This is a genomic window from Seramator thermalis, assembly GCF_004138125.1.
Classification (GTDB): Bacteria; Bacteroidota; Bacteroidia; order Bacteroidales; family Dysgonomonadaceae; genus Seramator; species Seramator thermalis.
The window spans coordinates 1-57,671 of the sequence record NZ_RXHS01000007.1 but is presented as its reverse complement, the minus strand read 5'-3'; the positions used below and the strand labels follow the sequence as shown (position 1 = coordinate 57,671).

36 protein-coding genes and 1 tRNA gene (1 of these 37 running past the window's edge) are annotated in these 57,671 nt (G+C 44.8%); 27 read left to right on the top strand and 10 right to left on the bottom strand.

Annotated elements, in window-relative coordinates; genetic code table 11:
• Together EJN84_RS06550 and EJN84_RS06545 are read right to left on the bottom strand one after the other, a co-directional pair.
• Positions 1-264: the beginning of a pyridoxal phosphate-dependent aminotransferase gene (locus EJN84_RS06550; protein WP_129594672.1), read on the bottom strand. The gene continues 921 nt to the left of window position 1, outside the view; the window shows 264 of its 1,185 coding nt (coding positions 1-264); its start codon is at positions 262-264; its stop codon lies beyond the left edge, outside the window.
• Positions 233-1,120: a prephenate dehydratase gene (locus EJN84_RS06545; RefSeq protein WP_129594671.1), complete on the bottom strand. Its 888-nt coding sequence runs from the start codon at positions 1,118-1,120 to the stop codon at positions 233-235. The genes EJN84_RS06550 and EJN84_RS06545 overlap by 32 nt, the downstream gene beginning before the upstream one ends.
• Before the next feature lie 1,766 nt (positions 1,121-2,886).
• On the opposite strand from EJN84_RS06545, the gene EJN84_RS06540 reads away from it, so the two are divergent.
• The 4 genes from EJN84_RS06540 to EJN84_RS06525 are packed head-to-tail and all read left to right on the top strand — an operon-like array spanning position 2,887 to position 9,053.
• Complete coding sequence (locus tag EJN84_RS06540; RefSeq protein ID WP_129594670.1) at positions 2,887-6,045, top strand: SusC/RagA family TonB-linked outer membrane protein; 3,159 nt, start codon at positions 2,887-2,889, stop codon at positions 6,043-6,045.
• Between the two features lie 20 nt (positions 6,046-6,065).
• Positions 6,066-7,616, top strand: a complete 1,551-nt coding sequence (locus EJN84_RS06535; RefSeq protein WP_129594669.1) for a SusD/RagB family nutrient-binding outer membrane lipoprotein — start codon at positions 6,066-6,068, stop codon at positions 7,614-7,616.
• 20 nt (positions 7,617-7,636) lie between these two features.
• Positions 7,637-8,326 carry a BT_2262 family domain-containing protein gene (locus EJN84_RS06530; protein ID WP_129594668.1) on the top strand — a complete coding sequence of 230 codons (690 nt, stop codon included), beginning with the start codon at positions 7,637-7,639 and terminating at the stop codon, positions 8,324-8,326.
• A gap of 4 nt (positions 8,327-8,330) precedes the next feature.
• Positions 8,331-9,053: a lipid-binding protein gene (locus tag EJN84_RS06525; RefSeq protein WP_129594667.1), complete on the top strand. Its 723-nt coding sequence runs from the start codon at positions 8,331-8,333 to the stop codon at positions 9,051-9,053.
• A 317-nt stretch (positions 9,054-9,370) separates the two neighbouring features.
• Here the strand turns inward: EJN84_RS06525 and EJN84_RS06520 are convergent, their stop codons facing one another.
• Positions 9,371-9,667, bottom strand: a complete 297-nt coding sequence (locus EJN84_RS06520; protein WP_129594666.1) for a hypothetical protein — start codon at positions 9,665-9,667, stop codon at positions 9,371-9,373.
• Positions 9,668-11,695: 2,028 nt separating this feature from the next.
• Between EJN84_RS06520 and EJN84_RS06515 the strand changes: the two genes are divergently transcribed.
• From EJN84_RS06515 to trxA, 7 genes are all read left to right on the top strand, one after another.
• Positions 11,696-12,595, top strand: coding sequence for a bifunctional enoyl-CoA hydratase/phosphate acetyltransferase (locus EJN84_RS06515; RefSeq protein ID WP_129594665.1), 900 nt, complete (start codon positions 11,696-11,698; stop codon positions 12,593-12,595).
• A 34-nt stretch (positions 12,596-12,629) separates the two neighbouring features.
• The gene (gene buk / locus EJN84_RS06510; protein ID WP_129594664.1) at positions 12,630-13,709 is read left to right on the top strand and encodes a butyrate kinase; all 1,080 of its coding nucleotides are present in this window, start codon (positions 12,630-12,632) and stop codon (positions 13,707-13,709) included.
• Positions 13,710-14,477: 768 nt separating this feature from the next.
• A complete protein-coding gene (locus EJN84_RS06505) occupies positions 14,478-15,662 on the top strand; it encodes a hypothetical protein (RefSeq protein WP_129594663.1) in 1,185 nt (394 codons plus the stop codon).
• A 213-nt stretch (positions 15,663-15,875) separates the two neighbouring features.
• Complete coding sequence (locus EJN84_RS06500; RefSeq protein ID WP_129594662.1) at positions 15,876-17,555, top strand: peptide MFS transporter; 1,680 nt, start codon at positions 15,876-15,878, stop codon at positions 17,553-17,555.
• Positions 17,556-18,134: 579 nt separating this feature from the next.
• Positions 18,135-20,147, top strand: coding sequence for a glycoside hydrolase family 97 protein (locus EJN84_RS06495; RefSeq protein ID WP_129594661.1), 2,013 nt, complete (start codon positions 18,135-18,137; stop codon positions 20,145-20,147).
• A 220-nt stretch (positions 20,148-20,367) separates the two neighbouring features.
• Positions 20,368-24,108: a DNA polymerase III subunit alpha gene (gene dnaE, locus EJN84_RS06490; protein ID WP_129594660.1), complete on the top strand. Its 3,741-nt coding sequence runs from the start codon at positions 20,368-20,370 to the stop codon at positions 24,106-24,108.
• Between the two features lie 25 nt (positions 24,109-24,133).
• Positions 24,134-24,448 (top strand): thioredoxin, encoded by a 315-nt coding sequence (gene trxA / locus EJN84_RS06485; protein ID WP_101488250.1) that lies wholly within the window; start codon positions 24,134-24,136, stop codon positions 24,446-24,448.
• Positions 24,449-24,519: 71 nt separating this feature from the next.
• On the opposite strand, the gene EJN84_RS06480 is transcribed toward trxA, so the two are convergent.
• Positions 24,520-25,020, bottom strand: a complete 501-nt coding sequence (locus tag EJN84_RS06480) for a flavodoxin (RefSeq protein ID WP_129594659.1) — start codon at positions 25,018-25,020, stop codon at positions 24,520-24,522.
• Positions 25,021-25,160: 140 nt separating this feature from the next.
• On the opposite strand from EJN84_RS06480, the gene EJN84_RS06475 reads away from it, so the two are divergent.
• From EJN84_RS06475 to EJN84_RS06465, 3 genes are all read left to right on the top strand, one after another.
• Positions 25,161-25,232, top strand: a tRNA-Arg gene (locus tag EJN84_RS06475).
• 405 nt (positions 25,233-25,637) lie between these two features.
• Entirely contained in the window at positions 25,638-26,996 is a 1,359-nt protein-coding gene (locus tag EJN84_RS06470) for an ATP-binding protein (RefSeq protein ID WP_129594658.1), read from the top strand.
• A gap of 123 nt (positions 26,997-27,119) precedes the next feature.
• Positions 27,120-27,491: a hypothetical protein gene (locus EJN84_RS06465; RefSeq protein ID WP_129594657.1), complete on the top strand. Its 372-nt coding sequence runs from the start codon at positions 27,120-27,122 to the stop codon at positions 27,489-27,491.
• A gap of 486 nt (positions 27,492-27,977) precedes the next feature.
• Here the strand turns inward: EJN84_RS06465 and EJN84_RS06460 are convergent, their stop codons facing one another.
• A complete protein-coding gene (locus EJN84_RS06460; RefSeq protein ID WP_129594656.1) occupies positions 27,978-29,564 on the bottom strand; it encodes a carboxylesterase/lipase family protein in 1,587 nt (528 codons plus the stop codon).
• A 244-nt stretch (positions 29,565-29,808) separates the two neighbouring features.
• Here EJN84_RS06460 and EJN84_RS06455 point away from each other — a divergent pair, with 244 nt between their 5' ends.
• Positions 29,809-30,606 (top strand): 3-keto-disaccharide hydrolase, encoded by a 798-nt coding sequence (locus EJN84_RS06455; protein WP_129594655.1) that lies wholly within the window; start codon positions 29,809-29,811, stop codon positions 30,604-30,606.
• A 230-nt stretch (positions 30,607-30,836) separates the two neighbouring features.
• Here EJN84_RS06455 and EJN84_RS12235 read toward each other — a convergent pair whose 3' ends face one another.
• Complete coding sequence (locus tag EJN84_RS12235; protein ID WP_129756379.1) at positions 30,837-31,067, bottom strand: hypothetical protein; 231 nt, start codon at positions 31,065-31,067, stop codon at positions 30,837-30,839.
• Between the two features lie 635 nt (positions 31,068-31,702).
• Here EJN84_RS12235 and EJN84_RS06450 point away from each other — a divergent pair.
• A complete protein-coding gene (locus tag EJN84_RS06450) occupies positions 31,703-33,028 on the top strand; it encodes an ammonium transporter (RefSeq protein WP_129594654.1) in 1,326 nt (441 codons plus the stop codon).
• Between the two features lie 112 nt (positions 33,029-33,140).
• On the opposite strand, the gene pckA is transcribed toward EJN84_RS06450, so the two are convergent.
• Positions 33,141-34,733: a phosphoenolpyruvate carboxykinase (ATP) gene (gene pckA, locus EJN84_RS06445; RefSeq protein WP_101487812.1), complete on the bottom strand. Its 1,593-nt coding sequence runs from the start codon at positions 34,731-34,733 to the stop codon at positions 33,141-33,143.
• 248 nt (positions 34,734-34,981) lie between these two features.
• Between pckA and upp the strand changes: the two genes are divergently transcribed.
• Positions 34,982-35,638, top strand: a complete 657-nt coding sequence (gene upp, locus EJN84_RS06440) for a uracil phosphoribosyltransferase (RefSeq protein WP_129594653.1) — start codon at positions 34,982-34,984, stop codon at positions 35,636-35,638.
• 5 nt (positions 35,639-35,643) lie between these two features.
• Positions 35,644-38,496: a bifunctional fucokinase/fucose-1-phosphate guanylyltransferase gene (locus EJN84_RS06435; RefSeq protein WP_129594652.1), complete on the top strand. Its 2,853-nt coding sequence runs from the start codon at positions 35,644-35,646 to the stop codon at positions 38,494-38,496.
• Positions 38,497-38,512: 16 nt separating this feature from the next.
• Here EJN84_RS06435 and EJN84_RS06430 read toward each other — a convergent pair whose 3' ends face one another.
• Positions 38,513-39,502: a glycosyltransferase gene (locus EJN84_RS06430; RefSeq protein WP_129594651.1), complete on the bottom strand. Its 990-nt coding sequence runs from the start codon at positions 39,500-39,502 to the stop codon at positions 38,513-38,515.
• 309 nt (positions 39,503-39,811) lie between these two features.
• Here EJN84_RS06430 and EJN84_RS06425 point away from each other — a divergent pair, with 309 nt between their 5' ends.
• The 9 genes from EJN84_RS06425 (at position 39,812) to EJN84_RS06385 (ending at position 55,080) form a co-directional block, all read left to right on the top strand.
• Complete coding sequence (locus EJN84_RS06425) at positions 39,812-40,852, top strand: DUF4369 domain-containing protein (RefSeq protein WP_165004123.1); 1,041 nt, start codon at positions 39,812-39,814, stop codon at positions 40,850-40,852.
• Between the two features lie 17 nt (positions 40,853-40,869).
• Complete coding sequence (locus EJN84_RS06420) at positions 40,870-42,411, top strand: YifB family Mg chelatase-like AAA ATPase (protein WP_129594649.1); 1,542 nt, start codon at positions 40,870-40,872, stop codon at positions 42,409-42,411.
• Between the two features lie 33 nt (positions 42,412-42,444).
• Positions 42,445-43,017, top strand: a complete 573-nt coding sequence (locus EJN84_RS06415) for an RNA polymerase sigma-70 factor (protein ID WP_129594648.1) — start codon at positions 42,445-42,447, stop codon at positions 43,015-43,017.
• A 194-nt stretch (positions 43,018-43,211) separates the two neighbouring features.
• On the top strand, positions 43,212-44,225 hold the full coding sequence (locus tag EJN84_RS06410) for a FecR family protein (RefSeq protein WP_129594647.1): 1,014 nt from the start codon (positions 43,212-43,214) through the stop codon (positions 44,223-44,225).
• 185 nt (positions 44,226-44,410) lie between these two features.
• Positions 44,411-47,740, top strand: a complete 3,330-nt coding sequence (locus tag EJN84_RS06405; RefSeq protein ID WP_129756380.1) for a TonB-dependent receptor — start codon at positions 44,411-44,413, stop codon at positions 47,738-47,740.
• 60 nt (positions 47,741-47,800) lie between these two features.
• Positions 47,801-49,288, top strand: coding sequence for a RagB/SusD family nutrient uptake outer membrane protein (locus EJN84_RS06400; RefSeq protein ID WP_129594646.1), 1,488 nt, complete (start codon positions 47,801-47,803; stop codon positions 49,286-49,288).
• 20 nt (positions 49,289-49,308) lie between these two features.
• Entirely contained in the window at positions 49,309-50,748 is a 1,440-nt protein-coding gene (locus EJN84_RS06395; RefSeq protein ID WP_129594645.1) for a SusF/SusE family outer membrane protein, read from the top strand.
• Between the two features lie 60 nt (positions 50,749-50,808).
• Entirely contained in the window at positions 50,809-52,569 is a 1,761-nt protein-coding gene (locus EJN84_RS06390; RefSeq protein ID WP_129594644.1) for an endo-dextranase, read from the top strand.
• 15 nt (positions 52,570-52,584) lie between these two features.
• The gene (locus EJN84_RS06385; protein ID WP_129594643.1) at positions 52,585-55,080 is read left to right on the top strand and encodes a glycoside hydrolase family 31 protein; all 2,496 of its coding nucleotides are present in this window, start codon (positions 52,585-52,587) and stop codon (positions 55,078-55,080) included.
• Positions 55,081-55,245: 165 nt separating this feature from the next.
• Here EJN84_RS06385 and istB read toward each other — a convergent pair whose 3' ends face one another.
• The gene (gene istB, locus EJN84_RS06380) at positions 55,246-56,001 is read right to left on the bottom strand and encodes an IS21-like element helper ATPase IstB (protein ID WP_129594642.1); all 756 of its coding nucleotides are present in this window, start codon (positions 55,999-56,001) and stop codon (positions 55,246-55,248) included.
• Entirely contained in the window at positions 55,964-57,544 is a 1,581-nt protein-coding gene (gene istA / locus EJN84_RS06375) for an IS21 family transposase (protein ID WP_129594641.1), read from the bottom strand. Before istA ends, istB begins: the two co-directional genes overlap by 38 nt.
• Positions 57,545-57,671 lie beyond the last annotated feature (127 nt).

Genomic DNA, 57,671 nt, shown 5'->3' with positions numbered 1-57,671 from the left:
CTTGTACCAATCGGCAAAAGCCTGCCGTAGAGCAGGAAGTCCGTTATAGGACTGATAACCGTGCGCATCGGGTTGATGTGCGCTTTCGCACAGCGCTTCAATGGTGGCTTCTGATGGTGGCTGATCGGGACTTCCGACGGCCAAGTTGATGACATCCATACCTTGCGCATTCATCTGTGCCACTTCGGCCAATTTCACTGAAAAATAGTATTCCGATATTTTTTTTACATTTTCAGACGGTTCGATTCGCTTCGACATGTTCATAATTTGTGTTATTATTCATATTATATTTTGCTTCCCGATATTCGCCCAAAACTTTCAGATCGCCGATAAGCGGCATGATAGCATCGAGCGACTGACGATATCGTTCGTAATCGGAAAAGGTGAGATCGATATAAAACTGATATTCCCATTCGCGCCCGATGATGGGAAGCGATTGAATGCGGGTGAGATTGATTCCGTAAAACGAAAGTACGGACAACACTTGCGAAAGACTTCCTTCTTTGTGCGGAAGAACAAAAACGAGCGACGACTTATTGATATGATTGTCTTTTTGCACTTCGGGCAACATTTCGGGTCGGGCGAGGATAAGGAATCGAGTGAAGTTACGCTTGTTGGTCTCTATGCCTGTGGCGAGAGGTTCAAGTCCATACATCTCTGCCGCCAGGCTGCTGCAAATGGCGGCTACTCCACGCAATTGACGATCGTGAATCTCTTTGGCCGCCAAAGCCGTATCTTCATGTTCTACGATTTTGACGTGCGGAAGCCCTTCCAAGTAATCTTCGCATTGCATCAGTGCAATGGGATGCGACATCACTTCCCTCATATCATCGATCGATTGTCCGGGTAGGGCTGCCAACGTATGAGAAATGCGTAGTTTGTATTCACCTGCAATTTGCAGATCGCTCATCTTCAGCAAATCATGATTTGGAAGCAAACTCCCTGCAATCGTATTTTCGATAGCCATAATTCCAATAAGCGCAGGATCTTTTTTGGCTTCTTCGAAAATATCGCGAAACGTGACGCATTCCACGATTTCCAATTCTTCCCCTTCGAAATAACGGCGGGCAGCGATTTCGTGATATGCACCCGTTCCACCCTGAATTGCTACTCTTTTCATAAATATTTTATACCATGTATATTTAAAAAAAAATCCCATCGTATCGGCGACAGGATTTTATGAACTTAATATGATTGTTTAGTATTTTTTCTTCATTTTTGCCTATAAAATCCCGCTCCTACTTGCTAAAGTAAAAGTAAAAAAAGAAAGAATAGGCAAAACTTGAGTGTTTCATTTTGTTCGTTTTCGATGAAATGACGCTACAAAAGTAATATTTTTTTGAATAAAAAAATCAAATCGAGAAAAAAATGTGGTTGATTTCACAAATAATAGGTTTAAAGTAAAAGAGCCTTTCGGTATATAGCCGAAATGTTATCGAATTCACCGATTCAACTTCTATCCAAAGTTCGATGGACAGCATATTGGGATAGGCTGACCCCTCGACACAACAATTTATTTCAACTACAAAACTTATCTCTTTTTCGATTTATGACAAATTTTTGGCGAAAGGTATATGGGGCTTATATGGAGTTGACTGGGAGTTGACTGGGAGTTGACTGGGAGTTGACTGGGAGTTGACTGGGAGTTGCACCGTAATTGCCTTAAAAGAAGAAAAATAGCAAACTTGATGTAAGCTTTCACTAACTATTTAACTGAATAAAAAAAAAATTTGCCACATTTAGGAGAAAATTTTAGTTTCGTCTCTTATTAGCATAGTGGAAGTTGAGAAATCAGAAATGACCGATTCGATGATTTAGTGATTTTCCGATGAATTCTTTATGAAAATAGTCAAAGACAATGCACGGGGAGTTACGATAATTTTGCCCATTACAAAACCAACTTCGTTTCTTTTCGTCTTCGTGGCAAATAATAGCCGCTAAGGCTCTAAGACTCAAAGTACGGGCAAAAAATTTTTCGCCCCTATTTCCCATTCTCCATTCTCCAACCTCCATTTTTAGCCTTTCACTTTTCACTTCCCATTTCTCTTGAAAGTTCACGCAGATCATCGCAGAAAAAACTTCAATCAGCAAGAAAAAGTTCAGAAAAAGATTTCAAGCAGATATCCGCAGATAATTTTGTAATGATTCACGGTAAATTCTTAGGTCTTAATTCCTATTTCTTCATTTCTCAATTTCTCACTTCCCATTTCTCACGTTCAACTTACTATCGCAAGATTTCTATCATGCGATCATCCCCGCACCCGCCGGCGTAAGTAATTACTTGTGCAGTTTCTTATTAGTGGTACAGACAAAATGTCTCACAAGCGCAAATAATAAACAGAATCGAAATTCGTAATTCCAATCTTTGCATATTTCCTGTTCGCATTGTTTTTATTTGAGCATATTCGCCAACATTTGTCTCGAATTATGAACTTTTGCATACCAAACATGTTAAAATCGTACGGATATGATTCCAATTTGTAAAAAGGTTATATATTTGCACATGTTTTAGGTGTTTTTGTACATAGAGAAGAGATCAGTTTTACCGAATGTTAAAAGTGGGGATAGCCTTTGGCGGTCTTTTAGCATCGCAATAATAAATGAAAGTGTATTTTTTACTCATTATTGATAAAAAATTGCAACCTGAAACGAAAAAAAAGTTATGAAAAAATACTCGGTATGTAATTTTAATATATATTTGCGATGTCATACATAGTCTGTAATTATGTTAATCGACTGCTGGTATGCACTAAATGCTGTTAGGAACAACCATTCTCTTCGCTTTCGTTTCCCCATCGAATGCGCTCCTGAGATGGATCTTAAGGGCGTTTATAATGGTATAATTTAATTTTTTATTAATCAGTGTTTAATCTAAAAGTAGAGTTTATGAAAAGAAAACTAACAATGTTTTTAGCCCTGTTCATTATCGGGATAGGGATCGTAACCGCTCAGACACAGGTGCGTGGAACAGTTGTGGACGAAACCGGCCAACCGGTGATCGGCGCAACCATCCAAATCAAAGGCACGTCGCAGGGTACGGTTACCGACGTCGACGGACGTTTCAACTTATCGGCTCCCGCCAACGGAACTTTGGTGATTTCGTACGTGGGTATGCGGACACAGGAAGTACCTGTGCAACCAAATGTCAGTGTAACGCTGAGAGAAGACACAGAAATGCTTGATGAAGTCGTGGTCACTGCATTAGGTCTAACCCGAGAAAAAAAGACATTAGGATATGGAGTTGCCTCAGTATCGGCAGACGAAATTACACGTTCTAAAGCCGTAAATCCAATCTCTGCTCTACAAGGAAAAGTTGCGGGGTTGGATGTTTCTTCTTCATCAGCCAACCCTGGAGGAACTCAGAATGTAGTCATTCGCGGTTATAGCTCTTTTGGTAATAATCAACCCCTATATGTGGTTGACGGAGTTCCTATTACGAATGCTCAGAATCGCTCCGGTACTGACCTGAATTCTCAAGCTGACTTTGGATCAGGTATAAACGCCTTGAATCCAAATGATATTGAGAACATCACGGTTTTGAAAGGTTCTGCTGCTTCTGCTCTCTATGGCTCTCGTGCAGCACAGGGGGTAATTATGATTACAACCAAATCGGGCAAAAATACAGATGGGAAATTTTTAATCGCTTATGATGGAGGGCTTACAGTACAACAAGTCGGCCGAATACCCACAGAACAAACAATGTTTGGTCAAGGCTGGAGCGGCGATCGTGCGTTAGATGAAAACGGTAGCTGGGGTGCTCCATTTGATGGAAAAGAGCGTGTGTGGGGAAATATCGTTGATAATAGTCAACAAATTAAGCCATACGTTTACTTAAATAATCGAATTCGTGATTTTTATGATTTTGGTATTGGTTATAACAATGCAGTGTCACTAACAGGAGGTAACGACAAAACACAATTTCATGCTTCCGTATCTCAAAATTATATCGATGGACCAATTCCAACGAACGATGACTCATATAAACGATATACCATTGCTTCTAATGGATCTCACAAAGCAAATAAACTTACTGTAAGCAGCTCAATTAACTTTAGTTCTGAAAGAAATGAAGTGTCTCCAACTGGTCAGGATAATTCCATATATCGTTCCTTGAGTGAAATTGCAACAGATATTTCTATTGTTGATTTAAAAGATTTCAATAATAAATTCAACAATGTAGATAATTATTTCACTCCTTATGGGGTGAATCCATACTATATGCTGCACATAAGGGAAGCAGTTCAAAATAAATACAAATTCTTTGGGAAAGTGCAACTTGATTATGATATTTTAGATAATCTGAAATTCACTTATCGTTTCGGAGGAGACTATGAGTCATCGATTGCCGACACACATTCGGATGCCATTAAATTTTCGCCGGGATCCCCAAATGAAGACTCTTCTAATGAGAATCCGGGTTGGTATGACCAAACCAGAAGACAGAGAATACAAGTGAATCATGATTTTATTTTAAACTATCAAGATCAATTTGGCGATTTTTCATTAAATGCTATTGCCGGAGGCAATACTAATGAACAATCCTACAATGCAATTGGAGGTCAGATCACATCAATAGACATACCCGGATTTTACGATTTCACAAATTCACTAAGTCCTTCTACTGCAACTCAGGCTTCGACTCTCTATCGATTATGGGGTATGTATTTAAATGCTGATTTGGGATATCGCGATTACCTGTATTTAACCCTAACAGGAAGAAATGATTACTCTTCTACTTTACCTTCAGGAAAGAACTCATATTTTTATCCAAGCGGAATGTTGAGTTTCTTACTTACTGACTATCTTAAGGGGAAAGATGTAGATACAGGTATTCTTGACTTTGCAAAACTACGTTTGTCCTACGGTCGTACCGGAAAAGATGCGGGGCTTTATGCAGTTAATGCGAGACTTGCAGCGGCCGAAATATCTAACCCAGGATATCCTAATGTCGATTATCTCACATTCCCTATCGGAGGAGTGAATGCGTACTCCGTTTCAAACACGGCAGGAAACATCAATTTAAAGCCGGAGTTGACCGATGAATTTGAAATCGGAGCTGATCTTAACTTTTTTAAACATCGATTAGGCTTAGAACTCTCTTACTACAACAAAATGACAAATGGGCTTATTGCAACTCTGCCTATCGATCCTACTACCGGATATACTTCCCAGATGGCTAATTTGGGAGATGTGAGAAATCAAGGTATCGAACTTCTTTTGAATATATCACCTATACGGTCAAAAGATTTTCAATGGGATATCTCTTATAACTTTACAAAGAACTACAATAAAGTTGAACGTTTGGATGTACCGGAAGTTTTTCTTGGTGGATTTGGAGGAATTGGCATCTATGCTGTAGAAGGAGAACCGATCGGACAGTTTAAGTCCCAGAAAGCTCTTAAAGTCGAAATCGACGGGGTTGAGCATACAGTAGTAGATGGGAATGGCAATCCTCAGCCCACCCCAAATGAGGTTTATCTAAACAAAGATATTAATGAGAAATACAGAATGGGTCTGACAAATACATTTACCTACAAAGGACTCTCACTTTCAGGCACTTTTGATTTCCGATACGGTGGAAACATCTACAGTTATACAAAAGATTATATGCATTGGGTTGGAAGTGGTCCCGAAACGGTATATAATGATAGAAATCCATTTATCATTCCTAATTCGGTTGTAGATAATTTAGATGGTACTTATAGTGAAAACACCACACCTGTAGATCCTACGGCTCTTCATACCTTTTACAGCAACGGCGGATTCGATTATTCTGACTTTGCTGTCATAGATCGTTCTTATCTAAAACTCAGAAATGTTAGTCTGGTGTATGAATTGCCTAAATCGTTAGTAACAAGGTTAGGTATAACTCGATTGAGTGCTTCTCTCACTGCTTCAAATATCCTCTTGTGGACTCCGGCAGAGAATCAATACATCGATCCGGAGATAACTACTTTCGGAAATAATATTGCAGCCAAATTTGGTGAGTTTGGAACTACTCCTCCTTATCAAACCTATGTATTTGGATTAAATGTGACATTTTAATTATTATAAAATTAGAGATTATGAAAAATAAATTATTAATTATATTTTCCGTTATTATCACTCTGGTTGTCATTCCAAGTTGTAATGATTGGCTCGACGTGAATCACGACCCCAATGCCTTGGAGGAAATCCCTGATGCAAAAGTTTTATTACCGGCAGCAGAAGTGGGCGTTGCTAATAACTTAATGGGATGGGATTTTGGTTTTGGCGGTGGTTTTTGGGTGGAGTACTGGACCCAATCCTACACAGCCTCACAGTTCAAATCACTCTGCGAATATCTACCTCAGGAATTTAACACCACTTATCAATCATTGATGAGAGAGCCCATGACTGACCTCGAACGAATTAAAAAGATGTCAGCCGATGATGAAAACAGGGGATATTATTTTGTCGCAGAGGCTTTATCTATTTTCACTTGGCAGATTATAACCGATGTTTGGGGTGATATGCCCTACTTTGAAGCCTTGAAAGGTGATGAAGAAGTTTTCCACCCTGTTCAGGATAAAGGAGACGCTATCTATGCGGATTTACTGAAAAGAGTAGATAAATTATTGGCGGTAGATTTAAGTAAGTCTTATATTGATGCTTCATATGATTTAATCTATCAAGGGAACTTGGATCAATGGTACAGATTTGCCAATTCTTTGAAACTGAAATTGATGATACGTTTATCTGAAACACCTCAGTATAAAAATGCAGACGTATTAAGTTTTATCAATTCGGCTGACCTCCTAATCAAAAGCGCTAAGATACCAGGATCCGTATGGGATGAGAAAGTGGAAGGCAAGCGTCATCCCATGAGAGAATTTCAATTAGGAGGGGCTAATTATTTCTCAACAAATGTGATAGCCTGCAAAAATTTTATTGACTATTTAAGCACAAATGACGATCCGCGTCTCAAGAAATTATTTGTAGGAACAAAGGGCGCTTTTTTCGGAGATTTTGATTCTAAGTTTGATTCTGATGGCAACGGGACAACTGATGATAAGGAAACCTACGCAACCTCCATATTTAATCTCGATGAAAAAAAACTTGAAGAAAATAATTTATTAGAGGTCCTTGATTTAATGCTAATGTCCGAATGGGAAGTAAATTTCTACATTGCCGAAGTATATGCGCGAGCATCTCAAGCAGCCCAAGCCAAAGATTATTATGAAAAAGGAGTAATTGCATCGTTGAAACAACATGGAATTGATGATTATTCAATTATTGAAGCGAATGGTTATGCCAAATGGCAGGGAGGAAATACCGAAGCAATGATCAAACAAATTGCGATGCAAAAATGGGTAGCTAACGCCAATTATCAGCACATTGAGTCATTTTTGGAACGAAACAGGACAAAATATCCTTCTGTCAATGAGATTGATATAGCTGCAAATAGAGTTGTTGCAAATGCTAATTTCCCAATTGGAGATTTAACTATATCGGTCAAAGGTAGAGGTCTTCTCCAAGGGAATTTGCCGGCTTCACCTCTTTATCCAAGCTCTTACATTTTCAGGAACAATAATGCGCCCAATCAAAAACCAAATGTCGGAGTAAAAGTATGGTGGGATGTTAAAAACGGAAAATAAATTTAATATATACATAAAATATGAAAAAGAATTTATTATACATTTCAATTATATTGATTTCTCTTTCTTTCTTCTACTCTTGTGAGAAAGAAACAGAGGGAGTGTCAAGTATATTGTATTTTGAACTTTTTGAAGGTGAGAATTATCTTCTTCCATTGAATAATGTTTACAAAGAACCTGGTTATAAAGTAATTTATGCAGGCGAGGATATTACTAATACAGTAAAGGTTGAAGGTGAAGTTGACGGAAATACTGTTGGTGTTTATCCCATAAATTATTCCATAGTGAATGCTGATGGTGTAAAAACCACAAGAACACGCACAGTAATTGTAGCCGATCCATCTATAACAACAGATATTTCGGGAGAATATATAACGGTTGAAGGCACTCGAAGAGAAGCTGCTGTAATTACTCCTTACCCTGGTTTTAAGGTTTCAATAAAGAAAATTGCTCCGGGGTTCTTCGAAGTTTCAGATTTACTGGGAGGGTATTACGATCAAAGGGCCAAATATGGTAGTTTATATGCCGCAAAAGGTCAAATTCAGCTTAAGCCAGATAATACATTAGCATTACTTTCCAGCCATGTTTCTGGATGGGGAGATTCGTTGAGTGATTTAATGGATGCTGTTTATAATCCTGAGGATGGCTCCATTAAATGGACGGCCTATTATGCAGGAATGAAATTCTTTATAGTACTTAATAAAAAATAGAAATATGAGAAAAAATATTTATTTAATGGGTATATTCCTAACTATTATCAGTTTTAATTCGTGCCAGAAAGAACTTGATAATTGGTACACTGAAACAGCCTCCTATGATGGACGCTACGTCGTAGCCACAACTTGTGAGGAATATTCAGACGACGATACATCCATCGAGGATGGCATTGAATTGATGATATACAACAGTGCCGCAAATGTAAAAGATGAAATATGGTTGGATACCGAGGTAGCTGGGGCTCACATAAAAGCAAAATTCAAAATTACTGGCGACATCTCTTTATTCAAATCGGATGAAACCGTATCAAATATTGCAAGCACCTATTATTATATTTTTAGACCTACCGGCGGAATAGCTTCATTTAGTCAGAGTAATGCAAATTCCTATTATGGTGTTCCTACTTCAGAAGGAACATTAATTGATGGAATTCAACTTTATACAAGGGTTACTCTTGAGGAGGGGAAAATCATTCCTAAAGGTGCTACAACAATAGGAGGAAATACTTCAGATAGTATATATGTAAAAGCTGTAATGCATCATGATTTTGTTGTGTTCGAAAGCTATACTCTTCCAGAAGATGAATGGGAAGATCCCCAAGTGCCCAAGTATGCATGGCGATTAAAACCCGGAAGCAACACCCCCGCTCCAGCCGCCGACTGGGATGAACATTGGACTCTTGCAGGATATCGTTATACAGGCATGCCTGAAGATATGTAAAAATATCTAATGTATGAATTATAGTTCAAAAAAGAGTGTCCTGAACGGACACTCTTTTTGTATTCGTAAACTGCAACATTTACCATGATTTAGTGAATACGTATATTATCCCCGCCCGATTTCCTATTCCACCTACTTGAGAGGGATATTAGTCTTCTGTTAGATGTAAAAGCAATTTCAAATTGAGAATAATCTGTCTGAATGCCACCACAACTTGATAGATAACAACTTCTGCCGGCGCAGACATCTATCTGTGCCTCTGCCGATAAGAAACGGCACAAGTAAACACCTGCGCCGGCAAACTTTCCTCCTATCCTTCATCTCAATCCAATCCATCTATAACCCTCTTGCGCTATAGCTCCGACATAGCTCCGAGGCAACTCCATGTTTCCTCCATGGTAGCTCCATGTTTCCTCTAACCCACTTCGCACCGCGCTGGCGCAGATATCTATCTGTGCCGCTACCGATAAGAAACGGCACAGGTAAGCACCTCCGCCGGCAAAGGGTATAAACTTTCGGAAAACTACATCAGCCAAGAAAATTGCGGTTTCTACATTTCGTGATGAAGCGAATCCGTAGAAAATCGTTAAATAATGAGGCCAAATTAACACCATATCCTATCAAATCCCATCATCTTCGCTCAATGATGACACGTTCGGCGAGGAATGACCTCCCGTTTTCACTCTGAAATGACACGATTGACTTGCCACGACCTGTCATCTTGATGTGAAGAAAGCATGTCCGGCGCCAAAAGTCATGGTTTCTACACCGCTGATTACATGTTTTAGCCAAAAAATACGTATAGCATGATTGTTTATGAATTACGGTTTCATTCAATTGTGCTTCCACTAATGCAATACCACATGAATTAATTGACAATTGATAATGGATAATGGATAATGGATAATGGATAATTGAAAGAAGTGGAGAAGTTAGAAATGAGGAAATATCATAGCCCCGTCGGGGCGACAATTCTTTATCCCTGAAATTGTTGTCGTAAGGTCATCCCTACAGGATTTTGTGTTTTGGTTCGGTCTCTTTTTCTAGCAAAAGGTTGTCCATACGGGACAAATTCAATTTCATACGCTACTCGCTTTTATCTCTCTATAACTTTCAACTTTTAACTTTATGAACTTTCAAACTGTATCCGGCTGCTTCCACAAATTCAATACCACATGAATTAATTGACAATTGATAATGGATAATGGATAATTGAAAGAAGTGGAGAAGTTAGAAATGAGGAAATATCATAGCCCCGTCGGGGCGACAATTCTTTATCCCTGAAATTGTTGTCGTAAGGTCATCCCTACAGGATTTTGTGTCTTGGTTCGGGTTCTTTTTCTACCAAAAGGTTGTCCCTACGGGACAAATTCAATTTCATTCTCCAGTACCACACGAAAGAATTCGTGCGGCAGCGTGGGGTTACGTATGAATATCTGATGTTCTGCCTTCCAGGCAGATTTCCGATGTTGATCAACCCCGCAGAATGAATTCTGCGGTTATGAAAATTCGGCTTTCCAAGCCAAAAAACATCCTCGAAGGCAGAAATCCATCGCAATCGAGGCCTTCAATCCACCGCCCCACCTTTGCCGGAATAACAATAGGTCACGACTTGTAGCCAAAAACAATAAAAGAATTTGCCTGAAAGGCAATAACCTTCATAACCGCAGGTCAACGACCTGCGGACAATGACACCACTCCCCCCACTGCCTGAAAGGCAGAACTATTGCCGCTGAATGGAGAATATCTGCACCGACAAAAAAAACAAACAAAATGGAAATTTGAAATTGGTAATTCGTAATTGGTAATTGATAATTCTACTTTCTAACTCATCTCCAACCTCCAATATTTCGCTGCCACGCAGCTCCGGATTGTGTTGATGAATTTCTTTTACTACCAATATTTTGCTGCTACGCAGCTTTTAAAGCTGACAGCCAATAGCTTTTATAATTTTTGATTCTCCAACCTCAAACCTCTAACCTCTACATCGCATAATCAGCAACTTGTAATTAGTAATTGGTAATTAGTAACTTGTAATTCTCATTTTCCACTTCTTTCCCCTTTGCCTGAAAGGCAATAATCGCCATAACAATAGGTCACGACTTGTAGCCAAAAACAATAAAAGAATTTGCCTGAAAGGCAATAACCTTCATAACCGCAGGTCAACGACCTGCGGACAATGACACCACTCCCCCCACTGCCTGAAAGGCAGAACCATCGCCGCTGAAGTGAAAATATCTGCACCGGGGAAAAACAAACAAGATTGAATTCGTAATTTGTAATTCTCATTTCTCAAACCGCCAACCTCCAATATTTCGCTGCCACGCAGCTCCGGATTGTGTTGATGAATTTCTTTTACTACCAATATTTTGCTGCTACGCAGCTTTTAAAGCTGACAGCCAATAGCTTTTATAATTTTTGATTTTCCAACCTCTAATCTCCAACCTCCAATCTCTATCCTCCAACCTCCACTCTCAACTTTCTACTTTTAACTTTTAACTTTTAACTTCTCCACTTCTTCGTAATTGGTAATTACAAATCTCATCCTTGACATTTGTCACAAAAAACACACCCGTAATCAATCAGAATTCCGATTTTTTTTGTTCTTTTGTTAGTAAATTACTTCAAAATAACATTCATGTATGATTAGCAAGTTGTCTGAACTGATAGAAATAGCCCGTAACAAACCCATGCGCAGGATAGCAGTGGCGGCGGCCGCAGACGAAGAGGTGCTGAGAGCGCTGAAAGAAGCCGTAGGATTGCAAATCGTGCACCCGATATTGGTGGGAAACAAGAGAGAGATTGAAGACATTGCCCGATCCATCAATTTCGATTTGAAAGGCATTGAAACGATAGATCACGATGAAAGCGCATCAGTTTCGGCCGAGATTGCCGTTTCGCTGGTGAAGAAGGGAGAAGCCGACATACTGATGAAAGGATTTTTGAGCACGAGCGAATTGTTGAAAGCGGTTCTCGACAAGAATAACGGCATACGCACAACTCAAGTATTGAGTCATGTGGCATTTATGGAGTCACCCTACTACCACAAATTGTTGGGATTGACGGATGTTGCAATGAATATTGCACCCGATCTGGACACGAAAGCACACATCATACGCAATGCCGTAGAAGCGAGTCGAAGGCTTGGAACAGACAACCCCAAAGTGGCAGTGGTAGCTGCTGTGGAAACCGTGAATCAGAAAATGGAAGCCACCGTTCACGCAGCCAAGCTTAGGGATATGAACCGTGAAGGCACGTTGACTGACTGTATCGTCGAAGGGCCGTTAGCCCTCGATATTGCCATCGATAAGCAGGCGGCTCTGCACAAGGGGATCGACAATGCGGTTGCCGGCGACAGCGATATTATACTTGTGCCCGATATCGAAGCCGGAAATATTTTATACAAAGCACTCAACTTTTTGGGCGGCGCTAAATCGGCCGCAATAGTGATGGGAGCATCGGTTCCTATCGTGCTCACGTCGCGAGCGGATGACGAAAGGAGCAAACTTTTGTCGATAGCTCTGGCAGCAGTCATTAGATGAGATTGAAGAAACACTTAGAAAAATAGTTGACAATATGGATAAAAATGTTCGCATTTTGGCAATAAATCCCGGTTCAACGTCCACGAAAATTGCCGTTTATCAAAACGAAAAAGTCGTTTTTCTGAAAACGATTCGTCATTCGCCTGAGGAATTGGCTAAATTTCCCCGTATAACCGATCAGTATCAATATCGGAAGGAAAAAATTCATCAAGAGCTGAAGGATGCCGATATTTATTTCGACCTGATCCGTGCAGTAATTGGCAGAGGCGGACTTGTGAAACCGATCGCATCGGGAGTTTATCGGGTGAACGAGGCCATGCGGCAAGATTTGCTTGCCTGCAAAATGGGAGAACATGCCAGCAATCTGGGGGCACTCATTGCCGACGATATTGCAAAGGAATTGCCCAACGCTATCGCACTGATAGCCGATCCGGTAGTGGTGGACGAGTTCGAACCGCTTGCCCGTTATTCGGGTCATCCGGCCTTCGAGCGGGTTTCAATTTTTCATGCACTCAATCAGAAAGCCATAGCACGTTCGCATGCCAAATCCATTATGAGGCAATATGAAGACATGAATCTGATTGTAGCACACCTGGGGGGAGGCATCACAGTAGGTGCTCACCGGAAAGGCAGGGTGATTGACGTGAACCAAGGCTTGGATGGCGACGGACCGTTTTCGCCCGAACGATCGGGGGGATTGCCATCGGGAGCATTGGTGCGTGCCGCCTTCAGCGGGAAATATACGCTCGGGGAAATGACCGAAATGATTACCGGAAAAGGAGGGTTGATGGCTTATATGGGCACCAACGATGCTTATCTGGTGGAACGAAACGCAAAAGACGGCGACCGAAAAAGCACGGAAGTGCTCGAGGCAATGGCTTATCAGGTGGCTAAGGAGATCGGGGCGATGTCAACGGTGCTAAAAGGTGAGGTTGATGGCATTTTGATAACCGGTGGCATGGCTAACAGCAGATGGATTTGTAACTTGATTATCGAACGAGTTTTCAAAATAGCGCCTATCTATATTTATCCCGGCGAAGACGAGATGCGCGCTTTGGCAGAGAATGCCTTGCTTGCCATCAACGGCGAAGTGGAAGTAAAAGAGTATGTGTGATGGAGAGTGTGGAAATTGGGAAGTGAAAAGTGGAGGTTGGGGATTGGAGAATGGGAAATAGGGGCGAAAAATTTTTCGCCTGTACTTTGAGCTATTTTCATAAAGAATTCATCAGTAAATCAATAAATCTCCGAATCGGTAAATTATCCATTGTACATTATCAATTAACAATTGACTTCTTGGGGCGTTGCCCCAAACCCCACTGACTTTTTTGTCTTGACACAAAAAAGTTAGCAAAAAAGGTCAAGACTGCCTCTCCTCATCGACCCGATAGCTGCTTGTTCGCTAAAAGACAAATAACTCGTCCCCACGAAATACGTCGGGACTCAAACAGCTTGTCTTTTGCCTTGCGGCACGCTCTCTACGCAGATCGGGTGCCCCGATGATGAGAGGAGGTCGGGAAAATAATTGAGAATGGAGAATTGAAAGAAGAAGTTGGAAATGAAGAAATAGGAACTAAGAATTTACCGTGAATCATTACAAAATTATCTGCGGATATCTGCTTGAAATCTTTTTCTGAACTTTTTCTCGCTGATTGAATCTTTTTTCTGCGATGATCTGCGTGAACTTTCAAGAGAAATGAGAAGTGAAAAGTGGAGGTTGGGGATTGGAGAATGGGAAATAGGGGCGAAAAATTTTTCGCCTGTACTTTGAGCTATTTTCATAAAGAATTCATCAGTAAATCAGTAAATCAATAAATCATCGAATCGGTAAATTATCCATTGCTCAGTATCAACAGTCAATCGATCTTTTCGTACTTTTGCAGAGATGTATATTTTTAACCCCGAACATGATTTGGCATTGGGCAACTTCGGCGCTAACTACACTCCACCCGAATCGGCAGTGAAACTTGCGTCGGATTTGGCATTGTTGCCCGTTTGGTATGCCCCCGACGGCGAGCATATTGTTGCCGAAGGTGCAGCGAATGCAGACTATCTCCGAACACTGCAATCGATGCTTCCCATTCACTCGGAAATGATACCTTTTACAGAAATTCCATCCTTTGCATCGGAAATAATTATTCCTTGGGGCTGGAATCCATTGCTGCGACAACAATTAATGAAAGCAGGCGTTTCGTCAGATTTTCTTCCTTCGATGGAAGACTTATCTCGCTTGCGCGACTATTCGGGGCGACAACATGCTGCAAGGTTGCTACACGAATTACTGCCGCAAAACGATATTTTTTGTGGCGGTGCTCTTTTTTTCACCCGATTGTACGAAGTGCAGGAATATCTTTCGTCGTTTTCGGGCGACAAGGTATTAAAGATGCCCAACTCGGGAAGCGGAAAAGGATTGATTTGGATCAAAGGTGAAATAACCGACAAACAGATCGATTGGTGCAGGCGAGTGATTGCAACACAAGGAGGGGTAGTTGCCGAGCCGGTTTATGACAAACAAACCGACTTGGCAATGGAGTTTTCGGCCAATCGTCGAAAAGTAAACTTCGAATGTTATTCGCTTTTCGAATCGGCCTCCTCCGGTGCTTATGCAGGAAATCGCTTACTCACCGACAAACAGTTTGAGGATGAGGTATTGAAATTTATCGACGTTTCGGTTTTATACCGTTTACGAGAGGAATTGACCGTCCGTTTAGCCGAATATTTTCCCGAATATGAAGGACCGATGGGTGTAGATATGATGATTTGCCGAACGGAAGAAGGTTTTCGGCTGCATCCGTGCGTGGAAATAAATATGCGGATGAACATGGGGATTGTAGCGCGACGCTTTTTCGATCGATTTGTTCATCCGGATTCCGAAGGCATGTATCGCATCGGCTATTTCAAGCGCGAAGGAGAGGCCTCGAAATTTTGTTGCGAACAGAAAAAAGCCTTTCCCCTCGAAATCGATCATGGAAAAATTTCTTCCGGATATCTGCCCCTCACCCCCGTGAACGAAACCACACGCTATGTGGCGTGGTCAAGAATTTTCAGAAAAGAGGAAATTCGTGAATAACAGCATTATCGACATACATACCAAAGATCGCCTTCGGGAAATATTTCGGATCTAACTATACGATCATGCGCAGCTTTTCGAAAAAAATCGGGTACATTCTAAAACGATATTTTTAGAAAGATGAAATTTTTACGAGATTTTTATGTATGTTTGCACACTCATTTACCGAGAACTAATAAAAATATGTAATTAACCATAAACAAAAATGTAAACATGTTTGAAGGACATCCAAAAGGTTTATATGCGTTGGCGTTAGCCAACACAGGCGAGCGATTTGGCTACTACACGATGTTGGCCATTTTCACGCTCTTTTTACAAGCAAAATTCGGCTTCACGATCGATCAGACGTCCACCATCTTCGGAGGATTTTTGGCGATGGTGTATTTTATGCCGCTTGTTGGAGGAATTCTGGCCGACAAATTCGGTTATGGAAAGATGGTTACGGCAGGTATCGTGATCATGTTTGTCGGATATCTTCTCCTTGCCATCCCCACGGGATTTGATAAGATGGGAATGGGGCAAATCATGATGTTTTCGGCTTTGGCATTAATAGCCATCGGCACGGGTTTATTCAAAGGTAACCTGCAGGTAATTGTCGGAAACCTATACGACGATCCCAGGTATAGTGCAAAAAGAGACACCGCGTTCAGCATCTTTTACATGGCCATCAATATTGGAGCACTTTTCGCGCCTACTGCGGCCACCAAAGTAACAAACTACTTTATGGCAAAAGCCGGATTTACCTATAATCCGCAAATTCCGGCGCTGGCTCATCAATTTTTGCGCGGAGAAATAAAACCCGAAGGACTCGAGCAACTCAACAATCTCGCAATTTCTCAGAATTTCACCGGCGATTTGGCCCAATTTAGCACCGCATATATCGAACAATTGGCGCAGTCGTACAACTACGGATTTGCCGTTGCATGCATCTCGCTCATTGCTTCGATGGCCATTTATCTGGGATTTCAATCCACTTTCAAGCACGCCATTCTAAGCTCGAAACAAACAAAAGCTGCCGGAGTGAACCACGAGCCGGAATTGACTCCGCAACAAACCAAAGAACGCATCACAGCTTTGCTGCTTGTATTTGCGGTTGTAATTTTCTTTTGGATGTCGTTTCACCAAAACGGATTGACGATGACATATTTCGCTCGCGATTACACATCAAACATTGCCGACGGCATCACGCGTATAGGATTCGATGTATGGAATTTGGTATTGATCATCATAGCGGTATATGCGGGATTTTCGGTTTTCCAGTCCAAAACTTCGCGTGCCAAACTTATTTCGGGAGGAATCGTAGCGTTATCGCTAATAGCGCTGGTCATCAAATATATGGCGATGCCTCCTGCGATCGAAATTGCGCCACAAATATTCCAACAATTCAACCCGTTTTTCGTTGTAGCACTTACTCCTGTTTCGTTGGCCATATTCTCTTCGCTGGCAAAAAAAGGAAAAGAACCTTCGGCTCCGCGAAAAATTGGGTATGGAATGATTGTCGCGGCATTAGGGTTCATCATTATGGCCGTAGGGTCGATGGGTCTGGCTTCGCCTGACGAACTGAAAGATGTAGGTGGGGTGAGCGATGTGCTCGTATCGCCCAATTGGCTCATATCCACTTATCTGGTGCTGACCTTTGCAGAACTTCTGCTTTCGCCGATGGGTATCTCATTCGTATCTAAAGTAGCTCCTCCAAAATACAAAGGAGCCATGATGGGCAGTTGGTTTGCCGCCACTGCAATAGGAAATTATCTGACTTCCATCATCGGCTACCTGTGGGGGCCCATTCCTTTGTGGATGGTTTGGGGCGTACTGGTTGCATGCTGTTCGATTTCGGCAATATTCATTTTCTCAATCATGAAAAAGCTCGAAAAAGCCACCGGAGACGCATAAACAATATAACTTAAATGCAAATTTTTTTATAGGCAAGACAAATTAATTGATCATGCACAATGTATAATGGACAATTGATAATGTCTTATGTATTGATTTGACGATTTATCGATTTACCGATGAATTCCGGACGATGTAAGGATAATGTTCGACCTCGCATCTTGGTGTCTTCGTGGCAAATAAAGGTACTGCCTTTCAGGCAGCTTTTCGACGACGATTCATAACCGCAGAATAGATTCTGCGGTTATGAAAATTCGGCTTTTCAAGCCAAAAACACCCTCGTATACAGGAATTCATCACAGTCGAAGCCTTCATTTCACCCGCTCAACTTTGCCTGAAAGGCAATAACCTTCATAACCGCAGGTATGCGACCTACGGACAAAGACGATACTGCAATCCCTGCCTGAAGGGCAGAACTATTGGGGTTGTACAGAAAGCAAAAGCTGATTCGTAATTGAAATTCCCAGTTCACTTTACCTATCTATATCCATGTCTCATAAAAATCAAAAAGTTTTTTTCGATTTTTAAAATTTAATTCCGATATTTGTTCGTTTTAAAATCCATTTAACAAACAAATACATGCTCATGAAAACTTTATTTCTATCCATTCTTTCCTTTTTTTTGGTTGCATCGATCGCGGCCGAATCCTATGTTTTGAAGTCGCCTGACGGCAAAATAAGCGTGAATGTGAAAATCGAAGATAAGATTCGTTTTTCTGTCAATCACGAACAAACCGAAGTAATGTCCCCTTCTACCATTTCGATGACCTTGGCAGATGGGACAGTATGGGGTCAGAAAGCAAAATTGACCGGTAAAAAAACAAAAAGCATCAACGAAACCTTATACCCTCAGATATACAAGAAAAATGAAATCGGCAACTCGTATAACGAATTGATTCTAAATTTCAAGGGTAATTACAGCCTAATTTTCAGAGCATTCAATCAGGGAGTAGCCTATCGTTTTTCGTCCTCCAACAAAGACAGTATCACTGTCACAAACGAAGAGGTGAATTTGCAATTTGGCAATGATTATTCGACTATTGTTCCCTACGTGAGAGGCGACAACCCCAAGACATTTGAACAGCAGTTTTTCAACTCATTCGAGAACACATACACCCATGCAAGTATTAGCCAATTGGAACCGAATCGATTAATGTTTCTACCTCTCGTGGTGGAATTGAATGACGGGAAAAAACTTTGCATCACGGAATCGGATCTGGAAAGTTATCCCGGGCTTTATCTGAACAAGGCAACCGATTTAGCGCTTCGAGGCGTTTTTGCTCCTCATCCCAAAAAAATCAAACAAGGTGGTCATAATATGCTTCAGGGAATTGTAACGGAACGTGAAAATTTCATTGCCAAATGCAAAGGCACACGCAACTTTCCCTGGCGTGTGTTTGCCATTTCGTCGAGCGACAAAGAGCTCATGAACAACGACCTTGTTTATCAGCTGGCAACTCCTTCGCGCATTGAAAACACCTCGTGGATAAAACCCGGGAAAGTAGCATGGGAATGGTGGAACGACTGGAACGTTTACGACGTCGATTTCAAGTCGGGGATCAACAACCCAACCTACAAATACTACATCGATTTTGCGTCGAAACACGGCATCGAATACATCATTCTCGACGAAGGATGGGCTGTAAACCTGAAAGCAGATTTATTACAAGTTGTTCCCGAAATCGATATTCAAGAACTTGTAAGTTACGGAAAAGCACGCAACGTCGGAATTATTTTGTGGGCAGGGTACATGGCAGTAGAGCGAGATATGGAAAATGTATTTAAAACTTATTCCGATATGGGTGTCAAGGGATTTAAGGTGGATTTTATGGACCGAGACGATCAGGCGATGGTCGATTTTTACTATCGTTGCGCCGAAACCGCTGCCAAATATCACCTGATGATCGATTTTCATGGTGCCTACAAACCTACAGGGCTGAATCGGACTTATCCCAATGTCATCAATTTCGAAGGCGTGCATGGACTGGAACAATTAAAATGGTCGCCGGCTTCGGTTGATATGGTGAAATATGATGTTACCATACCGTTTATACGCATGCTGGCCGGGCCGATGGATTATACGCAAGGAGCCATGCGCAATGCCACGAAGGAAAACTATCGTCCGATCAATAGTGAACCGATGAGTCAGGGAACGCGTTGCCATCAATTGGCCGAATATGTGATTTTCGAATCCCCTTTAAATATGCTTTGCGACAGTCCTTCGAACTACGACCGCGAGCCGGAATGCACGGATTTTATCTCGAATATCCCCACCGTGTGGGACGAAACGCAGGCATTAGACGGAAAAATTGGCCAATATGCCGTCATTGCCCGCCGCAAAAATGATGTTTGGTATGTTGGTGGGCTCACCAATTGGGATAAACGGGATCTTACGGTTGATCTGTCGTTTTTGGGAGATGGCACTTATGAAATAGAACTATTCCGTGACGGGATAAATGCAGACAGGGCAGCTCGCGATTTCAAACGTGAAATTTTTCTGGTTCCCTACAATCGGCAATTATCCGTAACCTTGATGCCCGGAGGTGGCTTTGCGGCCAAAGTCATCAAAAGTGACGGATTGCCATTGCGATGATCTATCGATAAACCGAGATCTTATCAATCCTAAAATTTTTTGACCCGTAATTATCGGAAAACCCAACCGAAAATAATTACGGGTTTAACATTTTGCAATGTGTTCAACGATTGATATATAAAATTTCGATCTTGAATTTCCATCTATTCCCTCCGGAAAAGCATGTTTTTTTGAGTATATTTGTCGTGATCAAACAAACAGATAAAGATATATTACTATAATGCAGTCCTTTGTACATTTACACGTTCACTCTCAGTATTCGCTTCTCGATGGTCAGGCAAGTATTCAGCGACTGGTGGACAAAGCCATGAAAGATGGCATGAATGCCATCGCACTAACCGACCACGGTGCCATGTACGGTATCAAGGAATTTATCAATTACGTTTCAAAAAAAAATGCACCCGTACAAGCCGAAATAAAAAATCTGAAAAGCGAACTTGGAAAAGCCAATGAACAAAAAAATTCAAGCCTCGTTTTGCAAATTCAAGCCAAGCTCGCCGCAGCAGAGAGGAGACTCTTCAAGCCCATTATCGGATGTGAATGCTATGTAGCACGACGCGATCGCTTTTCGCAAAACGATAAAATCGATTCGAGCGGTTGGCATCTCATCGTTCTGGCAAAAAATCTGAAAGGCTATAAAAACCTGATCAAAATAGTTTCGAAAAGTTGGACCGAAGGATTTTACTATCGTCCCCGCATCGATAAACAACTTTTGGAAGAACATCATGAAGGTTTAATTTTATCTTCGGCATGTTTGGGAGGCGAAATATCAAGAAAAATAGACGAAGGCCAAATTGAACAGGCCGAAGAAGCCGTACAATGGTACAAAAATATTTTCGGCGACGATTATTATCTCGAACTGCAACGGCACAAAACCGATCGCACTGACGCAGATCAAACTACCTATCCCAAACAGGAACATGTCAACAGAGAATTGCTGCGAATTGCCGAAAAATACGGAGTGAAAGTCATTGCCACCAATGATGTTCACTTTGTGAACGAGGAAGATGCCGATGCACACGATCGACTTATCTGCCTGAGTACGGGGAAAGACTTCGACGACCCCGATCGCATGCATTACACCAAGCAGGAATGGCTAAAAACAACCGAAGAGATGAACCGCATTTTTGCAGACGTCCCGCAGGCACTTGCCAATACCCTCGAAGTAGCCGAAAAGGTGGAATTCTATTCCATCGACCACGAACCTTTGATGCCTTTTTATCCGATCGATCCCGCATTTGGGACTGAGGAAAGCTACAAAGCAAAATACTCGCCCGAACAGCTTATGGAGGAATTCACACCTAAAGGATTTGAACGTTTAGGTGGCTACGACAAAGTAATCCGCATCAAACTCGAGTCGGATTACTTAGCCCATCTTACACAGATCGGCGCGAAAAAAAGATATGGAGAAAATCCATCCGACGAAATAAAAGACCGACTTCAGTTCGAATTGGACACTATAAAAAGTATGGGATTTCCGGGTTATTTTCTCATCGTTCAGGACTTCATCAATGCTGCGCGCCAGATGGATGTGGCTGTGGGACCCGGACGAGGATCGGCGGCCGGATCGGCGGTAGCCTATTGTCTGGGCATTACCGATATCGATCCGCTCAAATACGACCTGCTGTTCGAACGATTCCTGAACCCCGACCGCATCTCAATGCCCGATATCGACATCGACTTCGACGACGAAGGTCGCGGAAAAGTCCTTCGCTGGGTTACCGAGAAATACGGAGCCGAAAAGGTTGCCCATATCATCACCTACGGAACAATGGCCACAAAATCGGCCATCCGTGATGTGGCACGAGTGCATAAACTTCCGCTATCGGAATCGGACAGACTTGCCAAGTTGGTGCCCGACCGCATACCCAATGTAAAAAAAATTGATTTGCAGGCAGCTATCGAATACGTTCCCGAACTGCAAAAAGCCGCAACAAGCGATGATCCATTGGTGAGAGACACGCTCAAATATGCCGGAATGCTCGAAGGCAATATTCGCAGCACAGGTGTTCATGCCTGCGGCGTCATCATCGGACAAACGGATATATCGGATGTGGTGCCTGTGAGTACAGCCGAAGACAAGGAAACGAAAGAAAAACTGATCGTTACTCAATACGAAGGTTCGGTGATAGAAGAAACAGGATTGATAAAGATGGACTTTCTTGGACTTAAAACGCTCACCATCATCAAGGATGCCATAGCCAACATTGAATTTACCGAAGGTATCAAAGTCGATATTTCCAATATCGACATGAACGATCCGAAAACCTATCAGCTCTATTGCGAAGGAAAAACTACCGGAACGTTTCAGTTTGAATCGGCCGGCATGCAAAAATACCTCAAAGAGTTGCAGCCCAGCAAATTCGAAGACCTGATCGCGATGAATGCCTTGTATCGACCGGGACCAATGGACTACATTCCATCTTTCATCGCACGAAAACATGGTCGCGAAGCAATCACTTACGACATTCCGGTGATGGAAAAATATTTGAGCGAAACCTACGGTATCACAGTATATCAGGAACAGGTGATGTTGCTTTCGCGCCTGCTTGCCAATTTCACGCGCGGACAATCGGACGAGCTGCGTAAGGCAATGGGCAAAAAAATGATCGACAAAATGACGGCTTTGAAAGAAAAATTCATTGCCGGAGGAAAACAAAACGGATATGAAGAAAAGGTGCTGAATAAAATCTGGAACGATTGGGAGAAATTCGCATCGTACGCGTTCAACAAATCTCATGCCACTTGCTACTCGTGGGTTGCCTATCAAACGGCATGGCTTAAAGCCAATTACCCGTCGGAATACATGGCATCGGTATTGTCGAACAACCTCAATAACCTGTCCGAAATCACGAAATTCATGGACGAATGCAAGGCGATGGGAATCAACGTGCTGAGTCCGGATATCAACGAATCGTTCATGAAATTTTCGGTAAACAAAAAGGGCGATATCCGTTTTGGATTGGCCGCTATAAAAGGTGTCGGACAGGGTGCGGCACAAAGCATCATAGACGAACGCGAAAAAAACGGTCCGTTTAAAGATATTTTTGATTTTGCAGAACGAATCAATCTTACTTCGTGCAATAAAAAAACGATTGAGGCGCTGGCTTTAGCAGGTGCCTTTGACAGCATGCAGGGCATCGCTCGCGAACAGTTCGTGGGAACTAACAGTAAAGGCGAAGAGTTTCTCGATACGCTGATCCGCTATGGAAACAAATATCAGGCGGACAAACAAATATCGATGAATTCACTTTTCGGCGACGATTCCTCGTTTCAAATAGCTCATCCCGAAATTCCCAAATTACAAAAATGGTCGGATCTGGAGCGTCTTAACAAAGAACGCGAATATATCGGCATTTATCTGTCGGCCCACCCGCTCGACGATTACGAATTCATTCTGAATTATGTGTGCAATGCCGATACCGTGAAACTGAGCGACCTTGATGCCTTAAACGGCAAAGAGGTGCAATTTGGAGGTATCATTACCAATGTGCGCGAAGGACACACCAAAAACAACTCTCCATTCACTATCCTCAAAATCGAAGATTATGCAGGAAGCATAGAACTGGCCTTTTTTGGAGAGGAGTGTTTAAACTTCAGCAGATTTGCCCGTGTAGGACTATCGGTTTACGCTACGGCTAAGGTTCAACCTCGACGCTTTAAGCCCGAGCAGCTCGAATTAAAAATCAACTCGATGAATCTGCTTTCGGAGGTAAAGGATAAACTTGTCTCAAAAATTACTCTGCAACTGCCATTGAAAGAAATTGACGAGGTCACGATAACCGAATTATCGAGTTTGGTAAAAAACAATTCGGGAGATTCGTTGTTATACTTTGAAATTATAAAAGAAGAAACAAATACGAGTATTCAACTATTTTCACGTCCTGCCCGTATTCGGGTCAATAAACAGGTGATCGATTATCTAAAGAACAAATTGACCATCGACTTCAAACTCAATTAATAATAATATAAAAATCAAAAAAATTATGGCGCTTCAAATTACAGATTCAACACTAAAGGATGTATTAAACACCGACAAACTGGTGGTAATTGATTTTTGGGCCGAATGGTGCGGCCCTTGCAAAATGGTTGGACCCATCATCGAACAAATTGCCGAAGAATACAAAGACAAGATCGTTGTCGGGAAAGTTGACGTGGACAATAACGACGAAGCTACATCGAAATATGGTATTCGCAATATACCTACCGTGCTATTCATCAAAAATGGACAAGTAGTTGACAAAGTGGTTGGTGCAGGCCCAAAAAACCTGTTCACAGAAAAAATCGACAAGCTCATTTAGTCAAGACGAAACCTTTCACAAAAAAGACAGCCTGAAGCTGTCTTTTTTTGTATAAAACTTTCGAATACGGACTAAACAAATTCTTTTTTTAATGTATCAACCCAAGCCTGCAACCGCTGAGAGGTAAGATCGTATTCGTTATCTTCATCCAGCGGCAATCCTACCCATATACCATCAATCACTGCCGTAGAATCATCGTACGTATATCCCTCGTCGGGTACTTGCCCCACAATTTTCACTTTATCTTTGATGGCATCGTATATTATCCGCATCGATTCGGCAAAACTACCCGAGAAAGACGCACTGTCGCCCAATCCGAAGATGGCAACGGTCTTACCTGAAAGATCCGATTTCGCAAAAGAAGGTAAAAAACCATCCCAATCATCCTGCAAATCGCCCACACCTGTGGTGGATGTACCCAAAATAAGGTAAGGATAGGCTTTTATATCATCGAGTCGGACGTCGGCTACGTCGTATAAATCGGCCCGGCCATCAAAAAGTTCTTGCACCTGCTTTGCTACCAATTGAGTATTGCCTCCCGAGGAGCCATAAAGTATTGCAATTTTGTTCATCTTTTGTAGAATTAATTTTTGTTATCCATCTATAAACAGTTAAACACCCCATTTGTTTAAAAGCCGTAATCTGCTAATTGCATGCCACTACAAAAACTTTTGACAATAAGGGAAAAAGTTCGTAATTTTGTCGCCCACAAGGCGCGGTAGTTCAATGGATAGAATAGAAGTTTCCTAAACTTTTGATCCGGGTTCGATTCCCGGCCGGGCTACTCCGATAATAGGAGAAGAATAAAGCAATCCACTGATAATCTGAGGTTATTGGTGGATTTTGTTTTTAAGGAAAAGGCAAAAAATAGCCATTTTAAGCATATTGTACGGGTGCAAATCGTGGCTATTTTCGCAAGTTTATCCAATTTATCGTGAATTGGAAACAGCCGGCAAAACCACTACCGCCGAATTAATCCTAATCACTTTTACGAGTCGATAAAGAAACCAAAACCTTACTTGAAGTTTTAAGTGTGTCTGTCGATGATAACGTGCACTAAGGTGACACCTTATCTACCGAAAATATTAGAATTTTATTTTTTGTCAGAAATGTTTTGAACTATGTATTAGAAACATTATTTTTGTAAAACATAATATTTGTATAGTCATAACGTTCAAAAAAAAATCGCATGAAATTCGTAAACCGAATAGAAGAACAAAAACGGCTCACTACAACCTTAAAAAGTGCATCTCCATCATTTATTGTAGTGTATGGTCGTCGTCGCATAGGAAAATCAACTTTAATAAAGAAAGTGATTTCTCCTGACGACGTATATTATATGGCCGACCAAACGGAACGCCCCCATCAAATTGAATTGCTGGCCAAAGAAATCGGATTACGCTTTGAAGGCTTCGACCGTGTAATTTATCCCGATTGGGAAACATTGTTCCAAGCGCTTAATTTTCGCGTAACAGAACATTTCACCTTATGTTTAGACGAGTTTCCGTATTTGGCAAAAAGTTCGCCCGAACTGCCATCACTACTCCAAAAAATGATTGATGCCAAAACGCTCAAGTATAATCTGATTATTTGTGGCTCCTCGCAGCAATTGATGCAGGGATTAGTACTCGACAGCAGCTCGCCGCTATATGGACGCGCTAGTCAGGTATTGAAGATTTCGCCGATGAATATTAAATATCTTCGTGAACAATTAAATTGTACGCCCGTCGAAGCCGTCGAAGAATATGCCGTGTGGGGCGGTGTGCCACGTTATTGGGAAATACGTCTGCAAAGCAATTCGTTAAAAGAAGCCATTAATTTTAATTTGTTAAATGCACAAGGAACTTTATACGAAGAACCTTACCGGCTGTTTATTGACGATATGCGTAATATTGTTCAAGCATCCACCTTGCTGTCACTTATCGGAAACGGAGCAAACCGGATTTCCGAAATTGCAACAAGGGCGAATAAACCCGTCACAAGCCTTTCAGGACCATTGGATAAACTGATAACATTGGGTTACATTGAACGAGAGATTCCGTTTGGTGACAACCCTAAAAACAGTAAAAAGGGACTTTATAAAATTGCCGACCCGTTTATAGATTTTTATTTTCGTTTCATTGTTCCAAACCGTTCTCTGATAGAGTTAGGACGCACCGATGCCGTGATGGAAGAAATTTTGACACGTTTTCACGGCTATGTGGCTTGGCATTGGGAAAACTTGTGTCGTAAAGCTATTAGCGGACAGATATTTATGGGAGAACGTTATGGATTGGCGTCGCGCTGGTGGGGAAATATATCGCGTGATGAACAAATGGAACTGGATATTGTAGCCGAATCTATGGATGGAAAGAACTTATTGGTGGGCGAATGCAAATGGTCGGAAAATGAGAATACAGAGCGCTTAATTAAAATTCTGACCGAAAAAAGTGCAAAACTTCCCTTCGCGAAAAATAAGAAAATTGTTCCTGTATTGTTTCTGAAAAGCAGTAAGAAATCGGCGGAGAATATTTTATTGCCGGAACATGTTATCGAAATGATAGGATGAGATGCAAACAGTTCTTCCCCGGGTTCCGCCACTTTTATTCGTCAAAAGCCGGATAGTCATTTTCTTCCAACAGCCGGTTAATGTCGGATGCCGTGTAAAGAATTTGCCGAATTCGAGTTATAAATGCCACTTCTGTGTTATGCAAACGCCATGTATCTGATGGACAAGGCTTATATCGATTTCGAGGCATTGTTTCGAATAAACAGTGCAGGTGAATTTTTCGTTACGCGGACAAAATCAACCTTGCGATATAGCATTGTTGAGCAAAGCTTCGATATTGACCAAACGACGGGACTGAGAACCGACAAGACCATAGAACTTACTGTTCCGAAGTCGAAACGCCTTTATCCGGAAAAGCTTCGTCCGGTTGAGTTTTACGACAGCGAAAACGACGAATTACTTCTGTTTTTGACTAATAATTTTGATGTATCTGCCCTCGAAGTGGCATATTTGTACAAAACCGTTGGCAAATCGAAGTGTTTTTCAAATGGATAGAGCAAAATCTAATAGTCAAAAAACTTTGGGGACATTCCTCAAATGCCGTCAAAATACATTTGTGGACGGCAATTTGTTCCTATCGGATTGTTGCTTATATCAAACACTTGATAAAGAGCCCGCTATCGATTTATGAAATCATGCAAATTTTACGAATCCCGGCTTTTGATAAGACTCCCATACGCCAGCTGCTGACTGAACATACCCCTAATCGAATCGATCAAAATATCAAAGACCAATTATCTTTGTTTTGTTGAAACGTTTCACCTATTAACGCAACAGTAGTAATGTAAGAATAAAGTATTTAACTTCGCACCAGTATTCTACACGATGAAATCTATTGCGAAATAGTGCAAATAAATTATGGGATTAATCGCGGAATATGCTTTTCTCAATCACTTAATGTATTGTATATCGGCATTTTTATTCCTACGTTCGATTCCCGGCCGGGCTACTCCGATCGGAGTTTTTTCAACTCCGATTTTTTTATGGATTAAAGCTGTTTTGAATGCTTCGCAAATAAAGATACCGATCGCGGTGTTGTTCTGTTTGCAGACAACTTTTCGTATCGAGAATCATGACCTCGGCCGGTTTCCCCGCTCTGACCGGATTCCAATCGGGAACGCCGGCTCCATTGGGATTTCCCGTAAGAATAAAATTCGCAAAAAATGTTTGTGCCAGCGACGAAACCAAGTAATCTTCCGATTGAAAGTCGTACACATCATTCACCGGCAAATTTCCCAACACATACTCGATTTCGGCCGAATGCGATGCACCCCGATACAATGGATCGACGTTTTGGGGCTGCCCCTTATATCCCGGTCGCGGATGAGTGAAATAATAGCGATAAACGGGTTTAGCAACCGTTGAAGCATGCATATCCGACAAATTCCATGTTCCAAAAGAAATAAACATATCTCCCGCAAATTCCGAAGCCACTATGGGCACTTCCTTGTCCGATGCAGGACGATAGACTCGAAGCAGCCCGTCGGCAAAATCGGGATATTTTTCTCGAATGGCTTTTTCGAAATTGGCAATCGTAGGCTCCGCTTTCCCCAAAACGGCACTGTAATGACCTTCCATCGAATTCCAACCCACCAAAAGGGGCACATGAGCCTGCTCCCCTTTTTCGAAAATAGCGATCGGGTTTTCGGGCAAAAAATAGCCGTCCACCACCACGCCAAACGATGGCAAGTCGCGCCTTCCCGAAATTTGAAGCAATTCATCACTCGAAAGCGAACGCAGTTCCTTCAGATTTTTTTTACCAATTTTCCGGGCAAACTCAACACCTCGCGACTCAGCTTCATTCAACGTCGGCATTTGACGAAAGCCCAAAAGCGAACCACTTTCGCAAATCGCACCTGCCAGCATATCGCGCGACAAGGGCGTTGCCATCTGTGCACTCACCGAATAAGATCCTGCCGACTCTCCGGCAATGGTAATCCGCGAGGGATCGCCACCAAACTGTTCAATATTTTCCTTCACCCATCGCAGAGCCGCACTCTGATCGAGCAGCCCATAATTGCCCGATGCTTTGTGCGCCGATTCTTTCGTCAGTTCGGGATGATTAAAAAATCCGAATATTCCTAATCGATAATTCACCGTTACGGTTACGATTCCTTTGCGAGCCATGCTTTCGCCATCATAACGGTATTCCGAACCGTCGCCCGCAATGAATCCGCCACCGTAGAAATACACCAGTACGGGATAGCGTTCGCCTTCATTTTTAGCCGGTGTCCAAATATTCAGATACAGACAATCTTCGCTCATGCCGTTCGATCTGAAACGCATATCGCTGAAAACAGGCAGCTGCATGGCTCTCGGTCCAAATTGGATAGTTTTTTTCACACCGCTCCAAGATTGAAGGGGTTGAGGTTCCTTCCAGCGCAAGTCCCCTACGGGAGGTTGTGCATAAGGAACACCGCGAAAAAATCGAATGCCCATTAATTCAAAACCTTCAATGGTTCCGTTAGCAGTTTTCACGCGGACAAACGTTGTGTCGCAAGCCGATTGGGCATTGGCAATGAAAAGTGTTGTCCATAAAATCAATGTAAGAAAAAGTGTCTTTCTCATTTTGTGGAAATTTTAAATAAACAAGGTTGATCTGATACAAAAATAGTCAATTTCAACAAATGAGCTACACAAAAACGGCTAAACAAAAAACATTTTTATCGTTCTCGCGTAAATTTGGAGATGAAGGGTCTGTTGTGCAAAAAGTCATATTTCTCACATCATTAAACCTTGTAACCAGTAGAACAATTAAAAATTGTATGTATTTTTGCAGAATACCTCAACTCATTCAAAAAAAAATAAACAGATGAAACACACATTTCTTTTTATTTCGTTATTTTTTTCGGCAGTGATTTTATTTTCATGCTCGCAAAACAAAAATCAATCGAACACCGACGGCGAATGGATTCAACTCTTCAACGGGAAAGATTTGTCGGGTTGGACCGTAAAAATCTGCGGATACGATGCAGGAGATAATTTCGGGAACACGTTTCGTGTGGAAGATGGCATTCTGAAAGTAAGATATGATGCTTATGATTCGCTTCGCAATCGGTTTGGGCACATTTTTTATAAGGATGAATTTTCGCATTACATTCTCCGTGTTGAGTATCGTTTGACCGGCGATCAATGTCCGGGTGCTCCCGAATGGGCTTACCGAAACAGTGGCATCATGATTCATGGACAGACACCTCAATCGATGGAAAAGAATCAGGAATTCCCAACTTCCATCGAGGTGCAACTTTTGGGAAGCGATTCGCTGGTTGAACGCACAAATATGAATGTCTGCACACCCGGTACGAATATCGTGATGAACAACCAATTGATACTTGATCATTGCACCAACTCATCGTCGAAACCCGTGTTTGGTGATCAATGGGTAACGGCTGAGGTTGAAGTTCATGGCAACGGCATCATTAAGCACATCATGAACGGCGACACCGTAATTACCTACCAACAGCCTCAATTGGACGATCGCGATGCGACTTTTTCGAAACTTGTGAAACTCAACGGCGGAATAATGTTGAGCAAGGGAACGATTTCCCTGCAAAGTGAAGGTCATCCGTGCGAATTCAGAAAAGTGGAGCTGAAAATATTAGACGAATAAAGCAATTATTTTTTGAGAATTTTCGGTTCTATATGACTTTGTATGGGAAAAAGCGAAACCATTATCTTAAGAGGTATCAGCTTTTTTTGCACAACTCATGGCGTTCATTGACTCTTTGGGGCGTTGCCCCAAACACCACATTCTTTTTTGCCTTGATGCCAAAAAGAATGTATAATGGATAATTGAGAATTTAGGAAAGAAGTGAAGAAGTCGGAAGGGAGAATTTTAAATTACGAATTTTCCTTTTGTTTGTTCTTTTTGCCGGTGTGGATATTCATTTGTACAACGCGGCAAGAGTTCTGCCTTTCAGGCAGCGTATGTTTGTTGCAGCTTTGTCCGCAGGTCGCCGACCTGCGGTTATGAATGTTTTTGCCTTTCAGGCAACGATGAGTTCGTGCATTGAAAACTTTTTGGGCTTGAAAAGCCGGATTTCCATAACCGCAGAATTTATTCTGCGGCATGAATCGTCGCCAGAAACCTGCCTAGAAGGCAGTACTTTTATTTGCCACGAAGATGCAAAGACGCAAAGTTGGCTTCGTCCTCAGAATATCATAACCCCTGTGCTGCCTGGCGGCAGCACTTGTCCCCTTATCTTAAGGGGACAGCTACGGTAAACGTGATCCCAAAACTATTCCCCTCTTAAGATAAGAGGGGTACCGCCGAAGGCGGGGAAGAGTTATGAACTAATGGATAATTGAGAATTAACAAGAAATAGAGAAATGGGAAATAGAGAAATAAGAATTTCAATGAATTATCAAATCGATAAATCCTTCAATCGGTAAATTATACATTGTGCATTATCCATTATCCATTGACTCTTAGGGCGTTGCCCCAAACCCCACATGTTTTTTTGCCTTGATGCCAAAAAAGATCAAGACTGCATCTTCTCATCCGAAACCATATTGTAATCTATTTTGAGAGAATCGCCCGAACGTAGGCAGAGCGATTTTTTTATTTATCGGAAAAATCATTTTGAAATTATATATATTGATATAAAATCTTTTTGTATTGTATAATGTTTTTATTGTAATATTTTTTATACATTTGCAGTGAATTAATTTCTTTATGACAATCATTGCTCTAAAATAATTACAAAATGAACGAAAAGAACTCAAAGAGGAGATATCTAACGCCCTTTATCTTTTTATCGGTAATAGCAGTCATAGCGTTGATTCCGGTAGATGATACAACACCCCATGTTGCCGACGCCGCCATCAATGGCGCTGATACCGCATGGATGTTGATGGCATCGGCGCTGGTATTGCTCATGACGCCCGGTCTGGCATTTTTTTACGGAGGGATGGTCAGATACAAAAACCTCGTATCCACCCTACTCCAAAGTTTTATTACGCTGGGTATCATCAGCGTGATATGGATTGTGGTAGGATTCAGTCTTGCTTTTGGCGACAGCATCGGGGGATTCATTGGAAATCCGCTTACGTTTTTTATGTTTAAAAACGTGGGAACTGCGCCCAATCCCGATTTTGCAGCGACCATTCCCTTTGCGCTATTTGCCGTGTTCCAGCTCAAATTTGCGATTATCACACCGGCTCTCATCACGGGAGGATTGGCCGAAAGAATTCGCTTTTCATCATTAATGCTGTTCATCGTTCTATTTTCACTCTTTATCTATGCTCCGCTGGCACATTGGACATGGCATCCCGAAGGCTTTCTGCACAAATGGGGAGTTTTAGATTTTGCAGGGGGAACGGTTGTACATATTTCTGCCGGTTTCGCCGCTTTGAGCGGCGCAATATTTCTGGGCAGGCGCAAAGACGGCGAGGAAAGCAATCCCACAAACGTCCCATACATTTTGTTAGGCACCGGATTACTTTGGTTCGGCTGGTTTGGATTTAATGGCGGGTCGGCTTTAGCAGCCAATGAAGTGGCAGTAACAGCATTCATCAATACTAATCTGGCATCGGCAACAGCCATGCTCACCTGGATGCTCACCGACGGAGCACGCGGGAAAAAACGTTCGGCAACGGGAGCTGCTGTAGGTGCCGTAGTCGGACTTGTAGCCATCACTCCGGCGGCAGGCTTTGTCAATGTGGGTCAAAGTATTTTCATAGGATTTGCCGGCGCATTGGTTAGCTATTTTGCCGTCAGATTAAAATCACGCAGCAGCATCGACGACACGCTCGATGTTTTCCCATGTCATGGTATTGGAGGAATGGTTGGAATGCTACTCACCGGAGTATTTGCAAAAGATGTCGGATTAATTTACGGCGATCCAACAATCTTTCTCTATCATCTTGTGGCTTTGATCGTGGTTGGCGTCTTCACTTTTGGAGGCAGTTACCTGCTTTACAAACTCACAAATTTAATTCTGCCGATGCGCGTAACCGAATTGCAGGAAGAACGTGGCTTGGATATTACTCAGCACGGTGAAGTTGCAACCGACATTTCATCCTCTTTTTGAAAAAATTTGCGATACGATTATTATGAAAAAACCTGTTATACTATTATGAAGAAAATCCCGCCTTCAAGTCGAAGTGCGGGATTTATTTTTATTGAAACCGAAATATTTCAAATTACAATTGCGGTCCTGAAGGAATCAATGCTTTAGCAGCATCGTTATCGCAATATTGTTTGAAGTTTTCGATATACATGGCAGCCAATTTCCTGGCTTTAGCTTCCCATTCCGATTTGTCGGCATACGTATCGCGAGGATCGAGAATACCTTCCGAAACATTGTTTAATTTTTTGGGAGCTGTCAGGTTCATGATAGGAATATGAACTTTTTCGGCTTCTTCAATTGAACCGTCAATGATGGCATCGATGATGGCACGCGTATCTTTAATGGAAATACGTTTTCCGGTGCCATTCCAACCCGTATTCACCAAATAAGCTTTTGCACCGTGAGCTTGCATTTTTTCAACCAAACGCTGTGCATAGATAGTCGGGTGAAGTGTAAGGAAAGCTTCGCCGAATGCAGGCGAGAAGGAAGGAACAGGTTCGGTAATACCGCGTTCGGTTCCGGCAAGTTTCGAAGTAAATCCGCAAAGGAAGTGATATTGAGCCTGTTTGTCATCCAAGATGGAAACCGGGGGCAAAACTCCAAATGCATCGGCCGACAGATAAATTACCTTGTTGGCATGTCCTGCACGTGACGGAAGAACGATTTTGTTGATAAAATAAATCGGGTATGAAACTCGTGTGTTTTCAGTTGTCGAACTATCGGCAAAATCGATGTTGCCTTCGTCGTCAACCGTAACGTTTTCGAGCAGCGAATCGCGACGAATAGCTCTCCAAATATCCGGTTCGTTTTCTTCGCTCAAGTTAATAACTTTTGCGTAGCAACCGCCTTCGTAATTGAAAATACCGTGATCATCCCATCCATGTTCGTCGTCCCCAATCAGATAACGTTTCGGGTCAGCCGAAAGAGTGGTTTTGCCTGTTCCGGAAAGTCCGAAGAAAATAGCAACGTCACCATCCTTGCCCACATTGGCAGAGCAGTGCATCGAAGCAATGCCTTTCAAAGGAAGGTAGTAGTTCATCAACGAGAAAATGCCTTTCTTCATTTCGCCGCCATACCATGTGCCTCCGATAACCTGCATTCTTTCGGTCAAATCGAAAAGTGTGAAATTTTCGGAATTCAATCCGTGTTCCTGCCATTTGTCGTTGGTGGTTTTCGAACCATTGAGGCAAACGAAATCAGGTTCGCCATAATGGGCAAGCTCGTAGTGAGAAGGACGAATAAACATGTTGGTAACGAAATGTGCCTGCCATGCCACTTCCATGATGAAGCGAACTTTCATCCGGGTATCCTCATTTGTTCCGCAAAATGTATCGACTACATACAGTTTTTTGGCTTTCGAAAGTTGTTCAACAACACGACCTTTGCAATAATCGAATGCCTCCTTGGTGCAAGGGCGATTGATCGTACCGTCCCACCACAACGTGTTTTCGGTAACGGCATCTTTTACAAAAAATTTGTCTTTGGGTGAACGTCCGGTAAATTTTCCGGTATAAACAGCCGTAGCACCTGTTTTTGTTAACTTAGCTCTTTCAAAGCCTTCGTTTGCAGGATTCATTTCATCCTGAAAAAGAGTCTCATAAGATGGATTGTGGACAATCTCGAAATCGCCCTTAATCCCATACTTGCTTAAATCTAAATTTGCCATTTGTTTAGTTGTTGAAATGATTTGATAAAATATTTAGTGATGAAATCTTCAGATGTGAGCCTAAAAACAACGAGACAAAGATAATCATTTACACAGAAAAAGAAAAGATTAAAGAAAAATTTCCGTAATAAATTTCTTCACACCGATGAAAATAAAACAAAATAACGTTCAAAATGTTTATAGATCAAGACAAAACGATTACCTTTGTTTTCCGAAAAAAAATAAATAACGCTAACAACCTCCTACTGATGAGAATTATAAATTTTTCGGAAAACAACTCTCTCCTTAACTCTTTTGTGCGAGAAATCAGGGATATAGATATTCAAAACGATCGTCTCCGATTCAGAAGAAACATCGAACGCATCGGTGAAGTAATGGCATACGAAATAAGCAAAACATTGACTTATGAAGCAAAAAAAATCCAAACTCCGCTCGGAATAAGCGAAATCAATCTTCCTTGCGAAAACATCGTAATCGGCACGATTTTGAGAGCGGGATTGCCGTTTCATCACGGATTTCTGAATTATTTCGATGGGGCCGAAAATGCCTTTGTTTCGGCATACCGCAAGTATAAAGAAAGCTACGAATCGTTCAACATCTTCATCGAATACATCGCCTCACCCCGCATCGAGGGAAAGACGCTGATCCTCACCGATCCCATGCTCGCTACGGGCAGCAGTATGGAGTTGACATATAAGGCTTTACTTACAAAAGGGAACCCGGACAAAATTCATCTTGCAACTATTATAGCCAGCAAACAAGCAATCGAATATTGCAAGAACAATTTTCCCGAAGAAAAAACAACCATTTGGACTGCAGCTATTGACCCCGAACTCAACGAACATGCCTACATTGTGCCGGGGCTGGGTGATGCCGGCGATTTGGCGTACGGGATAAAAGACTGAACAAGATGAAAAAACTCCTTTCTCTGCCACCTAACCTGGCCGAATACCTTCGAAAAGACAATAATCCTACTTGGAATGATTATTTTTTCACATCCGATCCTCAAGACAAAAAATTGGGATCAGGGGGAGGAACGGCATGGTTGCTCGATACCTGCAGAGAAAGCGAAAACAGCGCGTTGAAATTTGGAGATTGGTTAAGCTCCGAAAAAAGAATTTTGATTCATGCAGGAGGTCAGAGCAGGCGGTTGCCGGCTTATGCTCCTATCGGGAAGATTTTTCTGCCCGTTCCGATTTTCCGATGGGCGCGTGGACAAAAACTCGACCAGACCCTCCTTTCACTGCAGCTGCCTCTCTACGAAAAAATGATGGAAGCTGCGCCCTTGTCTTTTCACACACTTGTCGCCAGCGGCGATGTTTATATTCACAATACAAGCAAAATCCCTCGCATCCCGGATGCCGACATCGTTTGTTGCGGCGTGTGGGTGGACAGTGATATTGCCGGCAGGCATGGCGTATTCTTTTTTGACCAGACATCTTCATCGGAACTCGATTTCATGCTTCAAAAACCCGATGCGGCTACGCTGCAAAGCCTATCGCAATCGCATTATTTTATGATGGATATCGGTTTGTGGATGCTGAGCGACAAGGCAGTGGAAATTTTGATGAAAAAGTCGGGTTGGAAGGGCAAAAGCGATGAAATCGGTTTTTATGATCTGTATTCGCAATTCGGTCCGGCGATGGGTAAACATCCGACCATCATCGACGAAGAAATTAACAAATTAACCGTTTCGATTTTGCCATTGGACAATGCCGAATTCTATCATTTCGGAACGGGAAAGGAATTGATTTCATCCACGCTTTCCATACAAAATCAAACAAACAATCAAAAGGTCATCCTGCACAAAAAAATAAAGCCGCATCCGGCCATTTTCGTCCAGAATGCGCATGTTGAACTTTCGTTTTCGTCGAATAATTCGGAGATTTGGATTGAAAATGCCCATCTCGGCAGTCACTGGATTCTTCACGAAAAACACATTCTTACGGGGATTCCGGCAAACGATTGGGAGATAAATTTACCATCCGGTATCTGCATCGATATCATACCCGTTGGGCAACAGTTCGCCGTTCGTCCCTATGGCTTCGAAGACAAATTCACCGGAGCCGCAGATTCGGCAACCACACTATGGATGGGAAAATCTGCATTGTCGTGGTTCGCCGATCGAGGAGTAGAAATCGCGCAGGTTTTGTTGGAAAATATCGACGATATTCAGTTCTCAAAACTCTTTCCACTTGTTGATACTACCGACGAAATCATTGAGGTGCTGCAATGGATGATCGGCAATAAGCGCGACGGAAAAGGGAAAGAAATTTGGCTGAATCACGAAAGACTATCGGCCGACGAAATCACATCGAGAGCCGACATCGAAAAAATATTGGCTTCGCGAGCTTCCTTGCTGAACGAAAACAGGGTAGCATTGGCAAATAATTATGCCAACAGCATTTTTTATCAGATCGATCTCGAAGCCGAAGCTCAAGCCTTTGCGGCCAACAAACTGCCCATCCCCGAGCCCATTCCCGTGCAAACCGATTTGCTGACGCAAATTCACAATCGAATGTTCCGAAGTCGTGTACTTCAACTCTCGGGAAAAACGTTCGAAAACGATCGAGATCAAGCGTTTTCGCTGCTTCGCAAAGGAATTCTCGATTCGGTCTTAACAGAAAAAGTCAATCCCACGATGAGCGTCTATCCCGATCAGATTGTTTGGGGACGAAGTCCTGTACGCATCGACCTTGCCGGAGGCTGGACCGATACGCCGCCCTATTGTCTGATGGAAGGAGGAAGCGTGGTCAATATGGCTATCGAACTGAACGCCCAACCGCCCATTCAAGTTTACGCCAAACCGTCGAAAAAATTCAATATCACCCTGCGCTCCATCGATTTGGGAGCAACCGAAATAGTGGAAGATTACGAGGCTTTACATCGGTTTCACACCGTAGGTTCACCTTTTTCCATTCCGAAAGCCGCGCTCGTTTTATGCGGCTTTTCACCCGATTTTTCGGCACAACCTTTTGCATCGCTGCGCGAGCAATTGCAGGTACTCGGCTGCGGCATCGAAATCACCCTGTTGTCGGCTGTTCCTGCCGGTTCGGGATTGGGGACAAGCAGTGTGCTTTCGGCAACGGTTCTTGGCGTACTTTCCGATTTTCTGGGACTGAATCGAACGGAACATGAGATTTGCAATTACACGCTCGCACTCGAACAGCTGCTGACTACCGGCGGGGGTTGGCAAGACCAATACGGAGGCATTTTGCGTGGCGCAAAATTGCTTCGTACCACCGACGGATTCGATCAAACACCCGTGACAAGCTGGCTGCCGGACTATTTGTTCAATGCCCCCTTCTACCGCGACTGTCACCTGCTCTATTACACCGGAATTACACGCACGGCGAAAAACATTTTACAGGAAATTGTTGCCGGCATGTTTCTCAACAAATCGGAAACGCTGTCGCAGTTGGCCGAAATGAAACAACATGCACGAGATTTGGCTGACGCCGTACAGCGAAATAATTTCGAGGAATTTGGCCGGTATGTGGCAAAAACCTGGGAACAAAACAAACGTTTGGATTGTGGGACAAATCCCGCTTCGATCGAAAAAATCATCACATTGGTGAAAGATTATACACTCGGGCTCAAACTTCCGGGTGCCGGCGGCGGGGGCTATCTGTACATGGTAGCGAAAAGCCCGGAAGCAGCAGCCAAGATCAAACAAATTCTCGTCGAAAATCGTCCTAACGAAAAAGCCCGTTTTGTGGAAATGAATCTGTCACCTACCGGAATGCAGATAAGCAGAAGTTGAAAATTAACGAAAACGGCTATTCGTAAAAATTTTTTTCGAATGCGCCGAATTCCCCTTTCTTAAGTATCAACCGATTCCAAACTGCCGATAAAAAGCCCAATCCATAACCAAATAGTTGAGTCCAGGCGGCAGCAATACTGTACAAACCAACTTTTATCGATCGGTTTTGAGCCGAAGAATCGACCAAAACAGCCAAGCAATATAGCAGTGGAATAAGTAACGCATAAGGGCAGATGAATGCGCTAAGGACAAAAAAACACATCGCCACTACAAAAAACGAAGGCAACAAATGCACAAGTTTCAGCGACGAAGGATGAGCCAAATACAGATTAATGCGTGCAATGCCCGAATTATAAACTTGCTTATAAAACTTTTTGAAATCGGTACGGCGTTTGTGATACACAAAAGCTTCAGGTATGAGGGCGGTACTAAAGCCATGTTCGAGGAGGCGCAAACTGAAATCGATATCCTCGCCAAAACGCATCGAGCCATAACCGCCAATCGCGTCGAAAGCTTTGCGAGAAACTCCGAGATTAAAACTGCGCGGATGAAATTTGTCCATCGATTTTTTGCCCCCACGAATACCTCCGGTCGTAAAAAAAGAAGTCATCGAATAATTTATTGCCTTTTGCACCGTTGTAAATGTAGGCAGTGCACGATCGGGGCCACCGTAAGCATCCACGTAGTGATCGGAAAGGAATCGATTCACCTCGTGAAAATAATTTTCGGGAATGATGCAATCCGAATCGAAAAAAACGAGATATTCGTACTTTGCTTTTTCGGCGCCGGCATTTCGCGATTGTCCGGGACCACTATTGGGCTTTTCGAAATAAACGACAGACAGTTTTTCGCGGTATTTATTCACCACTTCATCGCATTTTCGGGTAGAACCATCTTCTACCACAATCACTTCGAACTGCCGATAAGTTTGTTTCGTCAAACTGTCCAACAATTCATCCACCTCGTCGGGACGATTAAAAACAGGTATAATTACAGAAAATTGCATTTTTTCGATTCTTGGATACAAATCTAAACAAAAAAACAATGCGTGCAGAAGTTCTTTACAAACACGATAAAATAAAATTTGAATAAAAATATGCAAAAATAGCTGAATATTCGAAATATGAAATTATCTTTGTGTGGATGTAGCAAAATATATCCATAAATTTCTATTTTAGAGGTCTGAAAAAGGCAACGAAACATCTATTCAAACTATCTTATAATGACATTCTTAAATATAAGAAAAATAGGACTTTATCTATTAACGTGCTTGGTGACATTCTCATTTGTTTCGTGTAAAAAAAATTCGAACAAAGTGATCATCAAAGGTGAAATTTCGAATTTGGAAACTCCTTATATCATTGCTACGCATTTTTCGTCAGATTCCATAGTGATAGACACAATAAAAACAAGCCCCGAAGGAAGCTTCAAATACGAAACAAAAATCGACACACTTTCCACCTTTGCGCTCTATTTCAACGATTACCAAAGTTCGACAGTAGTTTTTGCCGACAAAGATGACAAGATTTCTCTTGACGGAGATGCCAATCTATCGGATTTAATCGTGGTGAAAGGCAATGAAATAAACGAGGATTTATCGACATTTAAAAAAGAGAACGAAGCTTTGATCAAGCAACGCTTCGAAATCATCAACAATTACCGATCGGAAAACGATCCGAAAAACGATGTTTTAAGCGTGAACGAAAAGGTTGCAAAAATAAATTCCCTAAATCACGAATTGATGCAACGCGCCGAAACATTCATTCAGGCAAATCCCGAAAAAATTGCCAGTGCAATTCTGATCAACGAGTTTTTCAGAGATACCGAAAATCCGCAGTCGCTCGAAAGAGTACTCGGATATCTGAAAGGGAAAGCGCTTGAGTGGCCACCCGTTTCCGACCTCAAAATTTATACTCAAGAACTCAAGGAATCGGCTGAGGGAGCCTATATGCCCTATTTTCAACTCACCGACATAAACGATAAAACCATTCGTTCCACCGACTTCGCGTCCAAATATTTGGTCATGTCATTTCTTTCGGCTACCGGTAGCGAATCGCGCGAAACTGTGCAAGTATTGAAGAAAGAATTCGAAAAAGTCAATAAAGATTCCGTTCAGTTTTTATCGATCTACATCGATTCGGACATTTACCCCATCACAACCATCGGAAACGACTCATTGCCCTGGATTGCAGTTGCCGAAAAAAGGAGCTGGGCATCGGATATTGTGCGCTCTTATCACATTCCGTTTGTCCCTTACAACATTCTGATCTCACCGGGAGGCAAAATACAAATTCGCAACATTGCTGCATCGCAAATTAGCTCCACAATTGCAAAAAAGGGCAAATCCGATTCATAATACAGGACAATTAAAACATGATAGTTAAAGTATTTGGTGCGGCTGTACATGGCATCAGCGCAACCCCTATTACCATCGAGGTAAACTGCTCGACCGGTATCAAATTTATGCTCGTCGGGCTTCCCGACGCCTCTGTAAAAGAAAGTCACGAACGCATTGTTTCGGCATTGCAGGCAAACGGATTTGCTTTTCCGCGTCGTCAAATTGTAATAAACATGTCCCCTGCCGACATTCGGAAGGAGGGATCGGCTTACGATTTACCTCTGGCGATAGGTATTTTAGCTGCCTCGGAATCACTCCGCCCCGATCGGCTCGAAAAATATCTAATGATGGGCGAACTCTCGCTTGACGGCACCATATTACCCATCAAAGGCGCTCTCCCTATTGCCATTATGGCAAAAGAAATAGGATTTGAAGGATTTATACTGCCCGAAGAAAATGCAAAGGAAGCAGCCGTGGTGGAAGGCCTCGATATTTACGGTGTGAAAAATATTCGTCAGGTAACCGGTTTTTTCAACGACGAACTGAAACTCGATCGCACACAGGTTGATATTTATCAAGAATTTTTGAAAGACCAGTCAACGTTCGAACTCGATTTTGCCGACGTCAAAGGCCAAGAAAATGTGAAGCGTGCACTGGAAGTTGCCGCTGCCGGAGGTCACAATATTTTGATGATTGGAAGTCCGGGAGCCGGCAAATCGATGATGGCCAAACGAATGCCATCCATCTTGCCTCCCTTTTCGATAGCTGAAGCACTCGAAACGACCAAAATACACAGCGTAGCAGGAAAACTCGAGGGGAACACTGCCCTCATGTCGCGACGGCCTTTCCGATCGCCTCATCACACCATCAGCGATGTAGCACTTGTAGGCGGGGGGACATATCCTCAGCCTGGCGAAATAAGTTTGGCACACAATGGAGTCCTGTTTCTCGACGAGCTTCCCGAATTCAACCGAAGTGTGCTCGAAGTGATGCGCCAGCCACTCGAAGACAGAAGAATAACCATTTCGCGTGCAAAATTTTCGGTAGAATATCCGGCAAGTTTTATGTTGGTTTCGGCCATGAACCCGTGTCCGTGCGGATACTACAATCATCCCGAAAAAGCTTGCGTTTGTCCGCCCGGAGCCGTACAAAAATACCTGAACAAAATCTCGGGACCACTTCTCGACCGCATCGACATTCATATCGAAATCATTCCGGTACCGTTCGAAAAAATATCGGACAAGACACCGGCCGAACATAGTGCCACCATACGCGAACGCGTGATCATGGCTCGGAAAATTCAGGAAGAACGTTTTAAAGATATAGACGGCATCTACTGCAATGCACAGATGACCAGCAAAATGCTGCAAAAATATGCTTCGCCCGACGAAGCAGGTTTAAAGCTGTTGAAAACGGCCATGGAGCGCCTAAGCCTTTCGGCTCGTGCCTACGACCGCATTCTGAAAGTTTCGCGCACCATTGCCGATTTGGACAATTCCGAAAAAGTGTTGCCCCATCATCTTGCCGAAGCGATAAATTATCGCAATTTGGATCGAGAGACATGGGCAGGCGGATAATACCGGTCATTCCGAAGTCGGATTGAAACTGAAATGAAGGAAGATTTACGTTACGATCGACTTTTCTCGAAAGCAGCTTTACTGGATAGTGAAGAAGCTTTCAAGGAGCTTTTTTTCGAATTTTTCCCGACGCTTTGCGTATATGCTTCCAACATAGTGGGCGACAATGAAACAGCCCGCGACATTGTGCAGGAAGTGTTTTTCAATATCTGGAAAAATCGGAAAAAAATCGAATTGGAATCGTCCTTTCGCAACTTTATCGTAACGGCCGTGCGCAACCAGTGCACCGACATCTTGCGCAAGCGTACGGTAATCGACCGCTTTGCCACCCGATCACCCTCAACAGTGGAAACATCGGAACAATCGCCTGAAGAAATCTATACCATCAATGAGTTGGAGCAAATCATCGGAAAAGCAATTCAAAAACTTCCGCCCAACATTCGCGAAGCATTCGAAATGAATCGCTTCAAAGGAATGACCTACAACGAAATTGCACAACAGATGTCGCTTTCTCCAAAAACCATCGAGGCCTACATCAGCAAAGCTCTAAGCATTTTGCGTGTCGAGTTGAAAGACTATTTGCCTTTATTTTTTCTGATTTTTTAATGACACAAATTCGAGTGTTTCAAATTATTTTTTTGTAAACATTTATGAAGAAATTAAGAATCCGTTAAGTCTGATTCGTTGTTCCCTTAATAACCTTAACTCCTTAATGGTTTAAAAATTTAATGGTTTGATAAAAAATTACTTTTTTTATAGGGTATTTGATCGATGAAACGTCAAGTATATAAAAGGTGTAAATGGAGTATAACGAATCATCTATTTTTTCGTATTTACAAGACAATCTATCGGCCGATGAAAAACGAGACTTCGAGCTGCAATTACAGCGGTCTCCCGAACTCAGAAAGAAATTCGACGAAATTGCCCGAATATATACTCTATCCGAAAATCTAATCCGGCAACGTGAAGTGAATACGCAAGCGGCATGGGACCAGCTTTATCGGCGTATTAAGAGAAGCAAAACCATGCAGTCGATTTGGAATTTCACTCGAACCGCCGCAGCCATTCTTCTTCCACTTTTTTTGATTTATCAATATTTTCTGTTGCCCGAAATCAATCGGAACAAAATACAACAAACTATTACCATAACTTCAGCACCGGGCACAGTCACCAAAACGGTGCTTCCCGATGGCAGCGAGGTGTGGCTGAATGCTCAAAGCACACTTACCTATCCGGTACACTTCACCCAAAAAACTCGAACCGTGAAACTCAACGGCGAGGCCTATTTCAAGGTAACTTCCGACAAAGAGCATCGTTTCGAAGTGATGACGCCTCATCAAATAATCGTAAGCGCATACGGAACGGAATTTAACGTGAATGCCTACACGAGCGCGAATCGCTACGAAGTAACATTGGCCAAGGGACACGTGGAAGTTTCGTCAGACGTTTCGAAAAGTCAGGAGACACTCATTTCCGGAGAAAAAGCCATCATAGAAGCTGTCAGCGGTAATATGCAGGTAGCTTCAGCCGACACTTATGCTGAAACGGCCTGGAAAGATGGCAAGATGGTATTTCGTCGCGAAAAATTCGAAACCATCACCGAAAAACTTTCGCGAAAATTTGGAGTCAATATTCAAATGGAAGATGAAAAACTGCGAGAATACATATTCACCGCTACTTTCACGGACGAATCGCTGGAAGAAATTCTTTATCTGCTCACACGATCGACACCTATCTCCTACACCATCAGCAATCCACAACAGCTCAATGACAGCACATATACAAAACGCACCATTAAAATAACTACCAAATAAAACCATACAGGAGGAATGCCTATGAACACATGAGAAAAATGCAAACAAAAAAATCGGGAGAAGAAAAGCCAAAGCTTGATCCTCCCCCCGCAAATAATTCGCTTATCGTTTCGGAAAATGCCACTCCCCCGCGTCGATAAGCAAAGTTACTAAACCCATAACAAATTTAATAACAGAGCAAAAATATGAATAAATTATTAAACATCAAAAAAATACCATTAGCCATGAGAGTAACCCTGATCTTACTTTGTTTGATCGCATTTCAACTTCAGGCTGAAGATGTGTATTCACAAAAAACGAAAATTTCGCTGGATATGAAAAATACGACCATCGAAAAAGTATTGCAAACCATCGAAGAAAAATCCGACTATTACTTCCTGTACAACAACAAGCTGGTGAATGTTGACCGAAAAGTGAGTGTTCGCGTAAAAAATGCGGCCATTTCGGATGTACTGGATAAACTGTTCGCATCGGAAGATGTAGCCTATCAGGTTGAAGGCAATCAAATCATTCTGTCGCCGAAAGAAAAAATAGGAGAAATAGTTTACGGAATTGAATCTGCTCAGCAACAGCAAAACACCATTACGGGGAAAGTGACCGATGCCAATGGAGAACCGATTATCGGAGCCAATATTATAGAAGTCGGCACAACCAATGGAACCGTAACGGATATGGATGGAAATTTTTCGTTAAAAGTTGCTGATAATGCGACAATTCGCGTGTCGTACATTGGCTATGTTGAGCAGGAAATTAATACTGCAGGAAAAACATCTTTTAATATAACATTGGTTGAAGATACTCAGGCGCTGGAGGAAGTGGTGGTTGTGGGGTATGGTGTGATGCGCAAGAAAGACCTCACCGGTGCTGTCGCCTCCGTACAGGGCGAGATACTCAGGGACAAGCCCCTGGCAAGCTTAGGTGAAGCGCTACAGGGACGTGCCGCAGGCGTGCAGGTCATCTCCTCTGGTAAGCCGGGCGACAATGTCTCGTTCCGCATCCGCGGTATCAGCACCATCAACAACAGTGAGCCGCTACTTGTCATCGACGGTGTCCCCACCGACCTGGGCATCAACGCCCTCAATATGGAAGATGTGGAGACGGTCGACGTGCTTAAAGATGCCTCCGCCACGGCCATCTATGGTTCACGCGGTGCCAACGGTGTCATTCTCATCACCACCCGCAAAGGGAAGAGTGGTGACGGTATCATTGCTTTCAGCACCAACTGGGGTGTGCAGAGCGCTACCAACATGCCGCAAATGCTCAACGCCAGTCAATTCGCATCCCTACACAACGAGATGATCGCCAACTACAACAGATCCGTCTCCACCTCCTCGCAGTTAGCACAGCGGCCCGACTTTGCCGATCCAACCCTCTGGAGCAGCTCCACCGACTGGCTCGACATGCTCTTCCGGGATGCCTGGATGAAAAACTATACCCTTTCCTACTCGGGAGGAAGTGACAAGGGAAACTACTATGTCTCCGGGGGTGTACTCGATCAGGAAGGCATCGTGCTAAATACCTCCTACCGCCGCTACACGGTACAGTTCAACAGCGAGTCGAAGGTGCGCCCATGGATCAGCTTTGGTCATAACCTCACCCTGAGTCACGATGTGAAGCAGCAGGGAGCATACGATATCCGCTCCACCATGGCCGCACTGCCCACACAGCCTGTCTATAACGACGACGGCAGCTGGTCCGGGCCCGGTGAGCCCGCCTACCAGTACGGCGACATCCGCAACCCCATTGGCACCGCCACCCTCAGCAAGAGCAAAACCAACGGCTACAATGTGCTGGGTAACCTCTATGCGGAGATCAAACTGGCCGATAAGTTCACCTTCAAGTCGCTCGGAGGCATCGATTTCAAGTTCTGGGATAACAACAGCTTCAGTCCCAAGTACGACTGGAAGCCGATACCACAGCCGCAGTCCTCTCTGAACGAATCCTCCAATAAGAGTCTCACCTACTTGTGGGACAACACCCTCACCTATCTCAACACCTTGGCCGACAAGCATACGCTCAACGCGATGATCGGCACCAGTGCGCAGAATAATGTCTACAACTATATGAGCGCCGGCGTGCAGGGTTTTCTCAGCGATGCCAACAACCAACTTAACAACGGGCTCACCGACCCCATCGTGGGAGGAAGCCGCAACGACTGGGCAGTGCTCTCCCTCATGGGACGTGTGAATTACAATTACGACAACAAGTACCTGTTCACCGCCACGGTGCGGCGCGACGGCTCCTCCCGCTTTTCGAAAGCCAACAGGTGGGGCACCTTCCCCTCCTTCTCCGGAGCATGGCGCCTCTCCGAAGAGGAGTTCTTCGAGCGTGGTCGCTGGGTCGATGATGTCAAAATGCGTCTTGGTTATGGTGAAACCGGCAACCAGGGAGGAATTGATAACTATGCCTATTTCACCCGCCTGAAGACCGGTCAGTATGTCTTCAACGGCACCCTTGTTCCCACGCTCTATCCACTGGTGATGCCCAACCCCAATGTGCGCTGGGAGTCCGTGAAACAGTTCAACGTCGGTGCCGATATTGCCCTGCTGGGGCAGCGGCTCAACCTGACACTCGACGCCTACCTGAAGAATACCAGCGACATGCTGGTACCCATGTCGGTACCCATCACCACCGGCTACTCCGATGTCTATGTGCCGAGCATCAATGCTGGCGAGGTGCAAAACAGGGGTGTGGAACTCACCCTCTCCTCCCGCAACCTCACCGGTGTACTGTCGTGGGATACCGATTTTAATATCTCCTACAACCAGAATAAGGTGATGAAGATGAACGACGGCATCGCCCTCTTCACCGGCGGCGACATCAACATGACCAAGGTGCAGGTGAGTGCCGAGGGTAAGCCAGTCAACACCTTTTACGGATATGTCACCAACGGCATCTTCCAGACACAGGAGGAGGTTAACAACTACGCCGTGCAAGTGCCTGGCGGCACCGCCCCGGGCGATATCCGCTTCCGCGACCTCGACAATAACGGCGTCATCAATGCCGATGATCGCACCTACATTGGCAATCCTTTCCCCAACTGGTCATTCTCAATGAACAATAGCCTCTCGTACAGGGATTTTGACCTACAGATATTCTTACAGGGAGTCGCCGATGTTGACATCTACAATGCCAACCGCATCTGGCAGGAGAGCATGTCCATCCCACAGAACCAAACCACGAAGGTGCTCGACCGCTGGCGGGGCGAGGGCACCAGCAACAGCGTACCACGTGCCGTCTACAGCGACCCAAACATGAACGTGCGTCACTCCGACCGTTTCATCGAGGATGGCTCCTACCTGCGACTCAAGAACCTGACGCTGGGCTACACGTTGCCCGCCGACCTCACACGTAAAGCATATCTCAGCAAGGCACGCCTCTACCTCTCCGCCCAGAACCTCTTCACCCTCACCCACTACTCCGGCTTCGATCCAGAAGTAGGTGCCGGAGGTGTGGATTTGGGAACCTATCCCGTCACTCGTACGGTCAGTCTGGGATTAAATATTCAATTTTAAATGAATGAGTAAGTTTTGCAAGATGATAGCGAATCATTTACACCCTAAAGAACAAATCAAATGAAAAAATATATTTATATAGGATTACTTGCGGCAGCATCCTTCTTTGCTGGCTGTTCCGACTTCCTCAACAAGGTGCCCTACGAAGATCCCAGTGCCGAGGCGCTGAAAGATGAGGCATCCGCCATCGCCCTGATCAACGGGGCTTACCAGCCGCTGCAGCGACCCAAGCTTTATAACATGCGCATCTGGACCCTCGACATCATCGCCGGCAACAGCGAAGTGGGTGCCGGTGGCGGCACCGACGGCATCGAGACGGTTACCCTGGCCAACTTCGTTGCCACGGCCGACAATGCTGCGGCACTCGATATCTGGCGAGGTCCCAACCCCGGCATCCTCTACTGCAACACTGTGCTGGAGAGCGTGCCCGATATGAAGATCGACGAATCGCTCAAAAACAGAATCCTCGGTGAGGCCCGCTTCCTGCGCGCACACTACTACTTTATCCTGGTGCAGCTCTTTGGCGATGTGCCAATGAGCATCGCCACCCCCAAGCCGGGTGACAACCTGTTGCCGTCGCGCACCGACAGGGCGACCATCTACAACGAGGTAATCATTCCCGACCTGGTGGAGGCGGTGAAGCTGCTGCCCGTGAGGGAGTCCTACAGCGGCAGTGATATCGGTCGCGCATCCAAAGGTGCCGCCGCCGGCATGCTGGCCAAGGTATACCTCACCCTGGGCATGTATGATGAGTCGCTACAGATGTGCGAGCTGGTCGAGGAACTGGGCTACACCCTCAACCCCGATTACAGCGACTGCTTCGGCGGTGAGGAGCGTCACAAGAACACGCGCGAGTCGCTCTTCGAGGTGCAGTACTATGGCCTCACCAAGGCAGGCTTCTGGGATGATGAAAACCAGGCCAACTGGCTCAGCACCTTTATGGGTCCACGCAACAGCGGCTGGGTGGGAGGAGGCTACGGCTGGAACCTGCCCACGCAGGAGTTTGTAGACAGCTATGAGGAGGGCGACCTGCGCAAAGACAAGACCATCCTCTACGAGGGATGTCCCCCGTTCGACGGCAAAAACTACAAGTCCACCATGTCCAATACCGGTTATAATGTGCGCAAGTTCCTGGTGCCACTCTCTGTCTCACCCGACTACAACACCAACTCGGCAAGCATCATCGTGCTTCGCTTTGCTGATGTGCTGCTGATGAAGGCCGAGGCACTCAATGAGCTGGGACGTACTGCGGAAGCCGAAGAGCCCCTCTACCAGGTACGCAGGCGTGCCGGCCTCACCAACCGCAGCGATGTGGAGGGATTGAGCCAGGCTGTCATGCGTGAGAAGATCCGCCATGAACGGCGTATTGAGCTCGCCTTTGAAGGACACCGCTGGTTTGACCTTATCCGCTGGGATAATGGCCAGTACGCACTCAACTTTCTGCACTCCATTGGCAAAGTAAACGCTACGGAGAAGCACCTCCTTTTCCCCATCCCGCAGAAGGAACGCGATGCCAATCCCAACCTGACACAAAACACTGGTTATTAATCCATTAAAAGCAACCGATTATGAAGAGAAATAGTTATCTTTTTTTCCTGTTGATGGCTGCAGTGCTGTTCACCCGCTGCGACGACAACCTGATGGAGTTGAATAAGGGTGATAACCCGCTGGAGATAGCGGTATCGGCACCGCAGTTACAGCTCGATGCCGCCAACCCTGAGGCTGAGGCGCTGAAGCTCACCTGGAGCAGCGGCACCAACCGCGGCACCAACGCTGCCATCAGCTACACGCTGCAGATTGACCGCGCAGGTAATCATTTTGCCGGAGGTCTCACCCTTGAGATGGGGCGCGAAGCCTATGAGAAGAGTTTCCTCAATGAGGAGCTGAACAACTTGCTGCTGGCTGAGTTTGATGCCACCCCAGGTGAGGCAGTCACCCTCGAGGCACGCGTCACCGCTACTGTTTCCGCCGAAGGCATTGAGCCGGCAACCTCAGAGCCTGTCGCTTTTGTCATCACCCCCTACAAACCCATCACCGCCACCCTCTACTTGATCGGCGACGCCACCCCCAATGGATGGAATGCCGACAATGCCACTGAGCTGCGCAAAGTGCCCAACAAGCCGCGCACCTTCAGCTGGACCGGCTCGCTCACCACTGGTAACTTCAAGTTTATTACCACGCTTGGACAGTTTGTACCCTCCTACAACAAGGGCACCGCTGAGGGTACCCTCTACCTGCGGGAGAGCTTCGACGACCCCTACGATGAGCCTTTCACCATTACCGAGCCAGGCACCTACACTATCACGGCCAACCTCGCCACCCTGACCGTCACCATCGCTAAGGGTGAGGGGCCGGCCTATACGGCGCTCTGGTTCGTGGGCAACCCCACCGGCTGGAACTTTGTCCCCATGCAGGTCGATCTGCTCGATCCCTACCTCTTTCACTACAACGGAGATCTCTCCGCCGGTGGCGAGTTCAAAATAGGCACACAACAGGGCAGCTGGGATGCACCCTTCTTCCGACCCCTCGTGAACGGCACTACCGAAGGCAAGGGGCTCGAAGTGGAGGTATGGGCAGGCGACCCCGACAACAAATGGAACATCACCGGTGGCGTCTACAAGATCACGCTCGACACGCGTGAGATGAAGATCGATATCGTTCCCTTCACACCCTACCCCATGGTTTACCTGGTGGGCGATGCCACCCCAAACGGGTGGGACATCGGCAACGCCACACCCATGGAGAGCACCGACAATCCCAATATCTTCACCTGGAGCGGTAACCTCAAGGGCGGCGAACTCAAGTTCACGCTCGACAAGCAGAGCGACTGGAACGGTGCCTGGTTCATTGCCAGTGAGCCAGACAAGCATCCTTCCGGTCAACCCGAACCCATGATCTTCCACTATCCCGGTTCCGGGGTCGACTATAAATGGAAGATCACCGAGGCAGGGGGCTACACCATCCTGCTCGACCAGCTCAAAGAGACGGTCACCATACAGAAACAATAGTATCCAATCATGCTCTGCCGTGCCGGTCACCCCGACATGGCAGATGCAAATAAAAAGCATATGATGTTAAAAAAAATTACCGCACTGTTTGTGCTTATCCCTTTCCTGTTCGCCGCGTGCGACGACTATTACGATACGAAAAATGACCCCGTCACCTACGGCGACACTTACCTCCACATCGGCATCAGCACCGACAAGGCTCTCTACAGGCCTGGAGAGGCGGTCACCTTCACCCTGAAGGAGAAGCCTGCTGGCATACTCACTGTCCGTTATTTTCACCTGGGTACGCTGCTGAAGGAAGAGTCTGTGGATAACACCAGCTGGAGCTGGACTCCTCCGGAAGGCGACTTCAAAGGATATATGGCCGCCCTTTATGAATCGAAGAATGGTCAAGAGCAGCTGCTCTATACCATCGCCATTGATGTATCGTCAGACTGGACACGCTTTCCCCGCTACGGCTTCCTCTCCTCCTATGGAGAGATGAGCAAGGCCGAGATCGATCACCAGATCGACCTGCTCACCCGCTACCGCATCAACGGCATTCAGTTCTACGACTGGTTGCACGACCATCACCGTCCACTGGCCGGCACCACAGCGGCACCACAGCCCACCTGGCCCGACCTGATCGGTCGCACCAACTATCTCAGCACAGTGAAAGGTTATATCGATGCAGCACAGGCGAAAGGGATGAAAACGATGTTCTACAACCTCGCCTACGGGGCGCTGGAGAACGCCTCCACCGACGGCGTTGCCGAGGAGTGGCACCTATACCGCGACCAGGAGCACCGGGAGAAGGACAACCATCACCTCGATCCACCCTTCCGCAGCAGTATCTACCTAACCAATCCAGGCAACAGCGAGTGGCAGGCGTACCTGGCTGCGCGGCACGATGATGTGTACCGCGTTTTCAACTTCGACGGATATCATATCGACCAGCTGGGCAACCGCGGCACAGTATATGACTACGACGGCAATACAGTGGACCTTGCAGCAAGCTACCTCCCCTTTATCGCTGCCATGAAGCAGGCACAACCCAATAAGCGGCTGGTGATGAACGCTGTAAGCGGCTATGGACAGGAGCAGATTGCACAGAGCGCTACCGATATTCTCTACACCGAGGTGTGGAATGAGTGTCAAAGTTACGCCGACCTGGCGGATGTCATCGCCTACAACGACCAGCTAAGCGGCGGCAACAAGCGTACCGTGCTGGCAGCCTACATCAACTACGGCCGCTCAGGCAGCACGGGCTATGTGAACGCCCCCGGCGTGTTGCTGGCCAATGCAGTCATCTTCTCCTTTGGCGGGGCACACCTCGAGCTGGGCGAGCACTACCTCGCCAACGAATACTTTCCCAACAACAACCTGCAGATGAAGAGCGCGCTGAAGGAGTCGCTGCTGCACTACTACGACTTTATGACCGCCTACCAGAATCTGTTGCGCGATGGCGGTGAGCCGGTTCAGTTCGATATAAGCTCCGCGGATGAGAAGTTGATAGTAAAAAACTGGCCCGCCTCACAGGGCAGTGTGGCTGTCACGGGTAAAATGTTTCCCGTACGCGATGTGATCCACCTGATCAATTTCACCGACGCCAACAGCATGGAGTGGCGCGACAACAACGGCTCTCAGAAGGAGCCGGCAGCAATCGCCAATGCAGACCTCACCGTGAAAAGCCACAGGCCGGTGAAAAACGTCTGGTTCGCTTCTCCCGATTATCAGGGCGGAGTAGCCGTGTCGCTACAGTTCACCCAACAGGGAGATACGGTCAGTTTCACCCTTCCCCTGCTGAAATACTGGGATATGGTGGTGTTGGAGTATGCATAAATAAATGAAAACTGGATGAACAAAGCAAGACAATTATTCCTCTGGCTGCTCCTGATGCCAATGCTGTTGCGGGCAGAGCCTGGCAATGGACCGACAGTGACCTCCTATACAAAAGACGGCAACGGCGTGGTGTTTCATGCCACCGATGGCGCGAAACTCTCCCTCGCGATACTGAGCAGCGATGTGATCAGGATATGGTACGATCCTGCCGGCACCTTCCGGCGGAACAACCCCTCCTTCGCCATAGTCAATGAGCAACTGGAAGCACCGAGTGAAATCACGGTACATGAAGAGACCTCTGCCTATGAGCTCTTCACCCCCACGTTGCGTATACGCCTCAATAAGACCCCGATGCAGCTGCAGATCTTCGATAAGTGGCAGAAGCTCATCTTCAGCGATTACCAAGAAAAAGGACATGTATCAGACTCCACTGCGAAGAAAGCCTACAAGCTGCTGCGCAGCGATGAGCTGTTCTTCGGGTTGGGCGAGAAGAGCGGACCGCTCAACCGGCGCGGCCGCAGCTACACCATGTGGAACAGCGACCGTCCCTGCTATAGCACCACCGAGGACCCGCTATACAAGAGTATCCCTTTTTTTATGAGCAGCTACCACTACGGGATCTTCCTCGACAACACCTACAAGACACGGTTCGATTTCGGCGAGCATTCCGACAACTACTACAGCTTCGAAGCCTCCGACGGACCGTTTATCTACTACTTCATCCACGGGAAGGATTACAAAGAAATTCTAAGTCGCTATATTGACCTCACCGGCAAGCCTATCATGCCCCCCAAGTGGGCGTTTGGCTTCGCCCAGAGCCGCGGCCTCTACACCAAAGAGGCGCAGACACTGGAGATCGCGGCCGAGTTCCGTCGCCGCCAGATCCCCTGCGACATCATCTACCAGGATATTGGCTGGACTCAGCACCTCCAGGACTTCGAGTGGCGTGAGGGCAACTACAACGAACCAGAGAAGATGCTTGCCACGCTCCGGGAGCAGGGCTTCAGGGTGATCCTCTCGCAGGACCCGGTCATCTCGCAGAACAACCGCAAGCAGTGGGCGGAGGCCGACTCGCTCGGCTTCTTCGTGCGCGATGCGCGCACTGGCAAGGCATACAATATGCCCTGGCCATGGGGTGGTAACTGTGGGGTGGTCGACTTCACCCTGCCAGCGGTAGCCGACTGGTGGGGCGCCTACCAACAGAAGCCCCTCGATGATGGTGCTGCCGGCTTCTGGACCGATATGGGTGAGCCCGCCTGGAGCAACGAGGAGGACCTGGACCGCCTCCACATGCAGCATCACATTGGCATGCACGACGAGGTGCACAACATCTACGGCCTCACTTGGGACAAGGTGGTGAAGGAGCAGTTCGAAAAACGTAACCCCAACAGGCGCATCTTCCAGATGACCCGTGCCGCCTATGCCGGCCTGCAGCGCTACACCTTCGGCTGGAGCGGCGACAGCGGGAACGGCAGCAATGTGCTGGAAGGATGGGCACAGTTGCGCAACCAAGTAGCCATCGGCATCTCCGCCGGACTGGGAGGCATCCCTTTCTGGACCACCGACATATCGGGTTACTGTGGCGATATCGCTGACTATCCCGCCATGGCCGAGCTTTATACCCGCTGGATGCAGTTTGGCATCTTCAACCCGCTGAGCCGCGCCCATCACGAGGGTGATAATGCCGTGGAGCTCTGGCGCTTCGGCGAGGCAGCCGAACGGAACAGTCGATCCGCCATCGAACTCAAGTACCGCCTCTTTCCTTACCTCTACAGCTATGCCCGTGTGGCTCACGACACTGGACTGCCGCTTATGCGCGGCCTCTTTATGGAGTACCCTTCCGATGCGCAGGCGCTCACTGTCGATGATCAATTCCTCTTCGGTGAGGAGCTGTTGGTTGCCCCCGTCCTGAAGAAGGGCGAGCGGGTACGGAGTGTCTACCTTCCTCAAGGAGAGTGGATCGACTTCCACGATCCGAAGCAGACCTATTTCGGGGGAAAGGAGATCGCCTACCGTGCACCGCTCAGTGTCATTCCCCTCTTCGTGAAGAAAGGATCCATCATCCCCATGATGCCGGTGATGCAGTATATCCATGAGAGGAGCGATTATCCGATCTATGTCCATGTCTTTCCTCATTACGAGGAGGAGACTGCCTGCTTTGCGCTTTATGAAGATGAAGGTGAAGATCTTGGCTATCTCGGAAACATTGCTTCGCGCACCCTCTTTGTCTGCACCACGCAAGCAGGAGGTTACAGCATGGATATCACACCTGCTGACAACGGCTTCCATCAATCCGACAGCCGCAACTTCATCCTCACGTTTCATCTCGATCAGCAACCGTCGCAGGTAATCATCAACGGGAAGAAGATCAAAGAAATGAAAGAGAAGAAGCTGCAGGAGCGTGCAGAGAACGACTTCACCACTACGGGCTGGTCCTGGAATGCATCCACCGGTGAATGCCTGGTAAAAATACCCGATCAGCGAAAAAAGATAAACATAACCCTAAAATAAAAAGATATTAGAAAGTTACTTGTTTATTTCACCCCAAAAGTATACCGGTATTTCAATCCAAAAGTATACCATTTTAATATAAATTCCAAGTTAGTTTTATCCTTTTTGGAGGTACCTCCAAAAAGGATAAAACGGGCGCTCTTATTTTGGTAGATGTTGATGTTTTCATTTTTCACCCATCATTTGTCTGGTTTGTTTCAGTCGGTAAGATTCCCCATTCATATCTATCAGATAAGCCTTGTGGGTTAATCTGTCAACCAGAGCAGCCGTCAATACCGGATCGCCGAAGATTTCTTCCCATCGGTCGAAGCCCAGGTTTGTGGTAATGATGGTTGATTTTCTGCCTGTCCTTAAAGAGAGGTGATTGAAGAGCAGCTCCGCACCTTGTTTATCGAATGAGACGTAACCAAATTCATCGCAAATGACCAGGTCATATTTTTCGAATTGCGCTTCTACCTGTCTTAGGGTTCTCTCGGCATGTGATTCACGCAGTTGGGTCAATAATCGGTGAACGGTGGTGAAGAGCACCTTATATCCCTGCATGCAGGCTTTCAGTCCGAGTCCTATTGCGATATGGGTTTTGCCGGTACCGGGATTGCCGGCAAGGATTACGTTTTGGGCGGAGGTTATGAAATCCAATCTCTCCAGGATCGGCAGTTTCTCTTGTGCGGCCGGTGGCAACTGACTGTGATCAAGATCGGAAAGATACATTCTGGAAGGGAATTGTGCATTTCTTATCTGTGCCTTTTTCCGATTCTCCAGCCTGAGATCATATTCCCGCTCCATGAGCTTTACCAGATAGTCTTCATAATCAAGCCTCTCCCTGGCGGCTTCCATGGCCAGTTCCTTGTAGTCTCGACGGAAGGCTGGCAAGCGAAGCTCCTTACTGTAGGTTATTATTTGTTGATTGACGGTATCCATTGTAATTGGTTTGATGCATTAACCGGGTGATGCCGGCAAGTTGTTCTTTGGCTTTCATACTGATGTTATCTTCTGATGCTCTGAGAGGATTTATCGAGGAAGTGTTCCCCACGAGAGCTCGGAGCTTCTCCACACTCACCCCGTCGGGTGAGGTGCCCAACAAGCGCCGAAGGGATTCCTCCAGCTTTTCTTCACTCACTCTTTCCCTGCGACAGTAATCAAGCAGTTCGATAAATTCGCGGGGTTCATCCTGAAAGAAGTTCCGGTACAATGCTCCCAAATAATGGTTGTCGGCAAGGGCCTGACTGCCGGCCAGGGCTCCCGGCTTTTTCTTAAAGGTGTCCAGATAATGTTCGATATCGATATTCCAGCTATGCTTTTCGTAACTTCGAACATGTGTGGCAACCCGTTTGTTCTGAAAATAGATTTCCAGCTTGCGGCTGTGAACACTTACCTCTACAAATTCTCCCACCAGGTGATCCGGAACCGAATAACGGTTTGTCCGGTAACTGATGGTGGCATATTTATCTACACGGCACTGTTCCTGTTCACTGCAGATCATTCCTGCTGCGGGATGATGAATCAAAGCTGCTCTTTCTTCCCCAAACAGCTCGTCGGCACTCTTTTCCGTTCCCTGCTGGCGGGTAGCGTTCAACCTTTGTAAGGTGGCTTCCAGCCACTGCTCTGCTTGCTCAATATCGGCAAAGGAATCTTTGGAAGAAAAGGCTTTGCGGCGTACGTATTCTACGCTGCGCTCTACATGTCCTTTCTCATTTCCCCGACGGATGTTGCAAAACCGATGTCGGAACTGATAGTGTCCACGCAAGCCCAGTAAGGCTTCAGTCGGCTCTTTTTCATGACGACCCACAAACCGGGCTACCGCTACGCGCATGTTGTCATAAACCATCTCTTGGAAAACTCCTCCGATGGTTTGAAAAAAACGCACATGGGATTCCATGAAAGCAAGCGTATCCTGCCGCTCGTAGATAAAGGCATACCGGTAATTGCTGTAGGCACAGGTAAATACGGCAAGCTGCATCGATCGACGTTTCCCTGCTATATTGAGCTTAATCTCGCCCCAGTCAAACTCGCATGTTTCTCCCGGCCGGTATACTTGACGAATATAGGCTTCCTTCCTGTTTTGACGCTTTTCTCTTTCACTAATGTAATTACATACCGTAGTGTAACCTATTTCATAACCCTGACCTTGAAGTGCTTCCAGGATGTCTTTCTTCTTGAACAGCTGCTTGCCCAGACCCTGCTGCTTCTTTTGTTCGTTCTTCTCAAGTAACTCCTCTATTGCGGACTCTACCTCACGGGTTAGTTTTATTTTTGTGCGAGGAATTGTCTTTTTATAAATGGGCGCACTCGATAAATTACTTGTCTGACCGGCTTCTTCACTCTCAGCCGATCGTAACACCTCTTCATGTTCTCTAAGATACTTTCTTACCGTCTTGCGGCTTATTTGAAGTTCTCGCGATATTTGTCTCTGACTTTTTCCCTCACGATAACTCCTGATGATTATTTCCTGTTTTGTATACATCAATAGTTCGTTAATTATTTAATATACGAATCATGCAGCAATTGCTGCAAACTCGACGAGTTCTTTAACAAGTTTATCATTTAATCTTCTGTTCGGCTTTATGCCGGACACGCAAATAAATCGTTCA

Coding starts and splice junctions, on each gene's coding strand:
- upp (WP_129594653.1), top strand. CDS start 34,982: ATGAGAATTATAAATTTTTCGGAAAACAACTCTCTCCTTAACTCTTTT.
- EJN84_RS06460 (WP_129594656.1), bottom strand. CDS start 29,564: ATGAGAAAGACACTTTTTCTTACATTGATTTTATGGACAACACTTTTC.
- pckA (WP_101487812.1), bottom strand. CDS start 34,733: ATGGCAAATTTAGATTTAAGCAAGTATGGGATTAAGGGCGATTTCGAG.
- EJN84_RS06450 (WP_129594654.1), top strand. CDS start 31,703: ATGAACGAAAAGAACTCAAAGAGGAGATATCTAACGCCCTTTATCTTT.
- EJN84_RS06530 (WP_129594668.1), top strand. CDS start 7,637: ATGAAAAAGAATTTATTATACATTTCAATTATATTGATTTCTCTTTCT.
- EJN84_RS06395 (WP_129594645.1), top strand. CDS start 49,309: ATGAAGAGAAATAGTTATCTTTTTTTCCTGTTGATGGCTGCAGTGCTG.
- EJN84_RS06540 (WP_129594670.1), top strand. CDS start 2,887: ATGAAAAGAAAACTAACAATGTTTTTAGCCCTGTTCATTATCGGGATA.
- EJN84_RS06405 (WP_129756380.1), top strand. CDS start 44,411: ATGAATAAATTATTAAACATCAAAAAAATACCATTAGCCATGAGAGTA.
- EJN84_RS06415 (WP_129594648.1), top strand. CDS start 42,445: ATGAAGGAAGATTTACGTTACGATCGACTTTTCTCGAAAGCAGCTTTA.
- EJN84_RS06465 (WP_129594657.1), top strand. CDS start 27,120: ATGCCACTTCTGTGTTATGCAAACGCCATGTATCTGATGGACAAGGCT.
- EJN84_RS06470 (WP_129594658.1), top strand. CDS start 25,638: ATGAAATTCGTAAACCGAATAGAAGAACAAAAACGGCTCACTACAACC.
- EJN84_RS06390 (WP_129594644.1), top strand. CDS start 50,809: ATGATGTTAAAAAAAATTACCGCACTGTTTGTGCTTATCCCTTTCCTG.
- EJN84_RS06495 (WP_129594661.1), top strand. CDS start 18,135: ATGCTCATGAAAACTTTATTTCTATCCATTCTTTCCTTTTTTTTGGTT.
- EJN84_RS06430 (WP_129594651.1), bottom strand. CDS start 39,502: ATGCAATTTTCTGTAATTATACCTGTTTTTAATCGTCCCGACGAGGTG.
- EJN84_RS06400 (WP_129594646.1), top strand. CDS start 47,801: ATGAAAAAATATATTTATATAGGATTACTTGCGGCAGCATCCTTCTTT.
- EJN84_RS06505 (WP_129594663.1), top strand. CDS start 14,478: ATGTATATTTTTAACCCCGAACATGATTTGGCATTGGGCAACTTCGGC.
- EJN84_RS06535 (WP_129594669.1), top strand. CDS start 6,066: ATGAAAAATAAATTATTAATTATATTTTCCGTTATTATCACTCTGGTT.
- EJN84_RS06515 (WP_129594665.1), top strand. CDS start 11,696: ATGATTAGCAAGTTGTCTGAACTGATAGAAATAGCCCGTAACAAACCC.
- buk (WP_129594664.1), top strand. CDS start 12,630: ATGGATAAAAATGTTCGCATTTTGGCAATAAATCCCGGTTCAACGTCC.
- EJN84_RS06545 (WP_129594671.1), bottom strand. CDS start 1,120: ATGAAAAGAGTAGCAATTCAGGGTGGAACGGGTGCATATCACGAAATC.
- EJN84_RS06420 (WP_129594649.1), top strand. CDS start 40,870: ATGATAGTTAAAGTATTTGGTGCGGCTGTACATGGCATCAGCGCAACC.
- EJN84_RS06385 (WP_129594643.1), top strand. CDS start 52,585: ATGAACAAAGCAAGACAATTATTCCTCTGGCTGCTCCTGATGCCAATG.
- istA (WP_129594641.1), bottom strand. CDS start 57,544: ATGTATACAAAACAGGAAATAATCATCAGGAGTTATCGTGAGGGAAAA.
- EJN84_RS06520 (WP_129594666.1), bottom strand. CDS start 9,667: ATGGTGTTAATTTGGCCTCATTATTTAACGATTTTCTACGGATTCGCT.
- EJN84_RS06480 (WP_129594659.1), bottom strand. CDS start 25,020: ATGAACAAAATTGCAATACTTTATGGCTCCTCGGGAGGCAATACTCAA.
- EJN84_RS06525 (WP_129594667.1), top strand. CDS start 8,331: ATGAGAAAAAATATTTATTTAATGGGTATATTCCTAACTATTATCAGT.
- EJN84_RS12235 (WP_129756379.1), bottom strand. CDS start 31,067: ATGCCGCAGAATAAATTCTGCGGTTATGGAAATCCGGCTTTTCAAGCC.
- trxA (WP_101488250.1), top strand. CDS start 24,134: ATGGCGCTTCAAATTACAGATTCAACACTAAAGGATGTATTAAACACC.
- EJN84_RS06500 (WP_129594662.1), top strand. CDS start 15,876: ATGTTTGAAGGACATCCAAAAGGTTTATATGCGTTGGCGTTAGCCAAC.
- dnaE (WP_129594660.1), top strand. CDS start 20,368: ATGCAGTCCTTTGTACATTTACACGTTCACTCTCAGTATTCGCTTCTC.
- EJN84_RS06455 (WP_129594655.1), top strand. CDS start 29,809: ATGAAACACACATTTCTTTTTATTTCGTTATTTTTTTCGGCAGTGATT.
- EJN84_RS06410 (WP_129594647.1), top strand. CDS start 43,212: ATGGAGTATAACGAATCATCTATTTTTTCGTATTTACAAGACAATCTA.
- EJN84_RS06435 (WP_129594652.1), top strand. CDS start 35,644: ATGAAAAAACTCCTTTCTCTGCCACCTAACCTGGCCGAATACCTTCGA.
- istB (WP_129594642.1), bottom strand. CDS start 56,001: ATGGATACCGTCAATCAACAAATAATAACCTACAGTAAGGAGCTTCGC.